General features: G+C 71.7%; 65 protein-coding genes, 1 tRNA gene and 2 pseudogenes (2 of these 68 running past the window's edge). 38 read left to right on the forward strand and 30 right to left on the reverse strand.

Annotated features, from left to right (window positions below):
- Both OG470_RS10605 and OG470_RS10610 read left to right on the forward strand, forming a co-directional pair.
- Nucleotides 1–419: the end of a PhzF family phenazine biosynthesis protein gene (locus OG470_RS10605; protein WP_328423191.1), read on the forward strand. Its footprint begins 451 nt before the window's first position; the window shows 419 of its 870 coding nt (coding positions 452–870); the start codon falls outside the window, past its left edge; its stop codon occupies nt 417–419.
- A gap of 17 nt (nt 420–436) precedes the next feature.
- Complete coding sequence (locus tag OG470_RS10610; protein ID WP_328423193.1) at nt 437–967, forward strand: hypothetical protein; 531 nt, start codon at nt 437–439, stop codon at nt 965–967.
- A gap of 9 nt (nt 968–976) precedes the next feature.
- On the opposite strand, the gene OG470_RS10615 is transcribed toward OG470_RS10610, so the two are convergent.
- Nucleotides 977–1,684: an HAD family hydrolase gene (locus OG470_RS10615; protein WP_328423195.1), complete on the reverse strand. Its 708-nt coding sequence runs from the start codon at nt 1,682–1,684 to the stop codon at nt 977–979.
- Between the two features lie 106 nt (nt 1,685–1,790).
- Here OG470_RS10615 and OG470_RS10620 point away from each other — a divergent pair, with 106 nt between their 5' ends.
- The 3 genes from OG470_RS10620 (at nt 1,791) to OG470_RS10630 (ending at nt 4,792) form a co-directional block, all read left to right on the forward strand.
- Nucleotides 1,791–2,753 carry a DMT family transporter gene (locus OG470_RS10620; protein ID WP_328423197.1) on the forward strand — a complete coding sequence of 321 codons (963 nt, stop codon included), beginning with the start codon at nt 1,791–1,793 and terminating at the stop codon, nt 2,751–2,753.
- A gap of 102 nt (nt 2,754–2,855) precedes the next feature.
- Nucleotides 2,856–3,380, forward strand: a complete 525-nt coding sequence (locus OG470_RS10625; RefSeq protein ID WP_328423199.1) for a SigE family RNA polymerase sigma factor — start codon at nt 2,856–2,858, stop codon at nt 3,378–3,380.
- On the forward strand, nt 3,377–4,792 hold the full coding sequence (locus OG470_RS10630; protein ID WP_328423201.1) for a hypothetical protein: 1,416 nt from the start codon (nt 3,377–3,379) through the stop codon (nt 4,790–4,792). The genes OG470_RS10625 and OG470_RS10630 overlap by 4 nt, the downstream gene beginning before the upstream one ends.
- On the opposite strand, the gene OG470_RS10635 is transcribed toward OG470_RS10630, so the two are convergent.
- Together OG470_RS10635 and OG470_RS10640 are read right to left on the reverse strand one after the other, a co-directional pair.
- Nucleotides 4,789–5,064: a hypothetical protein gene (locus OG470_RS10635; RefSeq protein WP_328423203.1), complete on the reverse strand. Its 276-nt coding sequence runs from the start codon at nt 5,062–5,064 to the stop codon at nt 4,789–4,791. The two genes, OG470_RS10630 and OG470_RS10635, sit on opposite strands and share 4 nt — an antisense overlap.
- Nucleotides 5,065–5,073: 9 nt before the next feature.
- Nucleotides 5,074–5,898, reverse strand: a complete 825-nt coding sequence (locus tag OG470_RS10640; RefSeq protein ID WP_328426267.1) for an SDR family NAD(P)-dependent oxidoreductase — start codon at nt 5,896–5,898, stop codon at nt 5,074–5,076.
- Nucleotides 5,899–6,027: 129 nt separating this feature from the next.
- Here OG470_RS10640 and OG470_RS10645 point away from each other — a divergent pair, with 129 nt between their 5' ends.
- The gene (locus tag OG470_RS10645; protein WP_328423205.1) at nt 6,028–6,984 is read left to right on the forward strand and encodes an HpcH/HpaI aldolase/citrate lyase family protein; all 957 of its coding nucleotides are present in this window, start codon (nt 6,028–6,030) and stop codon (nt 6,982–6,984) included.
- Between the two features lie 67 nt (nt 6,985–7,051).
- Here OG470_RS10645 and OG470_RS10650 read toward each other — a convergent pair whose 3' ends face one another.
- Nucleotides 7,052–7,606, reverse strand: coding sequence for a DUF4190 domain-containing protein (locus tag OG470_RS10650; protein ID WP_328423207.1), 555 nt, complete (start codon nt 7,604–7,606; stop codon nt 7,052–7,054).
- 186 nt (nt 7,607–7,792) lie between these two features.
- Between OG470_RS10650 and OG470_RS10655 the strand changes: the two genes are divergently transcribed.
- Nucleotides 7,793–8,629 (forward strand): SDR family NAD(P)-dependent oxidoreductase, encoded by an 837-nt coding sequence (locus OG470_RS10655; protein ID WP_328426269.1) that lies wholly within the window; start codon nt 7,793–7,795, stop codon nt 8,627–8,629.
- 36 nt (nt 8,630–8,665) lie between these two features.
- On the opposite strand, the gene OG470_RS10660 is transcribed toward OG470_RS10655, so the two are convergent.
- Complete coding sequence (locus OG470_RS10660) at nt 8,666–9,190, reverse strand: DUF4190 domain-containing protein (RefSeq protein ID WP_328423209.1); 525 nt, start codon at nt 9,188–9,190, stop codon at nt 8,666–8,668.
- A 177-nt stretch (nt 9,191–9,367) separates the two neighbouring features.
- Between OG470_RS10660 and OG470_RS10665 the strand changes: the two genes are divergently transcribed.
- A complete protein-coding gene (locus tag OG470_RS10665; protein ID WP_328423211.1) occupies nt 9,368–10,564 on the forward strand; it encodes an acyl-CoA dehydrogenase family protein in 1,197 nt (398 codons plus the stop codon).
- Between the two features lie 145 nt (nt 10,565–10,709).
- Here OG470_RS10665 and OG470_RS10670 read toward each other — a convergent pair.
- The 5 genes and pseudogenes from OG470_RS10670 to OG470_RS10690 form a co-directional block, all read right to left on the reverse strand.
- Nucleotides 10,710–10,837 (reverse strand): annotated as a pseudogene (locus OG470_RS10670) (IS481 family transposase); the annotation flags it as partial.
- The gene (locus OG470_RS10675) at nt 10,834–12,015 is read right to left on the reverse strand and encodes a Cmx/CmrA family chloramphenicol efflux MFS transporter (protein WP_328423213.1); all 1,182 of its coding nucleotides are present in this window, start codon (nt 12,013–12,015) and stop codon (nt 10,834–10,836) included. The gene OG470_RS10675 and the pseudogene OG470_RS10670, both read right to left, overlap by 4 nt.
- 242 nt (nt 12,016–12,257) lie before the next feature.
- Entirely contained in the window at nt 12,258–12,992 is a 735-nt protein-coding gene (locus OG470_RS10680) for a hypothetical protein (protein WP_328423215.1), read from the reverse strand.
- A 32-nt stretch (nt 12,993–13,024) separates the two neighbouring features.
- Entirely contained in the window at nt 13,025–13,432 is a 408-nt protein-coding gene (locus tag OG470_RS10685) for a CoA-binding protein (protein ID WP_328423217.1), read from the reverse strand.
- A 26-nt stretch (nt 13,433–13,458) separates the two neighbouring features.
- Entirely contained in the window at nt 13,459–14,508 is a 1,050-nt protein-coding gene (locus OG470_RS10690; RefSeq protein ID WP_328423219.1) for an Rv2578c family radical SAM protein, read from the reverse strand.
- 93 nt (nt 14,509–14,601) lie between these two features.
- Here OG470_RS10690 and OG470_RS10695 point away from each other — a divergent pair, with 93 nt between their 5' ends.
- A complete protein-coding gene (locus OG470_RS10695; RefSeq protein ID WP_328426271.1) occupies nt 14,602–15,021 on the forward strand; it encodes a thiol-disulfide oxidoreductase DCC family protein in 420 nt (139 codons plus the stop codon).
- On the opposite strand, the gene OG470_RS10700 is transcribed toward OG470_RS10695, so the two are convergent.
- The 3 genes from OG470_RS10700 to trxA form a co-directional block, all read right to left on the reverse strand.
- Nucleotides 14,985–15,938, reverse strand: a complete 954-nt coding sequence (locus OG470_RS10700) for an HTTM domain-containing protein (RefSeq protein WP_328423221.1) — start codon at nt 15,936–15,938, stop codon at nt 14,985–14,987. The two genes, OG470_RS10695 and OG470_RS10700, sit on opposite strands and share 37 nt — an antisense overlap.
- Nucleotides 15,935–16,375 carry a hypothetical protein gene (locus OG470_RS10705; RefSeq protein ID WP_328423223.1) on the reverse strand — a complete coding sequence of 147 codons (441 nt, stop codon included), beginning with the start codon at nt 16,373–16,375 and terminating at the stop codon, nt 15,935–15,937. The genes OG470_RS10700 and OG470_RS10705 overlap by 4 nt, the downstream gene beginning before the upstream one ends.
- A gap of 154 nt (nt 16,376–16,529) precedes the next feature.
- Complete coding sequence (gene trxA / locus OG470_RS10710) at nt 16,530–16,892, reverse strand: thioredoxin (protein ID WP_124771302.1); 363 nt, start codon at nt 16,890–16,892, stop codon at nt 16,530–16,532.
- Between the two features lie 548 nt (nt 16,893–17,440).
- Here trxA and OG470_RS10715 point away from each other — a divergent pair.
- The 11 genes from OG470_RS10715 (at nt 17,441) to OG470_RS10765 (ending at nt 25,866) form a co-directional block, all read left to right on the forward strand.
- The gene (locus tag OG470_RS10715; protein ID WP_145786186.1) at nt 17,441–17,956 is read left to right on the forward strand and encodes a MaoC family dehydratase; all 516 of its coding nucleotides are present in this window, start codon (nt 17,441–17,443) and stop codon (nt 17,954–17,956) included.
- Nucleotides 17,957–18,067: 111 nt separating this feature from the next.
- Complete coding sequence (locus tag OG470_RS10720) at nt 18,068–18,583, forward strand: hypothetical protein (protein WP_328423230.1); 516 nt, start codon at nt 18,068–18,070, stop codon at nt 18,581–18,583.
- A 52-nt stretch (nt 18,584–18,635) separates the two neighbouring features.
- Nucleotides 18,636–19,259, forward strand: a complete 624-nt coding sequence (locus OG470_RS10725) for a TrmH family RNA methyltransferase (protein ID WP_328426273.1) — start codon at nt 18,636–18,638, stop codon at nt 19,257–19,259.
- A gap of 79 nt (nt 19,260–19,338) precedes the next feature.
- Nucleotides 19,339–20,031, forward strand: a complete 693-nt coding sequence (locus OG470_RS10730; RefSeq protein WP_328423233.1) for a DUF6758 family protein — start codon at nt 19,339–19,341, stop codon at nt 20,029–20,031.
- A gap of 99 nt (nt 20,032–20,130) precedes the next feature.
- Nucleotides 20,131–20,289, forward strand: a complete 159-nt coding sequence (locus OG470_RS10735; protein ID WP_165942702.1) for a hypothetical protein — start codon at nt 20,131–20,133, stop codon at nt 20,287–20,289.
- Nucleotides 20,290–20,295: 6 nt separating this feature from the next.
- Entirely contained in the window at nt 20,296–21,171 is an 876-nt protein-coding gene (locus OG470_RS10740; protein ID WP_328423235.1) for a PH domain-containing protein, read from the forward strand.
- 101 nt (nt 21,172–21,272) lie between these two features.
- On the forward strand, nt 21,273–22,046 hold the full coding sequence (locus tag OG470_RS10745; protein WP_442931090.1) for a SigE family RNA polymerase sigma factor: 774 nt from the start codon (nt 21,273–21,275) through the stop codon (nt 22,044–22,046).
- A 56-nt stretch (nt 22,047–22,102) separates the two neighbouring features.
- Complete coding sequence (locus OG470_RS10750; RefSeq protein WP_328423238.1) at nt 22,103–23,305, forward strand: hypothetical protein; 1,203 nt, start codon at nt 22,103–22,105, stop codon at nt 23,303–23,305.
- Between the two features lie 67 nt (nt 23,306–23,372).
- On the forward strand, nt 23,373–24,245 hold the full coding sequence (locus OG470_RS10755) for a PHP domain-containing protein (protein ID WP_328423240.1): 873 nt from the start codon (nt 23,373–23,375) through the stop codon (nt 24,243–24,245).
- A 40-nt stretch (nt 24,246–24,285) separates the two neighbouring features.
- Entirely contained in the window at nt 24,286–24,900 is a 615-nt protein-coding gene (locus OG470_RS10760) for a MarC family protein (RefSeq protein WP_328423242.1), read from the forward strand.
- 15 nt (nt 24,901–24,915) lie between these two features.
- Nucleotides 24,916–25,866 carry a RecB family exonuclease gene (locus tag OG470_RS10765; RefSeq protein ID WP_442931091.1) on the forward strand — a complete coding sequence of 317 codons (951 nt, stop codon included), beginning with the start codon at nt 24,916–24,918 and terminating at the stop codon, nt 25,864–25,866.
- 26 nt (nt 25,867–25,892) lie between these two features.
- Here OG470_RS10765 and OG470_RS10770 read toward each other — a convergent pair whose 3' ends face one another.
- Together OG470_RS10770 and OG470_RS10775 are read right to left on the reverse strand one after the other, a co-directional pair.
- Nucleotides 25,893–26,756: an oxygenase MpaB family protein gene (locus OG470_RS10770; protein ID WP_328423246.1), complete on the reverse strand. Its 864-nt coding sequence runs from the start codon at nt 26,754–26,756 to the stop codon at nt 25,893–25,895.
- A 61-nt stretch (nt 26,757–26,817) separates the two neighbouring features.
- Nucleotides 26,818–27,246, reverse strand: coding sequence for a Fur family transcriptional regulator (locus OG470_RS10775; RefSeq protein ID WP_328423248.1), 429 nt, complete (start codon nt 27,244–27,246; stop codon nt 26,818–26,820).
- 203 nt (nt 27,247–27,449) lie between these two features.
- On the opposite strand from OG470_RS10775, the gene OG470_RS10780 reads away from it, so the two are divergent.
- On the forward strand, nt 27,450–27,932 hold the full coding sequence (locus tag OG470_RS10780) for a DUF2231 domain-containing protein (protein WP_328423250.1): 483 nt from the start codon (nt 27,450–27,452) through the stop codon (nt 27,930–27,932).
- Between the two features lie 19 nt (nt 27,933–27,951).
- On the opposite strand, the gene OG470_RS10785 is transcribed toward OG470_RS10780, so the two are convergent.
- Nucleotides 27,952–28,284 (reverse strand): hypothetical protein, encoded by a 333-nt coding sequence (locus OG470_RS10785; RefSeq protein ID WP_328423252.1) that lies wholly within the window; start codon nt 28,282–28,284, stop codon nt 27,952–27,954.
- A 104-nt stretch (nt 28,285–28,388) separates the two neighbouring features.
- Here OG470_RS10785 and OG470_RS10790 point away from each other — a divergent pair, with 104 nt between their 5' ends.
- Nucleotides 28,389–28,571, forward strand: a complete 183-nt coding sequence (locus OG470_RS10790; RefSeq protein WP_328423254.1) for a hypothetical protein — start codon at nt 28,389–28,391, stop codon at nt 28,569–28,571.
- 19 nt (nt 28,572–28,590) lie between these two features.
- Here the strand turns inward: OG470_RS10790 and OG470_RS10795 are convergent, their stop codons facing one another.
- Nucleotides 28,591–28,929: a flagellar biosynthesis protein FlgA gene (locus tag OG470_RS10795; protein ID WP_328423256.1), complete on the reverse strand. Its 339-nt coding sequence runs from the start codon at nt 28,927–28,929 to the stop codon at nt 28,591–28,593.
- Nucleotides 28,913–29,185, reverse strand: coding sequence for a hypothetical protein (locus OG470_RS10800; RefSeq protein ID WP_328423258.1), 273 nt, complete (start codon nt 29,183–29,185; stop codon nt 28,913–28,915). Before OG470_RS10800 ends, OG470_RS10795 begins: the two co-directional genes overlap by 17 nt.
- Before the next feature lie 174 nt (nt 29,186–29,359).
- On the opposite strand from OG470_RS10800, the gene OG470_RS10805 reads away from it, so the two are divergent.
- Nucleotides 29,360–29,629, forward strand: coding sequence for a hypothetical protein (locus OG470_RS10805; RefSeq protein ID WP_328426883.1), 270 nt, complete (start codon nt 29,360–29,362; stop codon nt 29,627–29,629).
- A gap of 14 nt (nt 29,630–29,643) precedes the next feature.
- On the opposite strand, the pseudogene OG470_RS10810 reads toward OG470_RS10805, so the two are convergent.
- A pseudogene (locus tag OG470_RS10810) lies at nt 29,644–29,850 on the reverse strand (FmdB family zinc ribbon protein); the annotation flags it as partial.
- Nucleotides 29,847–30,524, reverse strand: a complete 678-nt coding sequence (locus tag OG470_RS10815) for a 5-formyltetrahydrofolate cyclo-ligase (protein WP_328423260.1) — start codon at nt 30,522–30,524, stop codon at nt 29,847–29,849. The gene OG470_RS10815 and the pseudogene OG470_RS10810, both read right to left, overlap by 4 nt.
- Nucleotides 30,525–30,609: 85 nt before the next feature.
- On the opposite strand from OG470_RS10815, the gene OG470_RS10820 reads away from it, so the two are divergent.
- From OG470_RS10820 to OG470_RS10845, 6 genes are all read left to right on the forward strand, one after another.
- Nucleotides 30,610–33,000, forward strand: a complete 2,391-nt coding sequence (locus OG470_RS10820; protein ID WP_328423262.1) for a diguanylate cyclase — start codon at nt 30,610–30,612, stop codon at nt 32,998–33,000.
- Between the two features lie 9 nt (nt 33,001–33,009).
- Nucleotides 33,010–33,972: a UTP--glucose-1-phosphate uridylyltransferase gene (locus tag OG470_RS10825; RefSeq protein WP_328423264.1), complete on the forward strand. Its 963-nt coding sequence runs from the start codon at nt 33,010–33,012 to the stop codon at nt 33,970–33,972.
- Nucleotides 33,969–35,282 carry a molybdopterin molybdotransferase MoeA gene (locus OG470_RS10830; protein WP_328423266.1) on the forward strand — a complete coding sequence of 438 codons (1,314 nt, stop codon included), beginning with the start codon at nt 33,969–33,971 and terminating at the stop codon, nt 35,280–35,282. Before OG470_RS10825 ends, OG470_RS10830 begins: the two co-directional genes overlap by 4 nt.
- Nucleotides 35,283–35,525: 243 nt before the next feature.
- Nucleotides 35,526–36,176, forward strand: a complete 651-nt coding sequence (locus OG470_RS10835) for a GNAT family N-acetyltransferase (protein ID WP_328423268.1) — start codon at nt 35,526–35,528, stop codon at nt 36,174–36,176.
- A gap of 177 nt (nt 36,177–36,353) precedes the next feature.
- Complete coding sequence (sepX, locus tag OG470_RS10840; RefSeq protein ID WP_328423270.1) at nt 36,354–37,136, forward strand: divisome protein SepX/GlpR; 783 nt, start codon at nt 36,354–36,356, stop codon at nt 37,134–37,136.
- Between the two features lie 685 nt (nt 37,137–37,821).
- Nucleotides 37,822–37,898, forward strand: a tRNA-Ala gene (locus OG470_RS10845).
- Nucleotides 37,899–38,273: 375 nt separating this feature from the next.
- Here the strand turns inward: OG470_RS10845 and OG470_RS10850 are convergent.
- Both OG470_RS10850 and OG470_RS10855 read right to left on the reverse strand, forming a co-directional pair.
- A complete protein-coding gene (locus tag OG470_RS10850; protein WP_328423272.1) occupies nt 38,274–39,455 on the reverse strand; it encodes a low temperature requirement protein A in 1,182 nt (393 codons plus the stop codon).
- A gap of 298 nt (nt 39,456–39,753) precedes the next feature.
- Nucleotides 39,754–40,482, reverse strand: coding sequence for a sulfotransferase family protein (locus OG470_RS10855; protein ID WP_328423274.1), 729 nt, complete (start codon nt 40,480–40,482; stop codon nt 39,754–39,756).
- 27 nt (nt 40,483–40,509) lie between these two features.
- Between OG470_RS10855 and OG470_RS10860 the strand changes: the two genes are divergently transcribed.
- Nucleotides 40,510–40,659: a hypothetical protein gene (locus OG470_RS10860; RefSeq protein ID WP_328423276.1), complete on the forward strand. Its 150-nt coding sequence runs from the start codon at nt 40,510–40,512 to the stop codon at nt 40,657–40,659.
- Between the two features lie 685 nt (nt 40,660–41,344).
- On the opposite strand, the gene OG470_RS10865 is transcribed toward OG470_RS10860, so the two are convergent.
- Complete coding sequence (locus OG470_RS10865; protein WP_328423278.1) at nt 41,345–41,992, reverse strand: MerR family transcriptional regulator; 648 nt, start codon at nt 41,990–41,992, stop codon at nt 41,345–41,347.
- 59 nt (nt 41,993–42,051) lie between these two features.
- On the opposite strand from OG470_RS10865, the gene OG470_RS10870 reads away from it, so the two are divergent.
- From OG470_RS10870 to OG470_RS10880, 3 genes are all read left to right on the forward strand, one after another.
- Nucleotides 42,052–42,585 (forward strand): DoxX family protein, encoded by a 534-nt coding sequence (locus OG470_RS10870; protein WP_328423280.1) that lies wholly within the window; start codon nt 42,052–42,054, stop codon nt 42,583–42,585.
- A gap of 41 nt (nt 42,586–42,626) precedes the next feature.
- Nucleotides 42,627–43,034, forward strand: coding sequence for a hypothetical protein (locus tag OG470_RS10875; RefSeq protein WP_328426275.1), 408 nt, complete (start codon nt 42,627–42,629; stop codon nt 43,032–43,034).
- Nucleotides 43,035–43,120: 86 nt separating this feature from the next.
- Nucleotides 43,121–43,540, forward strand: coding sequence for a GNAT family N-acetyltransferase (locus OG470_RS10880; RefSeq protein ID WP_328423282.1), 420 nt, complete (start codon nt 43,121–43,123; stop codon nt 43,538–43,540).
- Nucleotides 43,541–43,812: 272 nt separating this feature from the next.
- Here OG470_RS10880 and OG470_RS10885 read toward each other — a convergent pair whose 3' ends face one another.
- Nucleotides 43,813–44,241, reverse strand: coding sequence for a nucleoside deaminase (locus OG470_RS10885; RefSeq protein WP_328423284.1), 429 nt, complete (start codon nt 44,239–44,241; stop codon nt 43,813–43,815).
- Nucleotides 44,238–45,089: a TIGR03619 family F420-dependent LLM class oxidoreductase gene (locus OG470_RS10890; protein ID WP_328423286.1), complete on the reverse strand. Its 852-nt coding sequence runs from the start codon at nt 45,087–45,089 to the stop codon at nt 44,238–44,240. The genes OG470_RS10885 and OG470_RS10890 overlap by 4 nt, the downstream gene beginning before the upstream one ends.
- Before the next feature lie 94 nt (nt 45,090–45,183).
- Here OG470_RS10890 and OG470_RS10895 point away from each other — a divergent pair, with 94 nt between their 5' ends.
- Both OG470_RS10895 and OG470_RS10900 read left to right on the forward strand, forming a co-directional pair.
- Nucleotides 45,184–45,630: an Lrp/AsnC family transcriptional regulator gene (locus OG470_RS10895; RefSeq protein WP_328423288.1), complete on the forward strand. Its 447-nt coding sequence runs from the start codon at nt 45,184–45,186 to the stop codon at nt 45,628–45,630.
- A gap of 47 nt (nt 45,631–45,677) precedes the next feature.
- On the forward strand, nt 45,678–46,151 hold the full coding sequence (locus OG470_RS10900) for a DUF4279 domain-containing protein (protein ID WP_328426277.1): 474 nt from the start codon (nt 45,678–45,680) through the stop codon (nt 46,149–46,151).
- Between the two features lie 37 nt (nt 46,152–46,188).
- Here the strand turns inward: OG470_RS10900 and OG470_RS37195 are convergent, their stop codons facing one another.
- Nucleotides 46,189–46,512 carry a pentapeptide repeat-containing protein gene (locus OG470_RS37195; RefSeq protein WP_442931092.1) on the reverse strand — a complete coding sequence of 108 codons (324 nt, stop codon included), beginning with the start codon at nt 46,510–46,512 and terminating at the stop codon, nt 46,189–46,191.
- A gap of 89 nt (nt 46,513–46,601) precedes the next feature.
- Nucleotides 46,602–47,360, reverse strand: coding sequence for a hypothetical protein (locus OG470_RS10905; protein WP_328423290.1), 759 nt, complete (start codon nt 47,358–47,360; stop codon nt 46,602–46,604).
- Between the two features lie 91 nt (nt 47,361–47,451).
- Here OG470_RS10905 and OG470_RS10910 point away from each other — a divergent pair, with 91 nt between their 5' ends.
- Together OG470_RS10910 and OG470_RS10915 are read left to right on the forward strand one after the other, a co-directional pair.
- Nucleotides 47,452–48,537: a Gfo/Idh/MocA family protein gene (locus OG470_RS10910; protein ID WP_328423292.1), complete on the forward strand. Its 1,086-nt coding sequence runs from the start codon at nt 47,452–47,454 to the stop codon at nt 48,535–48,537.
- A 141-nt stretch (nt 48,538–48,678) separates the two neighbouring features.
- A complete protein-coding gene (locus tag OG470_RS10915) occupies nt 48,679–49,470 on the forward strand; it encodes a ferritin-like domain-containing protein (RefSeq protein WP_328423294.1) in 792 nt (263 codons plus the stop codon).
- A gap of 34 nt (nt 49,471–49,504) precedes the next feature.
- On the opposite strand, the gene OG470_RS10920 is transcribed toward OG470_RS10915, so the two are convergent.
- From OG470_RS10920 to OG470_RS10930, 3 genes are read right to left on the reverse strand one after another with little or no spacing between them, the layout of a single operon-like run.
- Nucleotides 49,505–50,020, reverse strand: coding sequence for a hypothetical protein (locus OG470_RS10920; RefSeq protein WP_328423296.1), 516 nt, complete (start codon nt 50,018–50,020; stop codon nt 49,505–49,507).
- Entirely contained in the window at nt 50,007–50,528 is a 522-nt protein-coding gene (locus OG470_RS10925; RefSeq protein ID WP_328423298.1) for a hypothetical protein, read from the reverse strand. The genes OG470_RS10920 and OG470_RS10925 overlap by 14 nt, the downstream gene beginning before the upstream one ends.
- A complete protein-coding gene (locus tag OG470_RS10930) occupies nt 50,525–51,235 on the reverse strand; it encodes a hypothetical protein (protein ID WP_328423300.1) in 711 nt (236 codons plus the stop codon). Before OG470_RS10930 ends, OG470_RS10925 begins: the two co-directional genes overlap by 4 nt.
- 184 nt (nt 51,236–51,419) lie before the next feature.
- Between OG470_RS10930 and OG470_RS10935 the strand changes: the two genes are divergently transcribed.
- Nucleotides 51,420–53,536, forward strand: the 5' portion of a protein-coding gene (locus OG470_RS10935) for an AfsR/SARP family transcriptional regulator (RefSeq protein WP_328423302.1). The gene runs 1,006 nt beyond the window's last position; only the first 2,117 of its 3,123 coding nucleotides appear in the window; its start codon is at nt 51,420–51,422; its stop codon lies beyond the right edge, outside the window.

Below are 53,536 nucleotides of genomic sequence, written 5' to 3' on the forward strand. Positions count from 1 at the left end.
TCGCCGGCTGCGGGCTGGAGTTCCCGTACCTGCCGGTGCGGCCGGAGTCGGTGGCCCGGGCGCGGGTGAACCCGGCGGCGGCGGAGCGGTACGGGGTGGCGCATGTCAGCGTCTTCTCCTGGGACCCCACCGCGCAAACCGCGCACGCCCGGGTCTTCGTGCCGGGGCTCGGCGTACCGGAGGACCCGGCGACCGGCTCGGCGGCGCTCGGTCTCGGTGTCTGGCTGGTGGCCAGCGGCCTGCTGCCCGGCGACGGGCTGTCCCGCTACGCGGTGCGCCAGGGTGTGGAGATGAACCGTCCGTCCGCGTTGTCCTGCACGGTCACGGCGGCGAACGGCGTGGCGGTCGGCGCGACCGTCGCCGGCCAGGTGATGCCGGTGGCGCGCGGCGAGATCGCCGTGCCACCCTTCGTGGGCTGACCGGTGCGGAGGTGTCCATGCGGGAGAATGCGGGTGTGACGAACGAGGATGCCCCCGGTGGCACGCCGCTGGTCGACGAGGCGATGAAGAAGGCCGCCGTGGCCTGGGTCAGCGTGCCCGGCGGTCCGGCGCTCGCGCTCTGGTGCGCGCCGCTGGAGGGCGCGTTGTTCGTGGTCAGCGGGCCGGGCGAGCAGGCCGCGCCCGGGCTGGCCGACGCGACCGAGGCACAGGTCACGCTGCGCGGCGACCACGGCGGCCGGATCGTCACCTGGCCCGCCCAGGTGACCCGGGTGCAGCCGGGCACCGAGGCGTGGGACACCACCGCGCCGCTGGTGGCGGGGAAGCGGCTCAACGCGTCCGGTCCTACCGCCGACCTGGTGGCCCGGTGGGCCGCAGACGGCTGCGCGGTGAACCGGCTCGCCCCGGCCGGCGAGCCGCTGGCCGGCGCCGACCTGCCGGCCGACGCGCAGGCCGAGCCGCCCCGGGACAGCCCGGCGGTACGGGCCACCCGCAAGCCGTTCCGCCTGCACCGGGTCCGCCGCCGCTGACCCAGCGTCTCAGCCGGCCCCGGCACCGACGACCTGGGCGTCGATGAGGTCGAGCACCTCGCGCAGCGTGCCGAGCGTCGGTCCACGCCACTCCCGGTCGGCGTTGAACACCATGTGCTCGCCGAGGTCGGGCGCGGCGAGCCGGACCGCGGTCATCCCGGCCCGCTCGGCGCCGGTCAGTTCCTGGCTGCCGCCGTCGCCGACGTACAGGCAGTCCTGCGGCGCCAGCCCGAGCCGCTGGCACGCCGTCAGGTACAGCGCCGGGTCCGGCTTGCACTGTCCGACCTGCACCGAGAAGACCCGCACGTCGAGCAGCGGGGCGACCGCGAGCTGCGGCAGGAAGGCCGGCAGTTCGTGCGTACAGTCGCTGATCACGCCGGTGCGCAGGCCGCGCTGGCGCAGCGCCGCCAACACGGGCACCGCGTCGGCCCGCAGCCGGGTGTCCGCGCGCACCGCCCGGTGCCGGGACGCCACCGCCGCGCGCACCGCATGGTCGCTTGGGTGTACGCCGGCCTGGGCGCACACCCAACGCAGCGTCGCCTCCGCGTTGCCGAGCCGGCCGGTGGCCCGCTCGTAGTACGTGCGGTTGAGCACCTCGGTCAGCGTGTCGGTGGGGCAGCCGAGCAGCTCGGCGGTGCCGAGATGTGCGACGCCGCGCTGCACCGAACGGGTCAGTGTGCCGAAGAAATCGAACAGCACAGCCTGGTAGCTGGGCATGGGGGAGCGCCTCCGGGCGGTCGGGGGGTCGCCGGCGCGGACCTGCGTGATCGTAACGGAGTGCTGACGTTCCGTGGTGTCCGCGGTCGTGTGAGGATTCCTACTCGTGCCATCTCCTTCGCCTCGCCCGCCCCTGGATCCGCTGACCACCGGCGCCGTCGGCCTGGCCGTGGTCGCCGTGTCGTCGTCCGCGCCGTTGATCGCCTACGCCGCCGCTCCAGCGCTGGCCATCGCGTTCTGGCGCAACCTGCTCGCGGTGGCCGTGCTGAGCCCCTTCTCGCTGGCCCGGCGCCGCGCCGAGTTCCGCAGGCTGACCGTGGGTGTGGGCCGGCGGGAGGGGCTGTTCTGCGTACTCTCCGGGGTCGCGCTGGCCGCGCACTTCGCCACCTGGATGCCGAGCGCGCAGCTCACCTCGGTCGCCACGGCCACCGCCCTGGTCGCCACCCAGCCGGTCTGGCAGGGGCTGATCGCCCGCGCCCAGGGCCGCCGGCTGCCCCGGGTGGTCTGGATCGGCATCGCGGTGGCGGTGGGCGGCGCGGTGATCGCCACCGGCGCGGACGTCGGCATCTCCGGGCGGGCCGTCCTCGGTGACCTGCTGGCCGTGACCGGCGGCATCTTCGCGGCCGTCTACACGGCGTTCGGCGAACGGGCCCGGGCCAGCATCAGCACCACCACGTACACCACCATCTGCTATGGGATCTGCGCGCTGATCCTGCTGGTGGTCTGCCTGCTCGGCGGCGTGCGGATGACCGGCTTCGACGGGCGCACCTGGCTGGCCATCCTGGCGCTGGTGGCCGGCGCCCAACTGCTCGGCCACTCGATGTTCAACTACGCCCTGCACCGGATCCCGGCGACCACGGTCAGCGTGCTGATCCTGCTGGAGGTGCCCGGCGCCGCCCTGCTCGCCTGGGTCTGGCTGGATCAGCTGCCCCGCCCGTACGCGCTGCTGGGGATGGCGCTGCTGCTGGTCGGGGTCGCGGTGGTGGTGCTCGGCGGCGCCCGGGCCGGTCGCCGCGCCACGCCGCCGCCAACCCCGCTCCCCGCCGACGCCGCCCCGCTGGGCGACTGACCGCCCGGCGCCTGGCGGATCCAGGACGATCGAGAAATGTGGGCACCGGCTCCCTCCGCGGCGGGCCCGCCCAGCGTCTGTCCGGGTGAGGAGGGCGATCCGTTGACGACTGAGGACCGCACCCGGGACGGCTTCGCCGACTTCGTCCGGGCGGAGACCGCCGGGCTGACCCGGTTCGCGTACCTGCTGACCGGTGATCGGCACCACGCCGAGGATCTGGTTCAGGTGGCGCTGGCGCGGGTGGCGGTGCGGTGGGAACGGATCGACGATCCGGCCGCATACCTGCGTCGGGTGCTGTGCACACAGGCGGCCAGCTGGTGGCGGTGGCGGCGGGCCCGGCCGCCGGAGCGGCTGGGCGCCGCGCTACCGGAGCGGACCGGTCCGGGCGACGACACCGACCTGCGGCTGGTGCTGCGGGCGGCGCTGGACCGGCTGACCGTACGCCAGCGCGCGGTCCTGGTCCTGCGCTACTACGAGGATCGCACCGAGACGGAGACCGCCGTGCTGCTCGGCTGTCGGGTCGGCACCGTGAAGAGCCAGACCCGCCACGCCCTCGGGCGGCTGCGTGTCCTCGCCCCCGAGTTGGCCGAGCTGGTCGGCCGTAGCCCGCAGGAGGTGGCCGGATGACCGCCCGGCTCTCCGAGGCGCTGCGCCGCCTCGCCGACGACGTGCCGCCGGCCGCCGTACCGGAAGGGCTCTTCGACGCGGCCCGCACCCGGCACCGCCGCCGGCGGGCGGCCGTGGCCGGCGCGTTCGCCGTCCTGGTCCTGCTTCTTGGCACCGGGTACGCGTTGCACCCGGTGTCCCTGCCGGCGCCTGCTGGCCCGTATTCAGACGCACCCGGCCTGCCGACCCGACTCGTCGACCCGCCGCTGCGTACCGCCACGGTGCGGGACTCGGCACCCGGGGCGGCGGCCATGCTCTTCGGCGGTCCGGCCGTGCGCACCGACTGGTTCGAGACCCGAATGGGTGTGGTGGCCGCCGACGCCGACCGGTATCGGGTGCTGGACGCCGGTCCGCTCGTCCCGGGCTTCGACGCGCTGCTCTCCCCGGACGGCCGGTACGCCTGGATCGGCGCGTCACTGCTGGACCTGACGTCCGGACGGTTCACCCCGGACCGTACGGACGGGTACCCGCTCGCCTTCGCGCCGGATGGTGAGCGGCTCGTGTACGCCGACGATGAGGCCACGTTCACCCCGCCGAACACGTACACCACCCCGTACGTCGGGGTCTACGACCGGGAGCTTCGGACGGACGTGCTGCGGGTGCCGGTGGGTACCGCCTGGATTCCGCCGGGACGCACGGCGGCGCTCTCCCCGGACGGCGGCGAGCTGGCCCTCCAGGTTCGCGACGAGGTCTGGCTCACCCGGGTCGCCGACGCCGGCGCCGACCGTGCCGCCGAGCCGTACCGGAAGCTGCCGCTGGCGGGCGGCCGGCTCGCCGGGGCCGGGTCCTGGCTGCCGGACGGGCGGTCGGTGGCCGTCCTGAGCCGGTCCACCTGCACCGACTGTCCGGTGCCGTCCTACCGGCGTACCTGGACGCTGGCCCTGCGGTCCATCGTCGACGACACACCGCAGGCCGGCCAGGCCTTTCCGCCGCTGCGCTCCCGTACGTTCGTGCAACTGCTCGGCTGGCGTTCGGCGGACGAAGCGGTCGCGCTGGTCGGCGTGCCCGGCCCGGAGGCGGTCGACCGGCCGGAGGACCACGACATCTCCTGGGGTCCCTATCACGAGCCCGGCACGAGCTCGGTGGAACTCGTGGTGCTGCGCCGGGGCGCACCCGCGCCGGAGGTGCTCTTCCACACTCCGGAAGGCATCACCGACCTGACGGTCGCCGCCGACCTCGCGGTCGACGGCGCGATACGCGAGGCTGGCCGCCCCGACTACGGACCGTTGCCGTTCTGGCTGCTCGCCGTGGGGTTCGTCGTGGCGCTCGTGGTCGCCCTGCCCGTGCTGTCGCTGTTGCGGCGCTGGCATGGTCGACGGCTCCACCGGCGCGTCGAGGCCGTACCCCCGCAGCCGCATCCCGACAACGGCTAGCCCTCGTGCACCTCGATCACCCGGGTGGTCGGCGCGGCTTCGCCGAGGCCGGCGCGCAGCGCCGCCCGCTCCGGGTCGGCGAGGAACGCCTCGTACCCGGCTCGGGCGTCGAACCCGATCAGGTGGACCTCGGTCCGCCCGTCGGTGCCGCGCAGCCGCCGTTCCAGCCGGCCGCCGTGCCGCCCGAGCAGGGCCAGCACCATGTCCTCGTAACGCTGCCCGGCAGCCTCGGCTCCGGCGGAGAACTCGACCAGCGCGACCAGATTCAGCATGACGGCACCCTATTCGGCGATGCCGACGGCCTTGGCGCTGGCCGCCCAGAGTCGGGCCGCGAGCTGCGGATCGGCGGCTTTGCGGTACGGCTGGCGCAACCGACGGTCGGCGTAGTAGCCACCGTCGACCAGTCGAGCCGGGGCCTGGTTGGCGAGCCAGACGAGGGTCTCGGCGCCCTTCTCGGGGCTGCGGAACGGCAGGATCCGCATGCCGAGGGCGACCACCCGACTGTCGTTGGCGAACCGGGTCCGCACCACTCCCGGGTGGAAGCTGTGTGCCGGGATGTCCGGCCAACGGCGGGCAGCCTCGGCGGTGAACAGGATGTTCGCCTGCTTGCTCGTGCCGTACGCGACCAGCGGCCGGTAGCGACGCAGCGGCTTGTTCAGGTCGTCCGGGTCCAACGCGCCGCTGCGGTGCGCTCCGGAGGCGGTGACCACGATCCGGCCGATCCGGTCGGCGAGCAGGTTGGTCAGCAGGAACGGGGCCAGGTGGTTGGCCTGGATCGACAGCTCGAAGCCGTCGACGGTGGTGAGCGGTTGGAGCGCGATCGCACCCGCGTTGTTGGCCAGCACGTCGATCCGGTCGTACGCCTCCCGCAGCCGCTCGGCGAGGCGGCGCACGTCATCCAGCACGGCGAAGTCGGCCCGGAACAGCTCCGGACGCTCGCCCGAGTTCTCCCGTACCCGTTCCGCCGCGGCCTGCAAGCGGGCCGGGTCCCGCCCGACCAGCACCAACCGGTCACCACGGCACGCCAGGTTGACGGCGGCGGCCAGCCCAATGCCGGAGCTGGCCCCGGTCACCACCACCAGTCGACGCTCAGTGAGATCTTCCACAGGTCCATTCACCCCGGTCATGGCGCGAGGTTACCGTGGCGTCACCACGCCCTTTGGGATCGTTAAGTTTCTCGGATCTGTCATCAGGTGGCGTCGGCGTGCCCGCCGGACGCTGGAAGGAGTCCATCCATGGCCGCAGTCGGTCGTCCCCGTCGGTCCTGCCTCGCCGTACCGGGTTCCAGCGTCAAGATGCTCGGCAAGGCGCAGGGACTCCCGGCCGACCAGGTCTTCCTCGACCTGGAGGACGCCGTCGCCCCGCTGGCCAAGCCGGATGCGCGCAAGAACATCGTGGCCGCGCTCAACGAGGGTGACTGGGCCGGCAAGACCCGGGTCGTCCGGGTCAACGACCTGACCACCCCGTGGACCTACCGCGACGTCATCGAGGTGGTCGAGGGCGCCGGCGCGAACCTGGACTGCATCATGCTGCCGAAGGTGCAGACCGCCGCTCAGGTGCAGTGGTTGGACCTGACGCTCACCCAGATCGAGAAGACGCTCGGCCTGGAGGTCGGCCGGATCGGTATCGAGGCGCAGATCGAGAACGCCGCCGGTCTGGTCAATGTGGACGCCATCGCCGCCGCCTCGCCCCGGGTGGAGACCATCATCTTCGGGCCGGCCGACTTCATGGCCTCGATCAACATGAAGTCGCTGGTGGTCGGCGCGCTGATCCCGGACTACCCGGGCGACCCGTACCACTACATCCTGATGCGGATCCTGATGGCCGCTCGGATGCACGACAAGCAGGCCATCGACGGCCCGTTCCTGCAGATCCGGGACGTGGACGCCTTCCGCGAGGTGGCCAAGCGCTCGGCGGCGCTGGGCTTCGACGGCAAGTGGGTGCTGCACCCGGGCCAGATCGACGCCGCCAACGAGGTCTACCAGCCGGCGCAGTCCGACTACGACCACGCCGAGCTCATCCTGGACGCCTACGAGCACTACACCTCGGAGGCCGGTGGCCGGCTCGGCGCGGTGATGCTCGGCGACGAGATGATCGACGAGGCGTCCCGCAAGATGGCGCTGGTGGTCTCCGCCAAGGGCCGGGCCGCCGGCATGAGCCGTACCTCGTCGTTCAACCCGCCGGCGGAGTGAGTGCGCTGGGCCGGGACGACCGCCAGCGGCGGTCGTCCCGGCCCCGGTACGCCGGCCCGCTCACCGATCAGTAGCTGCTGTCGCTGCCGGCACTCGTCGTGACCGCAAAGACGATCGCGGCGATGTAGAAGGCGATCACCACCACCAACAGCCCGGTGAGGATCCAGCCGATGATGATGGCTGCCTTCGCCATCCCTTCACCGCCCTCGCCACTGGCCTGGATCTGCTTGCGCGCCACGTGACCGAGGATCGCGCCGACCGGTGCGGTGATGCAGGACGTGAAGCCGAGCAGGGCCAGCACGAACGCCGCGAGGGCCATCCCGTTGGTCTTCGGCGGAGGCGGGTAGCCGTAGCCGGGGTACTGCGGCGGATAGCCGGGCGGGGCGTATCCGGGCTGGGTGTATCCGGGCTGGGCGTATCCGGGCTGGGCGTAGCCGGGCATGGGCTGCCCCGGCGGCAGCTGCCCACCGGCGTACGGGTCGACCGGCGCGTACGGGTCCGCCGGGCCGGCTTGGGTGGGCACCGGCTGCCCGGCCACGAGGGTCGGGTCGACCGGTGGGCTCGACTGCGGACCCGACCACGTGGGATCGGTCCAGCCGCCGGGCGGTGGGGGATTGGTCATGCGAACTCTCCGTCAGGTCGGGTGCGCCCGTCAGGGTAGCCAGCGGCGGCGAAACCCGATGCCCCTGCTACCGGGTGCCGCGTTGCCCGGGCCGGTCGCAACGGGCAGGATCCTGGCATGGCAATCGACGCGCGAGCCGCGGATCGTTCCGGCAGTCGACCGAGGCGGGACGTCAGCCGCCCGGGTGTGGCCCGGCGTGGCCGCGCGGCCACACCGGCCGGCTCCCCCGGCCCCGACGAGCCGGTACCGCTCACCGACCCGGTGACCATGCGGCTCGACGGGCGGGTTGCCCTGGTGACCGGGGCGGGCAGCCCGGACGGCATCGGGTACGCCACGGCCCGCCGACTCGCGGACCTGGGCGCCCGGGTGGCCATCGTCTCCACCACCCGCCGCATTCACGAGCGGGCCACCGAGCTGGGGGTGACCGGTTTCGTCGCGGACCTGACCGACGAGTCCGAGGTCGGCGCGCTGGCCGACGCGGTCGCCGAGCAGTTGGGCGACGTCGAGGTGCTGGTCAACAACGCCGGGCTCGCCAGCCGGGCCAGCCCGGAGGTGCTGCGACCGGTCGCGCAGCTCAGCTACGACGAGTGGCGCGGCGAGATCGACCGCAACCTGACCACCGCCTTCCTGTGCAGCCGCGCCTTCATCGGCGGGATGGCCGAGCGGGGCTGGGGGCGGATCGTCAACCTGTCGGCCACCGCCGGCCCGGTCAACGCCCTGCCCACCGAGGCCGCGTACGCGGCGGCGAAGGCCGGGGTGGTCGGGCTGACCCGGGCGCTGGCCATGGAGATGATCGCCGACGGGGTGACCGTGAACGCGGTGGCGCCCGGCACCATCTACACCGCGGCGTCCACGATGGCCGAGATCAAGCAGGGGCTGGGCACCCCGGTCGGTCGACCGGGCACTCCGGACGAGGTCGCCGCCGCCATCAGCTTCCTCTGCTCGCCGGCCGCCTCGTACATCACCGGCCAGATGCTGGTGGTGGACGGCGGAAACAGCGTCCGCGAGGCCCGGTTCCGCTGATCGGTCCGGTTCACGTCGGAGGGCGTTCGTCGCCGTTCAGTAGCCGCCGCTGTCGCCGGTGTTGCCGATGAGGACCAGGGCCAGCCAGCCACAGCAGGCCAGCAGGGTGAGCCCGGTGAAGACGTAGCCGAGGATCAGCCCCCAGGTGGCGAGCTGGTCGCCCTCCTCGCCGCTGGTCCGGATCTGCCGCTTGGCCACATGGCCGAGGACGGCGCCGGCCGGCGGGAACACGAAGGCGAACACCAGCGACAGGATCGCCAGCACGTTGGTGCTCCGACCTGGTCCGGACGACGGGGGGCCGTACTGACCGTAGGGGCCCTGCGGGGGGTACGGCGGCTGCGCCGGCTGGTGCGGCCCCTGCTGCCCGTACGGCGACGGGTCGTCCGCGGGTGGGCCGTACGGTGAGCGCTCCGGCGGCCCGAACGACGACTGGTCCGGCGGCGGAGGGTACGGCGACTGGCCTGCCGGCGGCGGCGCGTAGGGCGACTGGTCCCGGGGTGGCTCGTAGGGTGACGGCGGCTGCTCGTCCCCGGGCGGTCCCGACGGCGGCGGGTAGCTCACGGCTGTCCTCCTCCTGCCGGTGCCGGAAAAGTCCCTCTTGCCGGACGCTACCCGCAGCGGTGAACCTTTTCACAGCGGTTGTGTGGACTGGTCACCTTGGCCTCGCCGGCCCCGGAGGCCGATACTGACCCAGCGTTCAGTTACCCATGAGTAGTGCGCTGATCCCCGGAGGCTGAGATGGCCCGACTCGCCCAGACGCCCGGCCTCACCGATGTGCAACGGTCGATCCTGGAGACCGTCCGGGAGTTCGCCGACAAGGAGATCATCCCGCACGCCCAGCGGCTGGAGCACGCCGACGAGTACCCCACCGACATCCTCGACGGGATGCGCGAGATGGGGTTGTTCGGCCTCACCATCGACGAGGAGTACGGCGGGCTGGGCGAGTCGCTGCTCACCTACGCGCTGGTGGTGGAGCAGCTGTCCCGGGGCTGGATGTCGATCTCCGGCATCGTCAACACGCACTTCATCGTGGCGTACCTGATCTCCCAGCACGGCTCGGCCGAGCAGAAGGCCCGGCTGCTGCCGAAGATGGCCACCGGCGAGGTGCGCGGCGCCTTCTCGATGTCCGAGCCGGAGACCGGTTCCGACGTCTCGGCGATCAAGTCCCGCGCGGTCCGCGACGGCGACCGCTACGTGCTCAACGGCCAGAAGATGTGGCTGACCAACGGCGCGTACTCCTCCGTGGTGGCCACCCTGGTCAAGACCGACACCGGTGCCGAGTCGGTGTACGGCAACATGAGCACCTTCCTGCTGGAGAAGGAGCCGGGCTTCGGCGAGACGGCACCCGGGCTGACCATCCCCGGCAAGATCGAAAAGATGGGCTACAAGGGTGTCGAGACCACCGAGATGGTGCTCGACGGCGTGACCGTGCCCGACTCGGCGATCCTCGGCGGCGCCGACAAGGTGGGCCGAGGCTTCTACCAGATGATGGACGGCATCGAGGTGGGCCGCGTCAACGTCGCCGCCCGCGCCTGCGGCATCTCCATCCGCGCCTTCGAGCTGGCAGTCGGCTACGCCCAGCAGCGCAAGACCTTCGGCCAGCCGCTCGCCAAGCACCAGGCCATCGCCTTCAAGCTCGCCGAAATGGGCACGAAGATCGAGGCCGCGCACGCCCTCATGGTCAACGCCGCCCGGCTCAAGGACGCCGGCCAGCGCAACGACGTCGAGGCCGGAATGGCCAAGCTGCTCGCCTCCGAGTACTGCGCCGAGGTGGTCCAGGAGGCGTTCCGCATTCACGGCGGCTACGGCTACTCCAAGGAGTACGAGATCGAGCGGCTGATGCGGGAGGCCCCGTTCCTGCTCATCGGCGAGGGCACCTCGGAGATCCAGAAGACCATCATCTCCCGCGGCCTGCTCAAGGAGTACAAGCTCTGATCCGCGCCCGCCCTGTCGTTCTCAAGCGTGATGACTCCGAGGTATCAATATGACTCTGAGGTATCACGCTCGGCGCACCGTCACCCGCGACCGCTGCGGATGCGACGCCTTGGCGCCCGCAGACTTCGCTCGGGGGGGCGGCCTTGACCCACTTGCTGGCACGGGCCCGCGAGATCCCAGCTCGGCGGCAACATGAGCGATTGGGCGAGTTCGGCAGCGCTCGATGAGTCGACGCCGTCCCTCGACACTCAACGGGGCGTCCGCGTGGGTCATCGAATCACCTGGCCGACGCGGGGTGCGATGAATCGCCGGAGGGGCAGGGCGATGAGCAGTGCGACCGTAACCAGGAGGCCGCTGACCCACACCGGGCCGAGGTCGCCGGCATTGGTCCCGAGGGTCGCTGCTGCAACGGCGGGGCCGCTAGCAGCACCGATGTTAAGCGCCGCGGTCGCAAACGACCCTCCCATGGTGGGAGCGCCCGCTGCCTCGTAGAGCACTCTGGCGATCAGGGTGCTGCCCAACGCGAACGAAAGCGTGCCCTGCACGAACACGAGGAGCAGAAGCGCCACCGGTTGGGCAGCCAGCGTCGCCAACGCGACCGAGCCGAGCAACAGCAAGGGGCCACCAACTGCGATCACGATGCCGGGACGCTGATCGGAGAGCCGTCCCGCGAGGGTGACGCCGACGAATGACCCAGCACCAAAGAGCACCAGCACCACCGAGACCCACAGCTCGCCCAGGCCGGCGGTGTCGGTCACGATCGGTGCCAGGAAGGTGAACGTGGCGAAGGTGGCAGCGTTGGCTAGGGCACCGAGCAGCATGACCAGGACCAGCCGGGGCATCGCGAGCTGGGCGATCTCGTCCTGAAGAGACGAGTCGGCCGGAGTGTCCCGAGGGGTCTTTCCGACACGCGCCGGGATGCCCTTCACGACGCCGAAGGCAGCGGGAAGGCAGAGCAATGCGATCGCCCAGAAGGTTGCCCGCCAGCCAAGCACCGTGCCGAGCACCGCACCGCCGGGAACTCCAGCGATGGTGGCCACCGTCGTACCCGAGAGCAGCACCGCCAGCGCGCGCCCTTTCTGATCAGCTGCGACGAGCGTGGCCGCCGTGCTCAGTGCCACGGCCAGGAAGCCCGCGTTGGCCCCGGCGGCGACGACCCGGGTGACAAGCAGAACCGCGAAGCTCGTCGTGAGGGCGCCCACGACGTGGGCCATGGCGAAGACCAGCACGAAGCCCAGCAGGCTTGCCCGGGCGGGCCACCGGCGCGCGAGCGCCGCCATCAGGGGTGCGCCGACGATCATCCCGACGGCGAACGCCGAGGTCAGAAGCCCGGCGGCCCCGACCGACACGTCGAGGCTTGTGGCGATGTCCGGCACCAGGCCGGCGAGCATGAACTCCGAGGTGCCCATGGCGAAGACCGCCACGGCAAGCAGGTAGAGCGGTAGAGGCATCAAGAGCTCCGAGGTGAGAGAGAACGAGGAGACGTCTCGTCACCGCGGCCAGCGCCCAAGGGTGTGCGAAAGAGCCCATGCAGCGAAGGCTGCTGGGAAGCGAGCTATGAACTCAGTGGTTCAGGGGGCTGACGGCGTGACCGAAAGCCCCCACCTTGGATGCCTCAGGGCTCGACATGGCGCGAACATTACTCAGACCCACCGGTCATTACGCAACCGAGTTCCGCCCGAGGCGCGTGTCGTCAACCTGGTGCCCCGCAACACCTAGCGCCAGTCGGCTCCCTGGCCAACTCCTGCGGCCGGAACCGGTACTCCTCGATCGCGGCGATCAACCGGTCCTCCGGCACCGCCGTGTCCCGGCCACCAACGACCGGGGCGGGCTGCAGTGATCGCCGGACCGTCGGTCGCAGCCGTACGCCGTTCAGCCGGCCGTCGCGCCGGTGCGGGGTGACCCGGTCGATGTTCGCCCAGTCCAGGACCTGGCGGCCGTGCCGGATCGCGCTGGCGGTCAGCGCCAGCCGACCGGTGAACCGCACCTGCTCGTAGGCCGTCCGACCGAGCCACCCCGCGACCCCGACGGCGAGCACCGGTCGGGCGACCTCGACCCACCAGCCGTGCTGGGGCAGTGTGGCGAGCAGGCCCGCCCCGATCACGTTCAGCAGGACCGTCTCCGACGCCAGGTCGACCCAGCCGGCGAGCGACCGGTGTGCCACCAGGCCGGGTTCGACCGTGTCCAGGCCTGTGACCCGCTTCCGCCAGTGCAACTGGCCGTCCCGCCGCGGCCACCACCGCTGCCCGAGCAGCCGGGCGCCGAAGGTCAGCCAGACGACCCAGCTCATGCCGGAGAGCGGGGGCACCCGGAACAGGCCGGCGGCGACCACCGCCGCCACCAACACCGCGACCGTCAGGGCCAGCAGCCGGCGTGGCCAGACTCCGTCCCGCAGCGATGGCAGGCGACCCGACCGCGGCGGAGACATGGCCGCAGAGTACGTCCGCCGTCCGGTAGCCGTCAGGGGAGGCGGGTCAGACCGGCGGCGGCGCGTTCGACGATGAGGCAGCGGTCCTCGACGTAGTCCATTCCGGCCTCCTCGGCGATCCGCCGCGCCTCGGCCGAGACGATGCCCAGCTGCAACCAGACCGCCGGAGCGCCGATCGCCGCCGCGTCCCGAACCACCTGCACGGCGTCGGCCGCCGGCCGGAACACGTCCACCAGGTCGACCGGGTGCGGGATGTCGGCGAGGGTCGGGTACGCCCGCTCCCCGAAGAGTTCGTCGACCGTCGGGTTGACCGGGATGATCCGCCACCCGTACTGCTGCATCTGCAACGGCACGCCGTGCGCGGCCTTCAACGGGTCGCGGGACGCGCCCACGACGGCGATCACGGCGGAGTCGGCGAGGATCTGCTGAGCGGTACGCACCCGCCGACTGTAGCGCCGCCCTCGGGCTAGAGCAGGGTCAGCTGCTCGGCGGCGGCCGGCGGTGGGGGTGGCTCGGGCAGGTGGCGGTTGTCGCCCTGCTCAGCACGGTGCAGCCCGTGCCGGCGGGCCGCGATCCGCACCCGAGCGGTCAGCTCCCGCTGGTACGCCTGCGGGGCGTAGGAGCCGGCCCGGTAGAGCTCGCGGTAGCGGGGCACGAGGTGTGGGTACTCCCGGGCCAGCCAGTGCGCGTACCACTCCCGTGCGCCAGGACGCAGGTGCAGGGCGAGCGGAGTCACGCTGGTCGCCCCGGCGGCGGCGATCGCCGACACGGTGGCGTCGATCGACTCGTCGCTGTCGCTCAGCCCCGGCAGGATCGGGGCCATCAGCACCCCGACGGAGAAGCCGGCATCGGCGAGCGCCCGGACCGCGTCCAGCCGGCGACGCGGGTGCGGCGTGCCCGGCTCGACGGAGCGCCAGAGTTGCTCGTCGACGAAGCCCACCGAGTAGGAGATGCCGACCGTGGTCACCTCGGCGGCCTCGCGCAGCAGGGGCAGGTCCCGCAGGATCAGCGTGCCCTTGGTCAGGATCGAGAACGGGTTGGCGAAGTCCCGCAGAGCCGCGATGATCTGCGGCATCAGCCGGTAGCGCCCCTCGGCCCGCTGGTAGCAGTCCACGTTGGTGCCCATCGCCACGTGCGCGCCCCGCCATTTCGGCGCGGCCAGCTCCCGCCGGACCAGCTCACCGGCGTTGACCTTGACGATCACCTTCCGGTCGAAGTCCGCTCCGGCGTCCAGGTCGAGGTAGGTGTGCGTATTTCTCGCATAGCAGTACACACAGGCATGGGAGCAGCCCCGGTACGGGTTGATGGTCCACTCGAACGGGACGCGGGACTGCCCGGGCACCCGGTTGATGATGGATTTGGCCCGCACCTCGTAGAAGGTCATCCCGGCGAACTCCGGGGTGTCGAAGGTGCGGGCGACGGCGCCGGGCAGCGCCAGCGGCAGGGGTGGCGTCGCTGGCGCTGCCCGCTCGGGGTCTCCCTCAACCGGGGGAGCGGTGAGGTTGTCCCAGCGCATGGCCACTATTCGAACACGTGTACGAGTGAAGCGCAAGTGACCCGCCAGACACCGATGCCCGGTCGGGCGGTCGAGGAGGGGAGGATGGACACCATGAAGACGTCGACCTTCGTCTACGACGGGGACTGCGCGTTCTGCACCCGGTGCGCGGAGTTCATCGAACGCCGGATCCCCACCGACGCGCGGGTGGTGCCGTGGCAGTTCGCCGACCTGGACGCGCTCGGTCTCACCGCCGCCGAGTGCGAGGAGGCCGTGCAGTGGGTCGGCGCGGACGGCTCACGCGCCGCCGGCCCGGACGCCATCGGAAAGCTGCTCGCCGCGAGTGGTCCGGTGTGGCGGGTCGCCGGGGCCGGCCTGCGGTTCCCGCCGGCGCGTGCTGTGGCCTGGCCGGTGTACCGCTGGGTGGCGCGCAACCGGCACCGGCTGCCCGGCGGCACGGCGGCCTGCGCCCTGCCGCAGGAGGCCCGGGAGCGGCTCTACGGCCCTGCTGGTCGCCCGACCGCCGGGGGCTGAGCGCCGAGCGGCACCGACTCCGTGCCGGCACTCACCGGGTCCGGTTCCGCGCCGGGCTCCGGTGGGTCGTCGAACGCGCCGCTCGCTGGCGCGGGGCGGCCGGCGAGCCGGCGAGCCCAGACCAGCGGGCGGACCCGCTCCAGGGGCAGGAAGCTGGTCATCGCGGCCAGGTGCGGGGCGAACGAGATGGTGATGGTCGCGATGGTGACCGCATGGAACGAGTAGAAGAAGCCGACCATGGCCACTCGCCAGCGGGCCGACAGCAGGAAGATCACCGGGCTGAACAGCTCGAAGGCCACGATGCCGAACTGGGCGACGATCAGCAGGTACGGCACCTGGGCGATCAGGTCCGCCAGGTCGGTGCCGCGCCGAATGATGGCCCGGGCCAGCACTGAGCCGGTCAGCCAGTCCAGCCCGCCGAAGCGCAGCTTGGCCCAGGCGGCCAGGAAGTACGTGCAGATCACCGCGATCTGGGTGACCCGCAGCGCCCAGCCGCCGGCCTCGGTGCGGGTGGTGTCGCCGTGCCGGGCCCGGCCGGCGGTGGGCAGCACGGCCAGCGCGACGAGCAGCCCGAACCGGTCGTGGTCGACCTTTCCGTAGCTCATCGCGATGATCATCCACTCCAGATACAACGCGCAGACCGACCAGCCGAGCAGCCGGGGCGCCCGTCCGGTCGCGGCGAGCAGGGCGAGCAGCAGCAGCGCCCAGAAGATCACCGCCACCAGTGCCGGGGTCGGCGTGGGCAGCGGGAGCATCCGGCCGACCAGCAGTGGCTGGTACAGCTCGCCGGGCACGCTGACCCGGGTGCGCACCCAGGGAGTGAAGATCACCAGGTCGGCGGCGACGAAGAGGTAGATCAGGGTGCGGAAGGCGGCCACCCGACCTCGCGGCACCGCCTCGGTCAGCCAGCGGGTCATCGGGGCGCCTGCCAACGAACGATGGTCTCGTCGGTGTGCTTGCCGGTTGGGCGGCCGGCGCGGATGCCGTGCCAGCGGATGACGATGCGGACCTCGACCAGGGTGGTGGCGTCCGGGTGGCGTTCGGCGTACGCGTCGGCGACCTCGGCGAGCAGCGCCGGCTCGGCGGCGTACCGGTTCTGCTGACCCTCGATCTCGGCTCGGCGGATGCCGGTCGCCTCCTGGCCGAGGTCGATCACTGCGCCGGTGCTGCTCACCCCCTCCACCCGGGTGTCCGGGGCGGGCGCGTTCGGCGGGTTGGAGGTGGAGTACATCCGGAACGGGCCGAACGGGAAGTCGTCATCGCTGCCCCACAGGGTGCCGACGAGCAGCAGGACGGCACCGAGTGCGGTCGCGCCCAGCCGGGTCACGCGCCCGCGGGTGGTCAAGTTCTCCATCAGGTCGTGACGATACGGGATCTACCGGCCGCGTTGATTCCCTCCGTCGGTCAGTTCCCGCTGCCCGGGTCGGCGACCAGGCGGGCGCGCGTCCGGGTACGACGAAGGCCGGGCCCGTACCGGGCCCGGCCTCGCGTGCCGTCGCGGGGACGGCTCAGTGCTTGTGCTCGGCCAGCTGCTTGCGGACGTCGTCCATGTCCAGCGCCTCCACCTGCTCGATCAGGTTCTCCAGCGCGGACTCGGGGAGAGCTCCCGGCTGGGCGAAGACGATGACGCCGTCGCGGATCGCCATGATCGTCGGGATCGAGCGGATGTCGAACTTGGCGCCCAGCTCCTGCTGCGCCTCGGTGTCGACCTTGCCGAAGACGATGTTCTGGTGCTTCTCCGAGGAGCGCTCGTAGACCGGGGCGAACCGCTTGCACGGACCACACCAGTCGGCCCAGAAGTCGACCAGGACGATGCCGTCGTTGCCGGTCACCTCGTCGAAGTTCGTCGAGGTCAGCTCAACGGTTGCCATTGCACTCTCCGATCACCGCGGTTTATCTACGTCCCGTAGAACCAGGGCTGACCGTATCGAATTCCCGGGCGGTCGGGCACGAAACGTGCTCCGGGCTGCCTGGGGGCACCGAGGGTTATCGACTGACGTCTGTCCGTCCCGACGTGCGGAACGCAAGTGCACGACGCACTTGCGTGACCTGCCGTGATGGGAGCGTTTCCAAAGAGATCCACTAGATCGAGCGCTACGAATCGGTAACTTGCCCCTTGACAAGGAGGTATCCGGCCTGCAGAGATCGCTGATCAACCCATCCTCGACCACGGAGAGTAGTGTTACAAAAAGGTAAATGTGACTCCCGTCTCTGTCGAACCTACGGTGCCGTAGGGCAGAATTCTCCGCATCAGAGCGTGGGCGGCGGGTGCCGGGGAGGGCCCCGCCGCTCATTGCGTCTCCCCCCGTTCGAGTGACCGGTGTGACATTTCCGCCGGGGTCGCGCCCCACGGGTCGCCTTAACCACCGGTAAGGCATGCTGTGCCGAACTCCATCGCCGCCCGTCGAAGGGGACCAGGATGCAGTTCGGCCGTTACTACGAGGAGTTCGAGGTCGGAGCGGTCTACCGGCACTGGCCGGGCAAGACCGTCACCGAGTACGACGACCACCTCTTCTGCCTGCTCACCATGAACCACCACCCGCTGCACATGGACGCGCACTACGCCGAGACGGCCAGCCAGTTCAAGCGCAACGTCGTGGTCGGCAACTACATCTACTCGCTGCTGCTCGGCATGTCGGTGCCGGATGTCAGCGGCAAGGCGATCGCCAACCTGGAGGTCGAGTCGCTGCGACACGTGGCGCCCACCTTCCACGGCGACACCATCTACGGCGAGACCACCGTGCTGGACAAGCGCGAGTCCGGCTCCAAGCCCGACCGGGGCGTGGTGTCGGTGGAGACCCGCGGCTACAACCAGGACGGCACCATGGTCTGCGTCTTCCGCCGCAAGGTCATGGTCCCCAAGCGGGAGTACGCGGCCAGCGCCGTCCCCGACGGAGTGGACCCGGAGCGACCCAGCTTCCCCGAGCCGCGCTGAGCACCGCGGCGGATCGACTTCCGCCGACCCGGGCTCCTTCCCCGCATCAGGTTCTGCTGGGGAAGGGGCCCTTTTCCCGTTTCGGGGCATATGCTGACGCCGGAGGTTCCGATGAGCCACTCCGTCGCCGGAGAGCCGCCCTCTGCCGGCCGCCGAGCCGCACCCTTGACGACCGCTGTCTACTCCGCCGCCGAGTGGGAACTGCTCACCAGCCTGCCCGGTCAGGTCCTCGTGGCCGCCGCCGCGCCCGGTCCCGGCCGTCCGGAACGGGGGGTCATGGCGGGCCTGGCCGGCCTGGATGCCGTGGCCGCCGGCCGGGCGTTCGACAGCGACCTGGTCCGCGCGGTGGTCGCCGCCATCTACGCCCGCCACGACGGCACCCCGGCGCCTGTCGAGCGGCTCACCGACCTCGTGGACCTGCTGGCGGCCTGCCGGGCGGCGGTCCGGGTCCTGCACCGGCGCGCCGACCCCGCCGACTCCGCCGCGTACCGCCAGTGGGTGCAGTCGGTCGCGGCCCGGGTCTGCCGGGTGGTGCCCGGCCCCCGCGAGCATCCGGCGGGCCAGCCGGCCAGCCCGGCCGACCGGCGCTTCCTGGACCGGCTCGGTGGCGCGCTGGGGCTGGGCTGAACCGGCAGCCCGGCGTGGCGCGCGCCGACCGTGTCCGTACCCTCTGATGACCGTGACCGACGACCAGTTCGAGGTGGGCGTGGGCCCCTGGCCAGGGGACCCGCCGGACGACCCGCGCTACGACCCGCAGTTGCTGGCCGAGGGGGACCGGCGCAACGTGGTCGACCGCTACCGCTACTGGCGGCACGAGGCGATCGTCGCGGACCTCGACCTGCACCGGCACGGCTTTCACGTCGCCATCGAGAACTGGCAGCACGATTTCAACATCGGCACGGTGGTCCGCAACGCGAACGCGTTCCTCGCCGCCGAGGTGCACATCGTCGGACGGCGTCGGTGGAACCGGCGCGGCGCCATGGTGACCGATCGCTACCAGCACGTCCGGCACCACGAGACCATCGAGGAGTTCGTCGGCTGGGCGGCCGAGCGAGGGCTGCCGGTGTTCGGTATCGACAACCTGCCCGGCTCGCGCCCGCTGGAGACCGGCACCCTGCCGCGGGACTGCGTGCTGCTGTTCGGCCAGGAGGGGCCCGGTCTCTCCGAACCGGCGCGCGCCGCCTGCGCCCAGCTCTACTCCATCGCCCAGTACGGCTCCACCCGGTCGATCAACGCGGGCGTGGCCAGCGGCATCGCCATGCACGCCTGGATCCGTACCCACGCCGGCCCGCCGCCGGACTGACCCCCGCTCGGTGCCGAATCGGACTGTCCGGCTTGACGTGCCGGTGGTCCGGGGTGACGGTGGGGATGTGAGTGTCGCGGTGAGTTGTCCGAGATGCGGGGGCCCAGTGCGGGCGCCGGATCTGATGCACACCGAATCGAGGTGCCTGCGCTGCGGCCCGGTGCCGCCGCTGCACGTGCCCGAGCACATCGGAGCGGAGATCGTGGCGAGCGTGGTGGACCGGATCACCGCGACCGCGGGTCCACCCGGTACCCCGCTGTGGTGCCCGTGGCCACTACCGCTCGGCTGGACCCTGACCGGTGTGGCGTACGCCGGGGACGACCGGACGGGAGTGCGGGCGACCGCGGTGGCCTGCGCCGGCCCGGCGCCGCTCGGTGGTGGCCCGGCGGACCTGGTTTTCGTGGCCGAGGAGCCGGGCGTGGGCCTGGGCACCAGGCTGGCCGGCCTGGCCGGTCCGGACCCCGGGCCGGAGTTGGTCGACGCGTTGACCGACCCCGGGCCAGGTCACCCCGAGCACGTCGGGCAGGCCCGGATCCGGGTCGGCGGGCACCCAACTCCACTGTGGCTGGTGAATTCGCCGACGGATCGAAGCGCGTACGCCGGCGAGGCTCGGGGAATGTGGCTGCATGCGATAGCCTGGCCGGCGAGTGCGGGTCACCTACTCGCGGAAGATGTCGTGCTACACGACCTGACCGAGTGGACTCCGCCCGAACTCGTGTACGGCGCACCGTCCCCGTACCTGCCCGGGAGGCCTGACAACCTTCCGGATTGACGGAGAACGGTCGCAGATATTCACTGTACGACACCACACTGATACTCTGGGTGCCGCTGCGGTAATGGGACCCGGCGCCGCGCGAGAGGATGGCCCGCCATGGTCAAGAAGGTCCTCACCTGGGCCGGAATCGCATTCTTGATCTTCTTCGTCGCCTACCGGCCAAACTCGGCGGCGGATGTGTTCAAGTCGCTCGGCGGCGGGATCGTCGACATCGCCCAGGGATTCGGCGACTTCTTCACCAGCCTCGTCGCCTAACCGTCGATGGGCAGCCCCTCCGGTCCACCCTTCGACCCGGACGACCCCGATCGGGCCCGCCGGGAGCGCGACACCGAGCCGATTCCGCGGATCGGGCCAGACGACGGCCCGGGCTACGGTGCCGGGCCCGGCCTGTCCGACGGTCCGTCCCTATCGGACGACGTCGGCTACGGCGATGGGCCCGGCTATGCCGGCGAGGGTCGTTCCGGTCGCGCCTGGATCCGTGATCCAGAGGCCGGCTACCAGCCGCCGCAGATCTCCGAGGACGAGCTGGCCGGGTTGCGCGCCGACGCGACCGGCTCGACTCCCCGGCGAGTGCTGCCACTGGAGGACGAGCCCAGCTCCCTGGTCGCCCGCTACCTCTTCCCCACCGAGCGCTACCGGGGTGAGTGGAAGCGGCACTGGATCCACCTCACCACCCCGCTGTTGATCGGCATCGCGGCGACCTTCGTGCTCGGTTACCTCTCCGGCTTCCTCGCCGGGCAGAACGTGGGCGCGCTGACCACCATCGCCGTGCTGCTCTGGTTCGCGGTGATGGGTTGGGTGGCCTGGAAGGTCGCCGACTGGTGGTATGACCGGTTCATTCTGACCAACAAGCGGGTCATGGTGGTCAACGGCATCATCACCCGCCGGGTCGCCATGATGCCGCTGGTCCGGGTCACCGACATGAAGTACGAGCAGACGCCGAGCGGCCGGGCACTCAACTACGGCACCTTCGTGCTGGAGTCCGCCGGCCAGGAGCAGGCGCTGCGCGAGATCAAGAACCTGCCCAACCCGAACGAGCTCTACCTGCGAGTGGTCGAGGAGATGTACGAGCCGCAGGCGGTCGAGGCCCGGCTGGGCAAGGAGGCCGACGAGGCCAAGGCCGACGACGGGGCGTGAAGGTTTTCGTCCGAACATCGGAGCAAGTGCGCACCTTTCGTCATGGACCGGAGCGCCTCTGACGTGGCACTCTGCCAGGACGGCTGGGGCGCGGAGGTGCGATGGTGGCGAGCAGGGACCCGTTGGAGGAGGAGTTTCGCGACTTCGTCGCGGCTCGCTCCGCCGCCCTGCTGCGCACCGCGTATCTGCTCACCGGCGACTGGGCCACGGCCGAAGACCTGCTCCAGACGGCACTGACCAAGACCTACCTGGCGTGGAAGCGGCTCGGCGGGATCGAGGCCGTCGAGCCGTACGCCCGCCGCGTGATGGTCAATACATCGACGAGTTGGTGGCGGCGGCGCTGGCACGGTGAGCGCCCCACCGAGGTGCTGCCCGAGCGGGCCGGCGTCGACGAGATCGAACAGCAACTGGATCGTGACCTTCTCTGGCGGCACCTCAGAGAGCTGCCCAACCGGCAGCGGGCGGTGCTGGTGCTGCGCTACTACGAGGACATGTCGGAGGCGCAGACCGCCGCGATGCTCGACATCTCCCCGGGCACGGTGAAGAGCCAGGCCTCCCGGGCGCTGTCCACGCTGCGCCGGCGAATGGGAGCCGACGCGCCGGACCTGGTCGGCGGGTCCGCCACCGAGCGCCGGACGGCCGCCGGCACCGACCGGGCCGGCGGCGCGGGCGCCCCGACCGCGCCAGCCCCCGCCACCGGAGCCGCCGCGGCCAGGCAGCCCCGGACGGCGTCCGGCCGAGCCGCGCCTCGTCCGGCCACGCCCCGCGCTGCCGTGCCCCGTCCGGCCGTGCCCCGCCAAGCCGAAGTGCCGGTCGAGATGCCCGCAGCCCCGGCGGCCGTGCCCGTCGGCACGGGCTCCGGTGAGCAGCGGTGAACGCAATCCCGGGCCGGTCCGACAACCTGACGGGCCACCCGCCGCGTCCTTACCACGTGCGACGTGACGAGCTGGAAGGGGCGGTGCGGGAGACCCTCTCGCACCAGGTCGCCGTCGCCCGCCCACTGAGCGCCGACCCGGCCGGTCAGGCCATCCGCCGAGCGAAGCGGATCCGGCGCCGGCGTACCGGTGCCGGCCTCGCCCTCGCGGCAGTCGCCACCGTGCTGGTCAGCACCGGAATGGCGCAACTCGTCGACGACCCTGGCCGACAAGGCACACCCATCGTCGTGATCGGTGACCCGAACCCGTCGGGCCGGCCGATTCCCTCGGCCACGGCTTCCGTCGCCGCGCCCACACCCGGGACGTCCGTCGACGTGCTCGCCGGCGCGACGCTGATCAGCGTGAGCGGTGGGCGCCTGGAACTGCCCGGCGTCGGCCCGGCGGAGCGCGCCCACCTGCTGCCCAGCGGCGGTGGTTGGTTGGTGGTCGGCGCGCCGACCACCGCCGGCCGCTCCCTCTGGGTGGCGCAGCGCGACGGGTTGGTGCAGGTGCTGCTGGCCGGCGCGGGCTCGATCGTCGTGGCACCCGACGGTCGCCAGGTCGCCTGGCGCGACGGCACCGGCCTGCTGGTGGCGGGGGTGGTGGGCACCCAGCTCATCGGGCCGGTGCGCACGCCCATGCCGACCAACGCGGAGCCGGTCCGATTCATCGGCGACAGCGTGCTGGTGCGGCTCAACCCGGACGATGCGGGTCACATCCTGTGGCGGCCGGGCGTCGGACAGCTCACCGCCGGCACCGACCGGAGCACCCTGAACGTCTACGGCGCGCTGCCCGACGGACGGCTGGTCGGTCAGGTGTCCACGGGCGACCCGGCCAGGACCTGCCTGGCGATGCTCGACCCGAAGCGTGGCCTGAAGCCGGTGCTCACCGGCTGTGGCCCGGAGCTGAGCCCGGACGGAGCTGGTGGAATCTCGGCCGACGGGCGATGGCTGCTGGTGAACGGGTCGGTCGGCAAGGCCAGCGGGTCCCTGCTGGTCGACCTGCAACGGCTCGGGCCGGACGTGACCGCCGTACCAGCAGGCCCGCCGGTTACCGGCGAGATCGCCTGGACGACCGCCTCGGACGCCACCTACGTCGACGGCGCCGGCAACGTGGTCCGGGTCAACGTCGACCGGGTGCGGTCCGGCAAGCTGGCCGACCCGACCCCGGTGCCCGGCGTGCAGCCGGGGGATCGGCCGGTCCTGGTGACCGGCTCCTGACCTCCATCGGTCGCGCTCGGGTGGACCTCGGCGCGCCCGGCTCGGCGGTCCTCGATAGCGTCGAGCGGTGACCTCGCGTACCGGCCCGTCCCCGCGGATCGACCTGCACGCCCACTCGACGGCCAGCGATGGCACGCTGAGCCCGGCCGAACTGGTCCGTGCGGCCGCGCACGCCGGGCTGGACGTGCTGGCGATCACCGACCACGACACCACCGCCGGCTGGGCTCCGGCCGTGCGGGCGCTGCCACCCGGGCTGCGCCTGATCCGGGGTGCGGAGCTGTCCTGTCGCTGGTCCGGCGTGCAGCCGGCGGTGCCGTTGCACCTGCTGGCGTACCTGTTCGACCCGGACCACCCGGAGTTGGTCGCCGAGCTGGCCCGGGTGCGGGTCGCCCGCGAGGAGCGGGGCGAACGGATCGTCACGCTGCTGCGCGCCGACGGCATCGACGTGAGCTGGCCGGACATCCTGGCCGGCGCGGGCGGCGGCACGGTGGGTCGGCCGCACATCGCGCAGGCGCTGATCCGGGCCGGCCTGGTCGGCAACACCCGCGAGGCGTTCGGCCCGGACTGGCTGGGCGAGCGGTACCGGCTGCCCAAGGAGGACATCGACGTGTTCCGGGCGATCCGGCTGGTCCGGGAGGCCGGCGGCGTGCCGGTCTTCGCCCATCCGCGAGCCACCCGACGCGGCCGGGTGGTGCCCGACGAGCTGATCGCCGAGCTGGCCGCCGCCGGGCTGGCCGGCCTGGAGGCCGACCACGAGGACCACAGCCCGGCCGAGCAGGCGCACGTACGGGGGCTCGCCGCCGAGCTGGGCCTGCTGGTCACCGGCTCCTCGGACTTCCACGGCACCCACAAGACCGTCCAGCTCGGCGCGTTCACCACCAGCGTCGAGGCGTACGAGCGGATCGTCGCCGCCGGGGTGACCGAGGTCGCTTCGGGCTGATCCCGGTTTGGGCCGACAGTGGCGCGGCTAGGTTGATCACGTGGATCTGAAGCTGTTCGGCGAGGTTTTCGTGACCCTGCTGGTGATCACCGACCCGCCGGGCATGATGCCGATCTTCCTTGCGCTGACCGGCCCGCTGACGGCCCGGGACCGCAACCGGGCAGCCTGGCAGGCGGTCGCGCTGGCGCTCGGCGTGATCGTGGTCTTCGCGGTGGCCGGGCAGACCCTGCTCGACTACCTGCACGTTGACCTGCCGGCCCTGCAGGCGGCAGGTGGGCTGCTGCTCATTCTGGTCGCCCTGGAACTGCTGACCGGCAAGACCGACGACCCCAGTCAGCAGGCCACCTCGAACATCGCGCTGGTGCCGCTGGGCACCCCGCTGCTGGCCGGCCCCGGCGCCATCGTCGCGACCATGCTCTTCGTCCAGCAGGCCGACGGGCTGGGCGACTTCACCGCCATCGCCGCGGCGATCCTCGCCGTGATGGTCGCGGTGTGGATCGTGCTGCGCTTCTCCGGTGGCATCGTGAAGATCCTGCGCCCCGGCGGGATCGAAGTGCTGACCCGGATCGCCGGCCTGTTGCTGGCCGCGATCGCCGTGCAGCTCATCGCCGACGCGGTGGCCGCCTTCGTCACGCAGTACATGAACATGACCTGACCCGGGACACTCGCGATGTCGGGGGTGGATGGCAGGATCGCAGGCGTGCGAAGAGCCTCTTCAGCCGGACGACCCGCCGCTGGCGGCCGGGCCCCACAGCAGCGCGCCGGCGGCGCCGAGCAGCTCGGCTTCGAGGGCATGCCGGAGCGGCTCTTCGTCTGCACCCCGAGCAAACTCGGCACGTACGCGGACTGCCCGCGCCGCTACCGCTACTCCTACGTCGACCGGCCGGCCCCGCCCAAGGGCCCGCCGTGGGCGCACAACTCGCTCGGCGCCAGCGTGCACACCGCCCTGAAAAACTGGTATGCCCTGCCCGCCGACCGGCGCCGCCCTGAGGCGCTGGCCGCCCTGCTCAAGGGCACCTGGGTCCGCGAGGGCTACCGCGACGACGAGCAGGAGCGGGCCGCCTACCGGCGGGCGTTGGGCTGGCTGGAGGCGTACGTGGAGACGCTGGAGCCGGAGGCCGACCCGCTCGGCGTGGAGCGGGTGGTGGCGGTCAAGACCGCGGTGCTGGCCTTCAACGGTCGAGCCGACCGCATCGACTCCCGCCCCGGGCCGGACGGCCAGGAGCTGGTCATCGTCGACTACAAGACCGGCCGGACCGGGCTCGACACGGACGACGCCCGGGGCTCGCAGGCGCTGGCGCTCTACGCGTACGCGGCCGAGCGGGTGTTCCGCCGGCCGTGCCGTCGGGTGGAGTTGCACCACCTGCCGACCGGCACCGTCGCCGCCCATGACCACACCGTCGAGTCGCTGGCCCGGCAGTTGACGCGGGCCGAGGAGACCGCGCGCGACATCATGGTGGCCGAGCGGACGGTCGCCGACGGCGGCGACCCGGATGAGGCGTTCCCGGTGGCGCCCGGCTCCCGTTGTGGCTGGTGCGACTTCCGGCGCCACTGCCCGACGGGGGCGCAGACGCCGGGCAAGGAGCCGTGGGCGGCCATGGACCGGCCCGCCGACGGCTGACCCCCGGCCGGCGGAGGTCGGTTGGGTCAGCCGGCCAGCGGGGTGGCGGTGAGCCGTTCCGCCCGCTGCTTCGCGGCCTGTAACAACGGTCCCTCGATGTAGCGGCGGGGCACCGCGCCGAGCGCCAGCCGCAGGGCGCGCACGGTCAGGTCCGCCGTCAGCGCGGTGGTGGGCAGCCCGAGCCCGCCGTACATCCGGTGGGCCCAGGCCGGCAGCAGCGCGAGCGCGGTCCCGGCGATCCCCAGGTACGCCCAGCGCGGTGGCCCGAGGGTGAGCCCCAGCCGGGCCGGCAGGCTGAGCTTCCACGGCAGCGGCGGGGCGGTGAGGAAGAGCGCGGTCTCCGCGGCCTCCCGGGTCATCCGCAGCTCCGGCCGCACGGCGCGGTAGTACGCCGCCACCTCGGCGGCGGTGCCCGGGACGCTGGTCGGGTCCAGGCCGACCAGCGCGGCGGAGCGGCGTTGCTCGGTGTAGTAGCCGTCCACCTCATCGTCGGTGAGCGGCAGTCCGGCCCGGCGGGCCGTGCTGAGGAACGACTCGACCTCGGTGACGTGCACCCAGCGCAGCAGGTCCGGATCGTCGATCCGGAACTCCTCGCCGGTGAGCGGGTCGGTGGCCCGCATCCGGCCGTGCAGCCGGCGCAGCCGCGCTCCGGCTGCCTCCGCCTCGGCGGTGGTCCCGTAGACGGTGGTCGCCACGTAGGTGGCGGTGCGGACCAGGCGGCCCCAAGCGTCGGTGCGGTAGTTGCTGTTCTGCGCGACCCCGGCCATCGCCAGCGGGTGCAACGCCTGGAGGTAGAGCGAGCGCAGGCCGGCGACGATCAGGATCGGCTCCTCGTGCACCTTCCACGTGACCGAACCCGGACCGAAGAGACCGAGGTCATCGGAGTCCACCGCCCAAGAGTGCCACGGGCGGGCCGACCTCGCCGGTCACCTCCCGGCGGCTCGGGCCGGGTCAGCTGTCGGCGGAGCGGCGGGCCTGGCAGCCCGGGCAGAGACCCCAGAACGTCACTTCCGCCTCGTCCACCTCGAAGCCGTGCGCGACGTTCGCCTCCAGGCAGGGAGCGCTGCCCACCGTGCAGTCGATGTCGGCGATCTCGCCGCAGCCCCGGCAGACCACGTGGTGGTGGTTGTCGCCGGTACGCGCCTCGTAGCGGGCGGGACTGCCGGCCGGCTCGATCCGGCGGGACAGCCCGGCCCGGGACAGCGCCCCCAGCACGTCGTAGACCGCCTGGGTGGAGACCGAGTCGAGGCGTTCGCGGACCTGCCGGGTGATCTCGTCGACCTCCAGGTGACCGCCGCCGGCCAGCACGTCCAGCACCGCGAGGCGCGGTCGGGTGACGCGCAGGCCTCTCGATCGCAGCAGCTCCTCGGCAGCGGACATACGCCAATGACAGCACGTGTGACCAGCGCCGACAACCGACGTCCGGGCGGGGTGGTCACGGACACAGCCGGAAGGCGGAGGCTGGATCGCCTCGCGATGAACCCGATCGGGACGCCGCGCGTGTGTCCGGTCGAGAGCTTGAGGACAACCTACGGACCCGTAGGCTGGCGAACCCGTGACCGTGATCCACCTGGAGGGTGTCGATGTTCGAGGAGATCCTGGGTCTACCGGTACACGTCCTGGTGGTCCACGCGGTGGTCGTGTTCGTGCCGCTGCTGGCCGTGCTGGCCATCGCGTACGTGGGGCTGCCGCGCTGGCGGCACCGGCTGGACTGGGCACTGGGCTTCCTCGCCGTGGCCGCGCCGCTGACCACCTTCGTGGCCGTCCAGTCGGGTGAGGCGTTCACCGACGCGCTGGTCGCCAAGGGTTTTCAGGGCCCGATCCTCGACCAGATCTTCGAGCACTCCCGCTACGGCGACATCCTGTTCCGGATCGTGCTGCCGCTCGGGATCGTGGCGATCCTGCTGCTGGTGGCGACCAGCGGGCATCCCCGGGTGCCGAGGCTGCCGGCGCTGGTGACCCCGGTGCTGGCGGTGGCGGTCGTCGCGCTGTCCATCGCCGCCCTGGTCTACGTCTACCTGACCGGCCACTCCGGCGCCCAGGCCGTCTGGAGCACCACCCTCTGACCTTCGGCCGCGACGCGAGTCAGAAGATGATCCGCGAGCAGAGCAGACAGACCAGCACCACCAGCACCACGCCGGCCGCCGCGCCGAAGCCGTAGGTGAGCCGCTGCGAGCGCTGCTCGGCTGCGTCCAGGCCGGCCATGTCCTGCGGCGGCAGCCGCCGGGGCGGCGCCGCTTCCAGGTGTACGGGTGGACGCCAGCCCGCTGGTGGCGGCACGCTCGGCGGCGGTCCGGCGTACGCGCTCGCCGGTGCGGTTCCGGGTGCGGCGGAGGGTTGGTCCGCCGCCGCGTCACCACCGCTCCCGGGCCGTCGCCAGTAGTCGTCCGGGGTGTTGCCACCGCTGGGGGTCGTCACGCCGTCCGACGCTACCAACGCGGCCGGCGGCCCGGTCGCTTCTGGCCGGCGCGCCACCGTCCGCGATCGGTCCGCTGCCGTCGGCTGCGTTAGTCTTGCCGCTCGTGAGCACCGAGGACCCCGGCACGCAGGGCGCGCGTGGCGACGATGAGCGCACCGTCGACCTGAGCGATGACTTCGTGGTGCTGCCCGAGCAGACCACCGACGACACCGATCGCGGCTGGGGCGAGCGGACCGGCGGCAACGACGACTGGCTGCTCGCCGAACGCCCCCCGCACTGGGATTGACCCCGGCGGCGGGTCGCGGTCAACCGCGGACGACGATGGCGAACCGGCTTCCCTCGGGCAGCCCGACCGCGCGTTGCGCCTGGTCGGGGCGGAGCGCCAGATAGAGCGCCGCGGACCCGTCTGTCGCCCCGGCACCCAGCACGTCCAGCACCAGCGCTCGGGGAGCGAGCAGCGCCGCCTCGGTGCCCGTCCCGCCCGGTGGCGCCGCCAGCAGATCGACCCGTGCCCCGGGGCGGACGACCGCCAGTGCGGCCGGCTCGGCCAGCCGGACCGGCACCCCGACCGCGCCGCTGGGCAGCGGTAACGGCCCGGACGTCGCCTGCGTCCCGTCGGCTGCCGCGCTACTCCCGGTCGGCACCGGCCCGTCGACCGGGCCGTTCGGGTCGGCCGGCCCACTCCCGTCGGCCTTTCCCGCGCCGTCGACCGTGCCATCCGCGCCCGTTGCTCCAGGCGACCGTGGTCGGCGGGCAGCCGGTCGGGGTGTGCAGGACGGCGGCAGCCAGGCCCAGCAGCGCGGCGACCAGACCGGCCCGGAGCAGGGTGCGCCCGCCGGGCAGGGCGAGCCGGCGCAGCGGGCGCAACGCCCGCGCGGAGTCTGGATCGCCGGTCGCCATCTGCCGCCTCCCGTCCCGGGTGCCGCAGCGACACCCGTGGGCGGCAGGTTAGGACGGTCGGGGCTCGCTCAGACGGCCGTCCCCCGGCGCCTGTGGACAACCGGCGGCCGTGGACAACCACCTACCGACCGATCCGACCTGCTATGGCGCGGGAGGACCGCCCGATCGACCCGAGTGGATCAGACCCGACCCGGCTCAATGGGTGGCGGTCAGGACGTGGTGCTGGCCGCCGGGGCTTTGCCGCTGCTCGACCCGCCGGACGACGACGAGGAGGAGTTGGACGACGAGGACGACCCGGACGACGAGGAGGAGCCGGACGAGGAGCTGGAGGACGACCCGGAGTCCCCACCCGAGGACGACGAGGACGACTCGGACTTGGCCGGCTTGCCCGCCGTGCCGGCGGCCGTCGTCTCGGAGCCGGACGCCCGCGAGTCGGTGCGGTAGAAGCCGGAGCCCTTGAAGACGATGCCGACCGAGTTGAAGACCTTGCGCAGCCGCCCCTGACACGCCGGGCACTCGGTCAGCGGCTCGTCAGAGAAGGACTGCACCGCCTCGAGCTGGTTACCGCACGCGGTGCAGGCGTACTGGTACGTGGGCACGTTCTCCTCCGGATCTGGACTCGGCCAGTTGGCACTCGACCTATTCGAGTGCCAATGGTGCGTCATTCGGCCCGGGTTCGTCCAGCGGACGTGTGGGGCGCGACACCATGCGCCGTACCCGGGCCGGCGTCAAGCGTACGCATGCCCTCGGCCGGGGTGACGACCGCGCGGACCGGGCGGTCGTGCGGCTCGACGGGCAACGCCTCGACCAGCTCGCCATCGTGCAACGGGACCACGGTCAGCGTCGCCGTGGGCACCCGGGCCAGCGCCCGGTCGTACGAGCCGCCGCCACGCCCCAGCCGCCGGCCCTGCCGGTCGACCGCCAGAGCCGGTACGACCACCAACTCCGCGGCGGTCACCGCGGCCACCCCCAGCCGGGCACCGGTCGGCTCCCGGATACCCCGGCCGGCAGCGATCAAAGCGTCCGGTCCGGTATACGCCGCCCAGTCCAGATCCAGGTCGTCACGGAGCACCGGCAGCAGCAGCTCGGCGTCGGCCGGCAGCGCCGCCCGCAGCACCTCCGGTAGATCAGCCCCGCCCGGTTCGGAACCGACCGGCACGTACGCCGTCATCCGGCTGGGGCGCAGCCGGCGTACCAGCGCGACCAGCTCGGCCTGGACGCGCCCGGCGGCTGCGGCCCGGGCCGGCCCGGACAGCGACCGGCGGCGGGCGAGCAGCTCGGCGCGGGTGTCCCGCTTGGTCACTCGGGTCACTTCCGCTTCATCAGAAAATTCCGGCACGCAACACTCCTGACGCAACGCCTCTCCCGCGGTTGCTCTGTGTCAGCATCGCAAGCAACGGAGGCGGAACTTCCGGGGGGACCGAGTGACGCTACGCGGGCGGTTGACGGCAGCCTTCCTCGTAGTGGTGCTCGGCCCGGTCCTGCTCGGCGCGTTCTTTGTCGCCTCCATCGTCACCGCCGTCGATCGCAGCCGCTCCACCGAGCGCCTGGGGGTGGCTGCGTCCACCGTCCGTACCTCGATCGACGCGCTCTGCCAGCAGCTACGTGCCACCGCCGACGCGGTCGCCCTCACCGCCGACCCGTCCGGTGCCGCCGATCAACTGGTCGGCCGGGGGCTGGCCGCCGCAGTGCTGATCACCGACGTGACCGGTCGGGTCACCTACGCCTCGCCCGGCGCGCCGTCGACCCCCTGGCGGGACTGCACCGGCCCGACCGCGGTGTCGTCCGGCCCGGTCCGTGCCCTGGCAGCCCGGGTCGACCTGCGCGACCGGGCCGGCACTCTGCTCGGCACGGTGGCGGCCGCGCAACTGGTCGACCCGGCCTTCGTGGCCCGGCTCGCGGCGGTGACCGGGGTGGCGGTCACCCTGCTCGACGGCGGTGCGAGCGCCGCGCGGTTCACCCACACCACCGAGTCGCGCGAGGTACGCGACGCGGTGCTGGCCGCCGCCAGCACGGTCGACAACGAGCGGGTCACCGAGACCAGCGAGGGCCGGTACGTGCGGCGGATCGGCCCGTCGACCGGGCAGCCGCTGCCGCTGGTGCTCTCGGTACCCAGCGAGCGGCCACCGGGACTGCACGCCACGCTGGCCGGCGTGGTCGGGCTGGCCGGGCTGCTCGCCGTCCTGACCGCCTGGCGACTGGCCCGGGTGACCACCCGGCCGCTGATGGAACTCGCCGGTGCGGTGGACCGGGTGGCACACGGCGACCTGACCGCCCGGGTGCCGGTGCGCAGCCGCGACGAGTTGGGCCGGCTGGCCGCGGCGTTCAACCGGATGACCCGGGAGACCGGGTCCTACGTCGCGGCGCTCACCAGCAGCCGGGACCAGCTACGCGGGCACCTCGCAGTGCTCGGCGACACCCTGGCCAGCACGCACGACCTGCAGCGCATCCTGCGGGTGATCCTGCACAGCGCCATCGCGGCAACCGGGGCGCGGGCCGGAGCGGTGCTGCTGGTGGAGGCCGGTGGGGTGCTCGTGGCGCAGTGCACCGAAGGGCTGGACGGGCGCTGGCCGGAGGGGGCCGCGGACGGGCCGCAGACGTTGCGGGTGCCGGTGGGCGTCGGCGTGGTCGGCGCGGTGGCCGCCACCGGGGAGCCGCAGCGGGGGCGGATGGAGCCCACCGAGGTCCCGGTGGGTGAGCCGCGCTGCCGTACGTACGTCGCGGTCCCGTTCGCCACCCCGGGCGGCGGCGCGACGTCCACCCCGGCCGGGCCGATCGGGGGCGTCGGGCCGGTCGGGTCGTTCGGACCGATCGGGGGCGCCGCTGGTGGCTCCGCGCCCGCCGAGGAGGCTGGCGCACCAGCGGCGGCACTCGGCGTGCTGGCCCTCTACGACCGGCTGGGCGCCGACGAGTTCGACGACGACGACCTGGTCACCCTGCGCACCTTCGCCGGGCACGCGGCGGTGGCGGTGGACAACGTCCGGGTGCACGAGGAGGCGCAGCGGCTCTCGCTCACCGACCCGCTCACCGGGCTGTGGAACTACCGCTACCTGCGCGAGTCGATCCGACGGGAGGTGGAACGGGCCAGCCGGTTCGGCCGGATGCTCAGCGTCCTCGCCCTGGACCTGGACCGGTTCAAGGACGTCAACGACACGTACGGACATGCGGCGGGGGACACCGTGCTGGCCGAGTTCGCCCGACGGATGCGCGGCGAGATCCGCGAGGTGGACCTGGCCTTCCGGCAGGGCGGCGAGGAGTTCGTGCTGCTGCTGCCGGAGACCGACTCCCGGGGCGCGGCGATCGTGGCGGAGCGGCTGGGCGCGGCGGTCCGGGAGACGCCGATCGCCGTCGAGGCGTACGTGGGGCCGATCGTGGTGACCGTGTCGGTGGGCATCGCCGTCTACCCGGACCACGGCAGCACCGGGCGGGACGTGCTGGAGGCCGCCGACGACGCGCTCTACGCAGCCAAGGCTGCCGGCCGGGACACCTACCGGGTCGCCGAGTTGTGCCCGGACGTGCCGACGCGGGAGATCCCGGTCCCGGCGGGGGCGGTGAGCCCACCGGACGGGCTGCCGCGCGCCGGCCAGCCCGTGCAGGTCATCCGGGAGCCGGGCGGGCACGCCCGGTCGGAGCCGGCTGTGGGCGTACCGGAATCGCCGCCGGTGGGGCCGGCGCACGCTCGGCCGGAACCGGCCAACGACCCGGCGGCCAGCGCCGCGGACGAGGCCCTGGCCGGCCCGGACGCTGCCCGGCCTGGGTCGGGCGGCGGCGCGTCTTCCGGGCCACACCCGCCGCGGCAGAGCCGTGGCCGATAGTCTCGCGGCATGTCGGAGCACTCAGCGAGCCCCTCACCAACGGTCGCCGCAACCGGCCGTCCCCTGGCGGTCAAGGCCGTCATCCCGGCGGCCGGACTGGCCACCCGGTTCCTGCCCGCCACCAAGGCGGTGCCCAAGGAGCTGCTGCCGGTGGTGGACCGGCCGGTGTTGCAGTACATCGTCGAGGAGGCCACCCAGGCCGGCATCGGTGACGTGTTACTGATTACCGGCCGGGGTAAGACATCGATGGTGGATCACTTCGACCGTCGCCCCGACCTGGAGACCAGGCTGGAGGAGAAGGGCGACACCGAGCGGCTGGCCGCCGTGCGCCGGCCCAGCGAACTCGCCGAGATCTACACCGTCCGGCAGCCGGAGCAGCTCGGCCTCGGCCACGCCGTCGGGTACGCCGAGTCGCACGTCGGTGACCAGCCCTTCGCGGTGCTGCTCGGCGACGAGTTCGTCAAGCCGTCCGAGCCGCTGCTGCCGGCGATGCTGGAGCTGCAGGCCCGCACCGGCGGTGTGGTGCTCGCCTTCTTCGAGGTCGACCCGGCCGACACCAAGCGGTACGGCATCGCCTCCGTGGAGCCCGCCGAGGCGGAGCTGACCGACATCGGCGAGGTCGTCAAGGTGACCGGCATGGTGGAGAAGCCGCAGCCGGAGGACGCGCCGAGCAACCTCGCCGTGCTCGGCCGCTACGTGCTGCCGGGCCGGATCTTCGACGCGATCCGGCGGACCAAGCCGGGCAGCGGTGGCGAGATCCAGCTGACCGACGCGATGGAGCTGCTGCGCACCGAGGGCACGCCGGTGCACGCGATCGTCTACCGGGGCACCCGCTACGACACCGGCATGCCGCTGGGCTACCTCCAGACGGTGGTGCAGATCGCCGCCGAACGCGAGGACCTCGGCACCGAGTTCCGCGCCTGGCTGGCCGACTTCGTCAACGCCGACGCGGCAGGCGGATCTGGTACATGACCGCGACGGCCGACGCCGAGGCGGCCGCGAACGAGTTGACGCCGCTCGCCGACTACCTGGGCAGCGTGCTGCGCAGGTTACGCGCGCTGCCGCCACTCGACCTCGACCTCACCCAGGCGCACGGCAACGTCCTCGCGGAGGACGTCGTCGCGCCGCACGCCTTCCCGGCCTTCGACCAAGCGGCCGTGGACGGGTACGCGGCCCGCTGGGAGGACATCTCGGGAGGGGGCCGGGGGCCGAGCTACGTCCCGGCTCCTTCCGGCACGCCCGGGGGTCGGACCATCCGGCTCAACGTGGTCGGCGACCTCGGCGCGGCGAGCTGGCGGCCCGTCCGGCTCACCCCGGGCTCGTGCTTCTCGGTGGCCGCCGGGGCGCCGCTGCCGGTCGCCGCCGACGTCGTGGTCCCGGTGGAGTGGACCGACCAGGGCATGGCCGCGGTGGAGATCTTCCGCACCCCCAAGCGGGGGTACGGGGTCCGCCGCGCCGGTGAGGAGTTGCCCGCCGGCACCCTGCTCGCCCGGGCCGGCACGTACGTCTCCCCGGCGTTGGTCGCGGTCTTCGCCGCCACCGGCATCGGGCACGTGGTGGTCCGGCCCAGCCCGCGGGTGGTCATCGTGGCGACCGGTGACGAACTGGTCGACGTGGGCCGGGGCAGCCAGCCCGGGCAGGTGGTGGACGCGAACTCGCACGCGTTGACCGCCGCCGCCGCCGAGGTGGGCGCACTGGCGTACCGGGTGGGCATCTGCGACGACGACCCGGAGGGGCTGCGCGGTCTGCTGGAGGACCAGACCCTGCGCGCCGACCTGATCATCACCACCGGGGGGACCGGCACCGGCCCCGGCGACATGGTGCGCCGGATCCTGTCCCGCCGGGAGGGCAGCCGGGCCGGGCCGGTCACCTTCACCGACGTGGCGCTCTATCCCGGTACCGCGCTCGGGTTCGGCACGGTCGGCGCCGAGGAGGTGCCGGTGGTCTGCCTGCCCGGCGACCCGGGCGCCGCGCTGATCGGCTTCGAGGTGCTGGCCCGCCCCGCCATCCAACTGCTCGCCGGCGCCGAGCCGGTCTTCCGGCCCAGCGTGCGGGCTCACCTGCTGGAGACCGTGTCGTCCCCGGGTGGGCTGCGCGAGTTCCGGCCCGCACACGTCGCTGAGCGGCGCGGCGGCGGTTACACGGTGCAGCCGCTCAGCGGTGGGCCGTTCACCCTCTCCGGGCTGGCCGAGGCGAACGGGCTGCTGGTGCTCGGCGAACGGGTCACCACCGCCGCGGCCGGCTCCACGGTGGACGTCCTGCTGTTGGACCGTCGCCGGTGACGGTGCCCCGGTCGGCCCGCCCGCGGTTGCGGTGGTCCGTTCGGGCGGTTCGCGGGCCGCGTGCGCCCGCGTGGTTGCGGTGGTCCGTTCGGGCGGTTCGCGGGCCGCACGCGCTCGCGCGGTTGTGCCGGTCCGTTCCGGCGGTTCGCGCGCCGCATGCGCCCGCGCGGTTGTGCGGTCCTTTGTCGTGAGCGCGGTGGGTCCACTTGCGCACGACACGGTCCCGCGCGGGAGACTGTCCGGGTGAGTCTCTTCGGCCCCGCGCGGGCGCCCGGCTGGCCGGCGGTGCTGGTCGACGGTCCGGTGCTGCTGCGGCCCTACCGGCGCTCCGACGCCGCCGCGTGGTCGGAGGTGCGCCGGGCCAACCGGGCCTGGCTGGCACCCTGGGAGTCGTCGCTGCCCGGTAGCTGGGACGAGCTGAACTCGCCGGCCGCGTTCCGCTGGGTGCACCGCGACCAGCGGCGCTCGGCCCGCGAGGGTGAGGGCATGCCGTTCGCCGTCTGCCTGCGTGAGGCCGACCGGGATCGGCTGGTCGGGCACCTCAACGTGGGCAGCATCGTGCGGCGGGCGTTCTGCTCCGGGTACGTCGGCTACTGGGTGGATGCCCGAGTCGCTGGTCAGGGGGTGATCCCGACGGCGCTCGCGCTGGCCGTGGATCACGCGTTCGGCCCGGGCGGGCTGCACCGGGTGGAGGTCAACATCCGGCCGGAGAACCGGCCGTCCCGGCGGGTGGTGGAGAAGCTGGGCTTCCGCGAGGAGTCGTACCACGTGCGCTACATGCACATCGACGGCGCCTGGCGGGACCACATCGGATACGCGATGACCAGTGAGGAGATCGCTGCCGAAGGCGGTCTGCTGGCCCGCTGGCACCGGGTGCGCGCCGCTGCGCGGTAGGTCGTCCCACGGGCGGGATCGGCGCGGCGCGGCGGCATCCCGGTCGGTGCGCCGTAACCTCAAGTAACTGCAAGCTGCGGCAAGCGCTGCCCGTCCGGACGATCCACGCAACCGAGCGCAATCGGTGGAAGATCCTGCGGTCGAAAGGCGGTTGCTCCGAATTCGGTGACGGGAGGGGTGAGGGTGCCGACCTCGGTGCTCCTCGCCGTCCTCGCCGCCGCTGGCCTGCTCGCCCTGGCCCCGGCGTTGGTCCGCCGGTACGACGCCACCGAGCGGCTGGTGGCGGAGCGGGCGCAGTCGACGGCGCGGGTGCTCCAGCGCCGCCGGCGACGCCGCACTGTGCCGGGACGGCGACCCGTTCACCCTCCGCGTTCGCTGGTCGTCACCCTCAGTGAGGATGCGACTACCGGAGTGCTGACCGCGCCGGTCTCCGCGCCTCCGGCGGGCCGCCGCTCCGGCCGGCTGCGAGCCGTGCCCCCCGCCCCGAAGCGGTCCCGCCGCCGCCCGCCGCCCCGCCGGCAGCACACCCCCGCCGTGTACCGCCGTCGCCGGGTGCTCGCCGCCCTGTTGCTGCTCAACTTCGTCGAGTTGATCGGCGTGCTGTTCGTCAGCCCCGGCTTCTGGATCAGCTTCTCGGTCACGTTCCTGCTGCTGGCCGTGTACGTCGTCCACCTGCGGGGTCAGGCACTGGCCGGCCGCCGTCGGCGCCGCGCCCGGGCCCGGGAGGCGGCCTGGCTGGCCGCCCGGCAGGCCGAGGTGCGCCGCGAGCAGGCCCGCCGGGCAACGGCCCGGCGGGAGGTCCAGCGCCGCCTGGCCGCCCAGCGCGAGGGGGTACGCCGGGCCGCGATGGGCCTGGACCGGCCGGGCGACCTGCCGGCTGCGGTCAACGGCGGATCGGTCTCGTACCGGCGGTCGGGCGGACTGCGCGGACGCCCCTACGAGGCCGGCCGCGGCGCCTGATCGACCCGGCGCGGCCGCTGCGGCGCCTGATCGACCCGGCGCGGCCGCTGCGGTGCTTGATCGTCCCCGCGCGGCCCGGTCGCGCTTGATCGTCCCCGCGCGGCCCGGTCGCGCTTGATCCGCCCCGCGCGGCCAGCTGCGGCGATCCTCTCCCTGGCGGGGCGCGAGCGCTTGATCGACTCCAGGGCGCCGATGTGGGGGTGTCCGTCCGCGGCGATACCCCCATTTCGGCGAGCTGCCGGCGCCGACGCTTGATCGACTCCGGGGCGGCGATGTGGGGGTGTCCGTCCGCGGCGATACCCCACGTCGGCTCGCCGCCGGCGCTGGCGCTTGATCGACTCCAGGGTGCCGATATGGGGGTATCCGTCCGCGGTGACCCCCATGTCGGCGAGCTGTCGGCGCCGACCGCTTGATCGACTCGAGGGCGCCGATGTGGGGGTGTCCGTCCGCGGCGATACCCCCATTTCGGCGAGCTGTCGGCGCTGGCGCTTGATCGACTCGTTTCCTGGGGGTCGGGGTGTCGCGGCGTCCGTGATACCCCGGTTTCGGGGACGTCGAGTGGATCTTTGGGGTGGGCGAGCGCCGCGCCGGGGGCGGATTCGCGGTGAGAGCCGGCGACCTGTTAGCCTTGCTGCCGGCCCGCCCGGTGTAAGCCGGGTGGGACCGAAGCCGGTTCGCCGGCGGAGGGGCTGTGGCGCAGACTGGTAGCGCACCTCGTTCGCATCGAGGGGGTCAGGGGTTCAAATCCCCTCAGCTCCACCAGCAACACCGTTGACCAGGGGAAATCCCGCCAGCAAGATCGGCGGGCAGAGATCCGGCGCAAATCAGCGAGGATCCGGGGCCTTCGGGCCCCGTTTTCGTTTGGCGCTCGCGTCGCGGAGCGCGCCGCTGATGATGTTGCGGCGGCGGTCCTTCTTCGGCCACCAGCGCACGTAGGTTTCCAGCGTGATCCGCAGGCTGGAGTGCCCCAGCGAGTGAGAGGTGCGGGGGCCTCGGCCCAGCGCTGGCGAAGCGTCACGTATCAGCTGAAGCCACCGTGTAACAGATCAAGCGGAGTACGACACTCGGATGATCCGCGTGTCGGGTCTCAGGACCTGCGTGGCAGAACAGTCTCAAGACATGGGTGACACTTTCCGGCTAGCCGGGTGGTGACGGCGGCTCGGGCGGGCGTCTGCGGGCGCGGGCTGCGTCGGATATGGCGATCCCGGTCAGGACGAGGGCAGCAGCGGCGGCGACCACGACTGGCGGCAGGGGGAGCATCGCCGGTGTCAGGGCGGCCAGCGCAAGGACGCCGATCGGTCGTGACCGGGACACGCGGCCGAATACCGCGTGCTCGAAGCGGGCGCGCCCGGCCAGGTACAGCGCGGGTCCACCGAGGATGACGGCGATCCAGGCCGGTGGGGTGTGCCCGAGTGGATGGGCGATGACAAGTTCGACGCCGACGGCTGCAGCGACCACGCCGGCCACCATGGCCAGGTGGGCGTATGACGCCGATCCGGCGAGGCGGACCGGGTCGGCAGACACGGCAATCGCTTCCGCCAGGACTTGCCCAGCGCGGTAGATGTAGATCCGCCACAGCAGCACGGTGGTCGCGATCGACACTGCGAACGCGGCGACCCGGTCCGGCGCGAAGCCGCTGCTGCTCAGCGCCAGTCCGGTAACCAGGATCAGCTCGCCGAGCGCGATGATGAAGAACTGCCGGTAGCGCTCGGCCAGGTGCTCGCCCGAGATCACAAGGTCTTGGCTGGGCGTACGGCCTGCCCCCGGGGTGGGGAAGCCGATTCTGCCTGCTGTGTGGTCAAGGACCACCGCGAGTGCCCACAACGCGCCACGCGCCGTACCGTCCGCGACCGCCCCCGCGATCCACGGCAGCGCCGACAGGCCGTACCAGAACAGCCCGCGCACGGCGTGGCGCTGCAGCTCGTGGCCACGCAGAACGGCCACGAGGACGAGCCCGCGGCCGAGCTGGACGGCGACGTAGGCGCCCGCGAAGATCAGACCCGTGTCGCCGAATGCCTCGGGCACCGCGGCCGCCATCACCAGGCTGCCGACCATGGTCGCGATGACCAGCGCCTGGATTACCGGTCGTTGCGGGTCCGTCCGGTCGGTTAGCCACGCGGTGCTGGACCAGACCCACCACATGGCCCCCAGCAGCACCAGCGTCCGGAAGGCGCCGCTCCACCCGAGATCCTCGGCCAGGCCGCGCGAGAGCTGAGCGAGCGCGAGGACAAACACCAGGTCGAAGAAGAGTTCCAGGAACGTAGCCCGCTGTGGATCCCCGGCTTTCCGCACCAGCCCGGCCGCCCTGCTCGTCGTCATCGGCTCGCCCGTTCTGCCGGCTCTGCTCCAGGTTTGGGGGCATTCTGACATGCGGCAGCGGCGCTGACCGCGGACGGGCTGCCGTGGACTGGATCGAGCGACCCGCGTTACACGGACGGGCGACGGTCCAGGGACGCGCGGACAGCGGCAGAAGCGTGCACCCGCCCACAAGCGCGGGCTCAAAAGACGGCCGGAAAGGTTAGGAACGAGTGGTCTTCGATGCGGTTCGGCTGAAGCAGCGCTTACCAGGCGTTCGAGGGGCGCGAAGCGGCGTCGTCAAGGTGGAGAGCCAGAGCCGTCACTCATATCCCATGGCCGGGATGACCTTGCCGAGTGCTTCTTCGATGAACTCGCGGGTTTCGTCGTCGAATTGGTCGTTGCGGTTCGTCAGCTTGTGCGACTGAAACGTTGAAGGGGTGGCGAAGTCGTCGACGTCGAGCCGTTCGAACAGGGCGCGGCGCTGCCCGGGCCAGTCGGCTGCGAGATCTTCTGCTTTCACCTCGATGTATCGCCTGCCCGTCAGGTCGACCGTGTTCTTCCAGGTGAGCCATCGGTGGTAGACCGGCTTGAGGTATGCGAGCGCGCCGTCGACGGTGGGCGGTGCCCATGGCTGGGCCAGGTGGGATGCGAGCACTGAGACCGGGTGACGCTTGATGTGCACGATGGTCGCTTCGGGGACCAGTTCCCAGAGGAACTCCATGCACAGCAGGTTGAACGGTGTCTTCTCGCACCAGGTCGGCTTGCCCGCGTCGGCGGCTGCTCCGCCGAACATGGTGTCGATCAGGCCCCGCAAGATTCCGAGCAGTTCGCCCCGGTCGCTGAAATACCTGGGAAGTACCCGCCGGCGGCTCAGCGGCTCGAACGGCCCGGCAGGCCGGTCGGCGTTGCCGAAGCCTTCCGCGGGCGCAGGTTCGTCGTATGTGTACGCGATCAACTGCGGCCAAAGCTGTTGCACCGCGTCCCGGTAGCGCCGCTCGCCGACCAGCTCGGGAACGGTTTTGCCGCGATCGTCGCGCCGGCCGGGCACTCGTACGGTGAGGAAGTCGCTCAGTCGGTGCAGGGCGTCCTCACCGACGGTGGGGTCGTATCGATCGGTGAGCGCATCGGCCAGGTCCCGCAGGCCACCTGGGTCGATGAGAAACCGGGTCTCCATGGGAATCCGATGGATCAGCGGATGTTCGCCGATGATGTCGGCGATCCGTGACGTTCCCGAACGACCCATACCCGCAACGAAGATCGGTGAGGGGCAAGGCATGGCGAGCAGTCAAACTCCCAGCCCGGCGCCTGTGCAAGCCATTTGTCCCCTTCACCCGCTGCTACGGGCCGGACCCGCACCCGCCGCGCCGAGTGCGTGCTGGCGGCCCGCGTCCGGACGCTCGCGCCGCCGAACCTGGGCCGGGCCGATGGCCCGCCGCAGCGCCTCTGGCCTTCGGCCGCCAGCGCGTCGGTTGCAGCCCGCCGACGGCGCGCCATACGACGAAGCCCGGGCCGCCTGAGTAGTCAGGTAGGTCCTCGAAACAGAGTCCCCGCCGTGCGCAACACGATAATTTTGCGATATGGGCATCACCGGGGGCATAGCATGCTTCTTCTTGGTCGTCGTCATCGTGGCGGGCATCGCGTTCTGGGCGGTGCGGCGCGGGTTCGGCCCGAAGAAGCCACCACCACCATCGGACGTTCTAGAGCCGCCGCAGCACCCGCGCGACCGTCGCTGACGCGACCACTGACCAAACCGGGCTTCGAGTCTCAGCAGCAAGAACAATTGACCTCGCCGGACGGGCAGACAACCAGGATGATCCACAGCCCCGACCGATCGTCGGGGAGCGTGGTGGTTGCGGGACACGGCGACGACGGCGAGCGGTACACGAGGACCGGGATATTCCTCCCGCTGACTAGCCAAGGCGCCGGGACGAGATGCTCTCCTGGGCCAACAGTCGCAGCGACGCGACGAGGGTCTCGCCGAGGATGGTTCCGATCACCACGCTCTCGGCGATCTGATCGGGCTCGGTCCGGGAGGCGACCGCAGCGACCTCCAGTTCGGCGAACCGCTCAACCGCCTCTGCGTAGGAGTCCAGGAAGCTGACCAGGTGATCCTGGCCGAGCGACCGCAGAACGGAGATGGTTTCGACCAGGGTGGCGATCGCAGGTGAATCCGGCTCGACAGCCCAGCCTCGCCGTTGGAGGAGTTCTTGCACCTGCATGGCGGCGGCCGTGCGCGCGCTGTCGCCTACGGCCAGCTGCCGACTCGGGGTGACGGCCCGATGCGCCACCCCGATCCGCTCGTGCAGGGACAGGGTGTCGGAATCGAGCGCGTCCAGCACGGCTCTGACTCTGGCTACCGGAACCTGGGCCAGGTCGATCATGGCTCGGATTAGGCGAAGTCGATTCAGGTGATGCTCGTCGTAGCTGGCCTGGTTGGGGCTGGTCAGCTCGCCGGGCGGCAGGAGGCTCTCCCGTAGGTAGTACTTGATCGTCGGTACCGCAACCCCTGACCGCCGACTCAGCTCCGCGATGCGCATCCTTGACTCCGTCTCTCCCATGATGGATAGTACCAGTATCTATAAACAGATAGCTTCACTATCCGTTGAAAGAGAAGATCATGCTCGAAGTGATTCTGGTGATCGCCTTGCTGGGCTCACGCCTACTGGGTGCGCTCGGTGTGCGCCGGTTCGCCACCTGGGCGGCCAGCGCGGCACACGCGATGGCGGTCATGCTCGTCGTCACCGCGGTCGCGCATTTCGTTCCGCCGAGCGTCACCGTGATGCCGAATCACGCCGATCTGGTCCGGATGGTGCCGCCAGTCGTGCCGTTCGCCGATGCGATGGTCTACCTGACCGGCGTGCTGGAGCTGCTGGGCGCCGTGGGCCTGGTGTTGACCGCGACTCGCTGGGCGGCCGGGATCAGCCTTGCCGCGCTCTACGTGCTGCTGCTTCCGGCGAACGTCTACGCCGCCGTCGCCGATGTGCCGTTCAACGGGGATGAGCCGACTCCGCTGTGGCTGCGAATCCCACAGCAGGTCCTCTACGTCGTCATCGCTGTCTGGGTGGCCCGATCGGCCGACAGCACCGTGGCCCGACGCGTCCTGCGCTTGCCGCGCTCCGGCGTCGCAAGATCAGCGACCGTTGCCCGATAGCCCCTCGTCAAGCTGATCTGAAGGAGTTCGCCGTGCAGACCATGGCTCTCAGTACCGAATCCCGCGTGATCGCCGGGGTGGTTCTACTCACCATCGTCACCATCCAGTTCGGCGGCTGGTTCATGACCCGGATCGCCCAGGGCGCTGCGCCGATGACCGACTTTCAGAAGTCCTTCGCGCGCGCCGGGCACGGCCATGCCGGCGTACTGGTGATCCTGAGCCTGGTCGGACTGCTCTATGTGGACGCCACGAGCCTCACCGGCGTCCTGCTGTGGATCGCCCGGTTGGGATTGCCCGTCGCCGCGATCCTGATGCCCGCCGGGTTCTTCGCCTCTTCCGCCGGCAGGAACATCACCGGACCCAACAGGTTCGTCTGGGTGCTGTGGATCGGCGCGCTCTCCCTGGCTGCGGGTGTGATCAGCCTCGGCGTCGGCCTGCTGACCGCGTGATGAGAATCCGGGTGGTCGGCGTAGATGAACTTGAGGTTCTGCGGGACATCGAGCGTGCAGCCGGACAGTGCTTCCGCGATGTCGGCATGCCGGAGATCGCCGACGACGAGCCGCTGCCGGTGGGGGTGCTGTCGGGGTATCAGCGGGCTGGTCGGGGCTGGGTGGCGGTCGACCGGGCCGATCGTCCGGTGGCGTATTTGATCACCGATCACGTCGACGGGAACCTCCACGTCGAGCAGGTGTCGGTACATCCGGATCATGCGCGCCGGGGAGTGGGCCGGGCGCTGCTGGAGCATGCTGCGGATCGTGCGATGGCCGGTGGCGTGTTGGCGCTGACGTTGACCACGTTTGCCGAGGTGCCGTGGAACGGGCCGTACTACCTGCGATGTGGCTTCCGGGTCCTGGATGAGAGCCAGTGGACGCCAGGGCTCCGTGCGATCCGGCGGCGGGAAGCGGCGCATGGACTGGACCGGTGGCCGCGGGTGTGCATGCGTCGGGATTTGTGAGACTTGGCGGCGGCCCGGCGATGCGCGGTGGCGGGGCTCGTGCTTACCGTTGGTGCGGTCACTGTCGTACGCCCTGCTCTTTCGGGGGAAGGGGCGGGTCAGGCTCTCGGCGCGGCCAGCGCGGCGGGGTCTCCGCCGGCACCGGTGCCGGCGGAGACCGTCTGCGTCTGCGGGTCAGGCCGACCCCGACGAGCACGACCACCATCCCGGTGGCGATCCGGAGGCCGAAACCGTCGTCGAGTACGGCGGACAAGTGATCGACGCTGTGACGACTAGTAGTGGTTCTCGATCGGCTGGCGCGCCTCGTCGAACAGCGCCGGCCCTTCGTACCGCACCGGGGGCAGCGGCGGGGTCGCCGGTTTGACAGCCTCGAACTGTTCGGTGGACAGGGCGTACACCACCCGGCCCAGGCCGGACCGATCGATCGCGGTCGCGCACATCGGGCAGGGCTGGCAACTGGTGAACATGGTGGTGCCGGCCGCCACGTCGGGGGCGAGTTCCCGGGCGGCCCAGCGGGCCAGCTTCAGTTCCGGGTGGGCCGTGATGTCCGAGTCGGAGACCACGGTGTTGTGGTCCTCGATCAGGACCGTGCCGTCCGCACCGACGAGCAACGAGCCGAACGGCCGTTCGCCGGACGCCCCGGCCTGGTCGGCGATTTCCACGGCACGGCGGAGAAACTTCTCGTCGTCCGGGGTCATCATCGGTCCTCCTGGGATTTGTGGTGTGCGGCCACGGCCGCGAGTGTCCGCCAGGCGCGTTCGGGCTGGCGGATTTCGGTCAGGTCGCCGTTGAACGGGTCGAGCACCACCGTCTCCGCGCCGAGCAGACGGATCTGATCGATGTCGGCGATGATCTGCTCGATGGTGCCGACACCGGCGAGCCGGTCTGGGGCGGTGACCGGTTCACGGGTTTCCCGGAGTGCGATGCGCGGCATCAACGGGGGCGCCGGCCGACCCAGTTCGTCGGCGATGGCCTTGAGCCGCCCGGCCGCCTCCGCCAACCATCCAGGCGTGATCCGCAGCGGGTGCCACGCGTCTCCGAGTTGTACCGCGCGACGCATGCCGGCGTCGCTGTTGCCGCCGACCCAGATCGGGATCGCTTCCGTGTCATAGTCGTCGGTGTTGCGCCAGGCGTCACGCATGGCGAGCAGGTACTCGTCGGTCAGCGCGCCGCGCCGCCGGAACGGTACGCCGAGCGCCTCGAACTCCTGCCGGGCCCAGCCGACGCCGACCCCGAGGACGAGCCGGCCGCCGCTGAGCCGGTTGAGATTCGCCGCCATCCGGGCGGTGAGCAGCGGGTGCCGGTACGGGACGATGAGCACGGTGGTGCCCAGCCGGACCCGGCGGGTCACCCCAGCCAGCCAGGACAGTGTGGTGAACGGCTCGTAGAACGGCGCAGGATACTGCTCGGCCACGTCCGGGGTCACCGCGATGTGGTCGGAGACCATCAGCAGGTCGAAGCCGAGGCCCTCGACCGTCTGCGCCCACTGTCGCAGCACCTCAGGGTCGGTGCCCGGGGCAAAGTTCGGTACGTTCACGCCAATTTGCACAGCTCTGAGGCTAGCCAGCGTGGCTCTGGCTTGTGAACACCGTGTTCCCTGCCCTTGCTGGATTTTGCCGTGAATCCGTCGGTAGATTGGTCTGATGGCCGAGAATCTTGATGCTGTCGATTGGTCCATCCTGATCGAGTTGCAGGGCGACGGCCGCCTGCCGATCACCGAGCTCAGCCGCCGGGTCAAGCTGAGCGCGTCGGCCACCACCGAACGGGTGAGACGGCTGGAGGCGACTGGTGTGATCAGCGGTTACCGCGCCGAGGTGGATCTGCCCAAGGCGGGCTTCGCCGTACTCGCGGTGGTGCGGCTGAAGTACCCCGGCAGCCGGCACGAACCACTGCGTGAACTGCTGGAGCGACGGCCGGAAATTCTGGAGTGCCTGCGTACCACCGGAGACGATTGTTACGTGCTGAAGGTGGCCGCGACGTCGATGGCGCACCTCGAACAGGTCGTCAACGCACTCGCCTCGTTCGGCAGCACCACCACCAACGTGGTCTACAGCGCCACCCTGCCCTATCGCGGCCCACGCCCGGTGTAATCCGGGGGGACCGAAGCCGGTGCATGTGTGGATAGGGTCCGGCGGTGATGATCTCCCAGTACGCGTACTTCGCGCTGAGTTCGCACCGGGTTTCGGCCGCCGAGATCACCGCCAGGCTCGGTATCGAGCCGGACGAGATCAGCGTGCGCGGCAGTCGTCACGCCAACCCTGCGAGGCCCGCCAGCCACCGGTGGAAGGTCGTGTGTCGCAGGCCGGGGTTGACGGTCGACGACCAGATCAGCCAGATCCTTGATCGGTTGTTCGCGCACGCGGAGCGTCTCGGGGAGCTCGCCGCCGAGTTGGAGAGCCTTGACGGAGGGCCGGGGGGAAGCATGCTGCAGGTCGTCCGGGTGTTCGAGCATCCGGACGGCGAGGAAGAAGACGTGACCACCCCGGTCGAAGGCTTGGAGAAGCTTCCCGGTCAGCACCAGTTGCTGGGCTGGCACCTTGATGCCCGGGTGTTGGAGTTTCTTCGACTGACGCGAGCAGAGCTTGACGTGGACGAGTACGCCTATGGCTGAGGCCGGTCACCCACATCGACGGCAACGCTTCCGCCCCTCAGAGGTCGTCCGGCCACCCGATGACGCGCTCGGTGCGGACGCCTCGAAGGTTGGCCCCGTCCCACCGGGCTCCACTGACATCCGTGCGCCCGTACTCCGGATCGTGAGTCCGAACGTCGCTGAAACTCGAGTAGGACAGATCCGTGTCACGCAGGTCGGCATCCCTAAGATCGCAGCCAGCAAAACTGGCACCTCGGAGGGAGGCACCCCGCAGGTCGGCGCCGCGAAAGTCGCACAACTTGAAAGAGTGCCTGTCAAGGGTGCGGTGCCGAAGATCGCGGCCTGCGAACGACTGTCTCGTCGCACCGGGCAGGATGCTCATCGGCGAACCGTAGCGCGATCGTCCGGTGCCGAACCATCGACTTGATACCGCCTACTCCGGCGGCCCGTCGGCGTTGTCGAGACTCGCGTTCAGGAGAACCGCTCGGTCGTCACGGGTATCAAGCCGTGCTGTCGCAGCACGTTCGTCAAGTCGTACAGGGTCGATCCCAGCGCCTGCGAGGCGTTGGATTTCAACAGGACAGTGAGGTCGAGGGACCAGGCAAGCCCTCGACCGACTCTGCGCACGTCCCAGGTGAACCGGTCTCCGTCCTTGTCCAGGGCACCGGCGACGACTGATCCCGGTGCAGGAGCAGCGCCGTCGACCGCAGGCTGCCAGACCGCCCTGAGGCTCGCCACCTGCTCCTCCCGGAGATCCTTGGCGAAGAGGACGCGGTAGACGCGCCGTTCGTGGAATCCGGTGGGTGGCTGCGCGGGACCGAGTCGCAGCGGCGGAACGTTCGGGAACGGTTGGTGGTCGCGGAAGTAGGTACGCAGCACTGCTTCGACAGGTAGTTGCCCGCCACCCAGCTTGCGGTGGACATCTTCGGCAGTGCTGCGAGAGGTGGGAACAACCCTCGCCAGCAAGGCCGGATCGGTGCGCATGCCGCGGCTGAAAGAAGCGGAACTGCACCAGCCGTCACCCGAAGGCGTCCAGCCCGCGCTGTCCAGCCCCGCCGCCGAGAAATCGTGGTGACGGGTGAACTCCTCGACCACGATTCCCTCCACCTCACCAGTCGGATCGCGGTCGCCCGGCTTCGTCAGGAGCAGGTAGTAGTCGAGCGGAGGTCGCGGCTCGGATACCTCGACCACCGTCGTCCCAGGTTCTGCGCCAAGCTGCCCGACAGCCATCAGTGACCTCCTTCTGCGGGATCCCGAGCAACCGTAGCGAGGGAGGGCGCGGTAGGCCGGTTAGCATCCGGACTCGACGTGAGGAGTCCACATGAATTCCACCGCACAGACTCGGTTCGGCATGGTCGGCAGCGGCTGGCGGGGCGAGTTCTTCCTACGTCTGGCTCGGCTGCTGCCGGAGCGGTTCCGCGCGACCGGGGTGGTCACGCGTACCGAATCGCGCGGTGACGCCGTGACGGCCGAGTGGGGCGTGCGGACCTTCCGCACGACGGCCGAGCTGCTCGCCCACGAGCGGCCGGACTTCGTCATCGTCTCGGTGCCCTGGTCGGTGACGCCCGACGCGACCCGCGAGCTGGTCGCCGCTGGTGTGCCGGTGCTCGCCGAGACGCCGCCCGCGCCCGACCTGGCGGGGCTGCGGTCGCTCTGGTCCGACGTCGGGGACAGCGGCCTGGTGCAGGTCGCCGAGCAGTACCTGCTGATGCCCGGGCACGCTGCCCGCCTGGAGGTGATCCGCGCCGGGCTGCTCGGCGAGCCGACCTCCGTGCAGATCTCCTCGACGCACCTGTACCACGCGGTCTCGCTGATCCGTGGCCTGCTCGGCGTCGGGTACGACGCCGCCGAGGTCAGCGCGCGGGCCTTCGTCGCGCCACTGGCCAACCCGCTGTCGCCCGCCGGCTGGAGCGGCGACGCCACCCCGCAGCAGCTCACCACCACCCTCGCGACCATCGACTTCGGCGGGCGGATGGGGCTGTACGACTTCACCGACAACCAGTGGTGGAACCCGTTGCGCACCCGCCGGTTGGTCGTGCGGGGTTCGCTCGGTGAGTTGGTGGACGATCGGGTCGTCCGGCTGGTCGACCCGACCACGCCGGTCGAGTCGTCCCTGGTGCGGCGGCAGACCGGCATCGACCTGAACCTGGAAGGGCTCGACCTGAAGCACATCAGCTTCGAGGGCGGCGTGGTCTACCGCAATCCGTTCGTCGGCAGCGGAATGTCCGACGACGACATCGCCGTGGCCGACATCATGGCTCGCGCCGGCGCTTGGGCGCGGGAGGAGGGCCCGGCGCCGTATTCCCTGGCCGAGGCGTGCCAGGACCACCTGATCAGCCTCGCCATCGAGGAATCTGTACGCACCGGCCGGCCGGTCACCACCGGGCGGGAGGCGTGGGCGCGGTAGGCCTGCGGTAACAGTCTCGGAGCAGGACGAGATGTGATCGGGACGTGCAGATCCCGTGGAGGTCGATTGCTGACCGTTGTCGCCCCGGAAGCCATCCACCTAGCGTTGTGAGACAGCGCAAGGAAAACGGGGGCGGGCGACATGAGTTTCCAGGAATGGGTACGCACATTTGAGGCCAATGCCGAGCGGCGCCGGCTTGAATCGGACCCACCGTGGGATGCGGGGCGCCCGCTGGACCGAGCCCTGATTCGGAGCCTGCAGAGATTTCAGGCCGGCGAAGATGGCGACGGCGCGAACCTCATCGGCAAGAGCGAACGTGCCGGCGACCCGGACTATCTGGTGGCCGTCCGGATGTTCGTCGCCGAGGAGCAGAACCACGCCCGGCTCCTCAAGCATCTGCTGGTCAGTACGGGCGCGTCGATCATCGACGGACACTGGAGCGACCGCGTGTTCGTGGCGCTGCGGCGCGCACTGGGCCTGCGGCTGGAGCTGATGACACTGATGGTCGCTGAGGTGGTGGCGTTGCGCTACTACCGAGCGGTACGCGACGGCACCGCTGACCCGCTGCTGACGGATGTTGGTGGCCGGATCCTGGCCGACGAGCAGTCGCACGTGCCGTTCCACACCCAACGGCTTCGCGTGGGATTCGCCGCGGTCGGACGACCGGCGCGGGCAGCGGTGGCGATCGGTTGGTGGGTCCTGCTGCTCGGCGCAGCCTGTGTGGTCGGGTACGGCCACGGCTCGGCACTACGTGTGCTCGGCGTTGGCCGGCTTCGGTTCATCGCCGAGACCGTGGCGCTCTTCCGGCCGGTCGTGCGCGACGTACTGATCGATCCCGTTCGGGACGATCTGGAGCTGGCGGCGTACCCGCCGGTCGGCGGCCCGACCGACCCGGACGCGTGGTCCGGGCCGGCCGCCCCCCGTGGCGCGTGAACCGTCTTACGACGCCCCCGGCGATGCCCGTCGGTCAGGTGCGGATGTTGGGCAGATTGACCCCGCAGGTGCGTTCGATGAACTCACCCGCGCGGCGTCCGCTCGCCTGCACCGCCGCCGTGTCCGGCGGGGAGGCGTCCGCGGCGGACGCGTGTTCGTGCTCGTGCGCAGTCGTACCCGCGTCGTGCTCATGGGCAGCCGTGCCCCCGTCGTGCTCGGCTGTCTCCGGGCTCGACCCGGTCGTGCCGTGGTCGTGCGCGGTGGCAGGCTCGTGGTGACCCCCCAGTGCACCGGCGAGCCGTTCCAGGTCCGGGGTCAGCTCCCGTGGTGCGGAGCGGATCAGGCCGGTCATCGCCTCGACCCGCTGATCACCGGTGATTTCGCCCTGGTTGGCCAGGGCGAAGTGCTGCGCCTCGGCGCAGAACTGGCTCCGACCTGACCAGTCCGAGGGCAGCTCTGGCCGGGACAGCCACCAGCCGCCCAGTGCGACGGCGGCCACCGCGGCCACCGCCCCACCGGAGAACAGCAGGCGACCCTTAGACGTTGTCATTGATCGCGTTGATGTCATGGGTGTCGAAGTTCCTGGGCCAGATATCGCTACGCATACAGGAGTTGTTGTCCGTGTCGGCGGCTTTCGAGCGGTGGCCCAGCGAGCCGGTGTGCCCGAGCTCGTGGCAGCCGAGGCTCTGCCAGGAGGCCGTGGACTTGCCGCTCATCGTCCGCGTGTTGAACTTGACGTCGTATTGGTCGCACAGCCCGTTCCACCAGTTGGTGTCGGTGCAGCGCGTCTGGCCGTACCAGGAGTTGGAGTACGACTTGTCGTAGACGTGGATGTCCCCGCCGCCGGCCGAGGTGTTGATCTGCGAACGGTCGAGCTGCGCCCGCCCGTGCGAGACCGCCGCCTTGCCGGCGGTGGTCAACGAGTTCGACTCCACCGCCTGTTCCTTGTTGTCCGGCTTGCCGCTGTTGGCCTTGCCTCCGTGTCCGGCCACGGCCGGTGGCGCGAACGCCACCACGGCGATCAGCGTGGCACCCAGGACCATCGTCGTACGCTTCATTCCCCACTCTCCTCGGGAGGCAGCGGCAGCTCCGCGGTCGGCACCGACTCGGTCAACGTGCCCGCGGCGACCTGCCCGCTCGCCGCGACGACCGTGTTGTTCAGGAACGACGGCCCCATCGTGGTGATTGACGTGGCGAGCTCGGTCTCCACGTTGCTGGGCCGGAGCGCGCCGTCGACCACCAGCGCCCGCCCGTCGGAGCTGGCGAGCTGGTAGGTGTACGGGTCGCTGACGCCGGCGGCGCGGCGCAGGAAGAAGTAGCCGGTGTCGCCCACCTCACTCCACGCCACGTTGTTGGAGACGTAGCCGCGGCCCTCCTCGTCCCAGCCCTCCTCCTCGAGCGTGATGGACGCCGGGATGATCAACCCCTTCGGGTTGTGCAGGATGTCGGACCGGCTGATCGTCACCGTCCGCAGCCGAACGTCACCGCCAACCGCTGCCGGGTCCTCGTCCGTGCTGGCGAGCCGGCCGGGCTCCACCGAGGTGACCGTGCCGTAGACCACCAGGTGTGAGGTGGCCGTCATCTGCTCGACGGTCTGGAAGTCGTACATCTCCTTGCCGAAGGCCAGCGACTCGGGTTGCGCGTCGTAGCGCACGCCGGGGTCGGCCCGACCGATACCTGCGGCCGCCACGAGCGCGGTCACCGCGACCGCGCCCGCCGCCGCCAGGCCCAGCCGGCGTAGGCCGGGCCGCCTGAGTTTCTCCACTCGCCGTTCTCCCTCTTCGAGGTGACGTGCGGCCGGTGTCGACCGCGCGTCCCAACCGGACGGCCACAGGACCGCCGGGTCGGGATGGCAGTCACGATCCACAGCCATGTATGCAGGCAGCTTGCAACCGGCTTGCAGACAGTCCATTGCAGACCGTCATACTCGCCGACGGGGAGGTGGGTCGATGGAGTTCCGTGTGTTGGGCTCGGTTGAGGCGTGGACGCACGGTGTCCGGGTCGACCTCGGTGGGCGCCAGCCCCGACTCGTTCTCGCGGTGCTGCTGCTGGAGCCGGACCGAGTGGTGGCGGTAGACCGACTGATCGACCTGGTGTGGGGTCAGGCGCCGCCACGCAGTGCCCGGGGCACCGTGCAGGCGCTGGTCTCGCGGCTGCGCACCGCGTTGCGGCGGGCGGGGGCGCCTGTGGAGCTGATCGGCCGCGAGCCCGGCTACCTGCTCCGGGTCGACCCACTGGCGGTCGACGCGCACCAGTTCACCGCACTGATCGCGCAGGCCCGGGCGGCCGGCGACGACGTCGCCGTGGATCTGTTCGATCAGGCGCTGGCTCTGTGGCGGGGGGAGCCGCTCGCCGGCGTGGCCGACGAGCAGGTGCGGCACCGGCTGTGCGCCGGCCTGCGCGAGGCCCGCTGGGCGGCAGTGGAGGAGCGGGCCGAGGTGCTGCTGCGGCGGGGGCGTTCCCGGCAGGTCGCCGACGAGTTGACCGACGCGGTGGTCCGGCAACCCGGCCGCCAGCGGCTGGTCGGTCAGCTCATGCTCGCCCTGTACCGGGAGGGTCGCGCCGACCGGGCGCTGACCACCTACCGACAGGTACGCGATCGCCTCGCCGACGAGTTCGGCCTCGACCCGGCCCCGGCACTGCGCCGCCTTGAGGAACGGATCCTGCGCGCCGACCCGACGCTGGGGCCGCCCGTTGACGTCGCCGTACCGCTCGGAGGAGCCGGTTCCGTGCCGGTCCGCCCCGCCGGGCTGCCGCACAGCAGCACGACCCTCACCGGCCGGGACGCCGAGTTGGCCCGGCTCGACGCCGGGTTGGCCGAGCCAGCCGCCGGCACCCGGGTCTGGGTGATCAGCGGCACCGCCGGGGTGGGCAAGACCGCCCTCGCGGTGCACTGGGCGCAACGGGTCCGCGCGGCGTTTCCGGACGGGCAGCTCCACCTGGACCTGCGGGGCTTCGACGCCGACCGAGATCCGGTGCCGCCGGAAACGGCGCTCACCCACCTGCTGACAGCGCTCGGGGTCGACCCGAGGGCGGTGCCGGACGGGTTGGACAGCCGAGCGGCACTGCTCCGCTCGTTGCTGGACGGCCGGGACGTGCTGCTGGTGCTGGACAATGCCCGCCACGCCGACCAGGTGCTGCCGCTGATCCCGTCCTGCGGCACCGTACTGGTCACCAGCCGGCACCGCCTCGGCGAGCTGGTGGTCCGAGCCGACGCCCGACCGCTCCCGCTGGACGTGCTCACCCCGGTGGAGTCGGTACGCCTGCTGGCGACGCTGCTGGGTGAGGCGGCCGTGCAGACCGATGCGACTGCGGCAGCCGAGCTGGCCCGGCTCTGCGGTCACCTGCCGCTGGCACTTCGCATTGCCGCTGCCAATGTTCAAGCGGCGGGAAAACCGGATATCGCCGGTCTGGTCCGCGAGCTGACCGACGGGGACCCGCTGGCTGGGCTCACCGTCGACGGCGCCGAGGAGGGCGCGGTCACGAAGGCGTTCGCCCTGTCGTACCGGGTGTTGCCCGAGCCGCAGCGGGAACTGTTCCGCCGCCTCGCTCTGGTACCCGGGCCGAGCGTCACCGCCGGCCCGGCGGGCGCGGTCGCCGGCGTGCCGGTGGCCACCGCCACCCAGCGGCTGCGTGCGTTGGCCGCCGCGCACCTGCTGGAACGGCAGCCGGGGGAGCGCTACCGCTTCCACGACCTGTTGCGTCGCTACGCCATGGACCGGGTCACCGGGGAGGAGGACGAGGCCGCCCAGGAGGAGGCCCTGCGGCGGCTGCTCGACCACTACCTGGACACGGCGGACGCCGCGGGCCGCCGGATCATCCCGCACTTCGTGCGGCTGCCGCGACCGGTGGCCGTGGATCCCTTCCCGGACAACGACGCGGCCCTGGCCTGGCTGGACGCCGAGTCGGCGAACCTCACCGCCGCGGTGGAGCAGGCTGCCCGGCGCGGTCCCCACCGGTACGCCTGGCACCTCACCGACGCGCTGCGCGCCTACTTCCACCAGCGGGGTCGGCGGGAGGAATGGCTGACCGCGGCCACGGTGGCGCTGGCCGCGGCCCAGGCCGA

Origin of the sequence: Micromonospora sp. NBC_00389 (assembly GCF_036059255.1) — a bacterium.
Lineage (GTDB): Bacteria > Actinomycetota > Actinomycetes > Mycobacteriales > Micromonosporaceae > Micromonospora.

What these genes read in the sequence shown, in the direction of transcription:
- OG470_RS10610 (WP_328423193.1), top strand. Translation starts at nt 437, where the DNA reads ATGCGGGAGAATGCGGGTGTGACGAACGAGGATGCCCCCGGTGGCACG.
- OG470_RS10615 (WP_328423195.1), bottom strand. Translation starts at nt 1,684, where the DNA reads ATGCCCAGCTACCAGGCTGTGCTGTTCGATTTCTTCGGCACACTGACC.
- OG470_RS10630 (WP_328423201.1), top strand. Translation starts at nt 3,377, where the DNA reads ATGACCGCCCGGCTCTCCGAGGCGCTGCGCCGCCTCGCCGACGACGTG.
- OG470_RS10635 (WP_328423203.1), bottom strand. Translation starts at nt 5,064, where the DNA reads ATGCTGAATCTGGTCGCGCTGGTCGAGTTCTCCGCCGGAGCCGAGGCT.
- OG470_RS10645 (WP_328423205.1), top strand. Translation starts at nt 6,028, where the DNA reads ATGGCCGCAGTCGGTCGTCCCCGTCGGTCCTGCCTCGCCGTACCGGGT.
- OG470_RS10650 (WP_328423207.1), bottom strand. Translation starts at nt 7,606, where the DNA reads ATGACCAATCCCCCACCGCCCGGCGGCTGGACCGATCCCACGTGGTCG.
- OG470_RS10665 (WP_328423211.1), top strand. Translation starts at nt 9,368, where the DNA reads ATGGCCCGACTCGCCCAGACGCCCGGCCTCACCGATGTGCAACGGTCG.
- OG470_RS10675 (WP_328423213.1), bottom strand. Translation starts at nt 12,015, where the DNA reads ATGCCTCTACCGCTCTACCTGCTTGCCGTGGCGGTCTTCGCCATGGGC.
- OG470_RS10680 (WP_328423215.1), bottom strand. Translation starts at nt 12,992, where the DNA reads ATGTCTCCGCCGCGGTCGGGTCGCCTGCCATCGCTGCGGGACGGAGTC.
- OG470_RS10690 (WP_328423219.1), bottom strand. Translation starts at nt 14,508, where the DNA reads ATGCGCTGGGACAACCTCACCGCTCCCCCGGTTGAGGGAGACCCCGAG.
- OG470_RS10695 (WP_328426271.1), top strand. Translation starts at nt 14,602, where the DNA reads ATGAAGACGTCGACCTTCGTCTACGACGGGGACTGCGCGTTCTGCACC.
- OG470_RS10700 (WP_328423221.1), bottom strand. Translation starts at nt 15,938, where the DNA reads ATGACCCGCTGGCTGACCGAGGCGGTGCCGCGAGGTCGGGTGGCCGCC.
- OG470_RS10705 (WP_328423223.1), bottom strand. Translation starts at nt 16,375, where the DNA reads ATGGAGAACTTGACCACCCGCGGGCGCGTGACCCGGCTGGGCGCGACC.
- trxA (WP_124771302.1), bottom strand. Translation starts at nt 16,892, where the DNA reads ATGGCAACCGTTGAGCTGACCTCGACGAACTTCGACGAGGTGACCGGC.
- OG470_RS10715 (WP_145786186.1), top strand. Translation starts at nt 17,441, where the DNA reads ATGCAGTTCGGCCGTTACTACGAGGAGTTCGAGGTCGGAGCGGTCTAC.
- OG470_RS10720 (WP_328423230.1), top strand. Translation starts at nt 18,068, where the DNA reads ATGAGCCACTCCGTCGCCGGAGAGCCGCCCTCTGCCGGCCGCCGAGCC.
- OG470_RS10735 (WP_165942702.1), top strand. Translation starts at nt 20,131, where the DNA reads ATGGTCAAGAAGGTCCTCACCTGGGCCGGAATCGCATTCTTGATCTTC.
- OG470_RS10740 (WP_328423235.1), top strand. Translation starts at nt 20,296, where the DNA reads ATGGGCAGCCCCTCCGGTCCACCCTTCGACCCGGACGACCCCGATCGG.
- OG470_RS10745 (WP_442931090.1), top strand. Translation starts at nt 21,273, where the DNA reads ATGGTGGCGAGCAGGGACCCGTTGGAGGAGGAGTTTCGCGACTTCGTC.
- OG470_RS10765 (WP_442931091.1), top strand. Translation starts at nt 24,916, where the DNA reads ATGTCGGGGGTGGATGGCAGGATCGCAGGCGTGCGAAGAGCCTCTTCA.
- OG470_RS10775 (WP_328423248.1), bottom strand. Translation starts at nt 27,246, where the DNA reads ATGTCCGCTGCCGAGGAGCTGCTGCGATCGAGAGGCCTGCGCGTCACC.
- OG470_RS10780 (WP_328423250.1), top strand. Translation starts at nt 27,450, where the DNA reads ATGTTCGAGGAGATCCTGGGTCTACCGGTACACGTCCTGGTGGTCCAC.
- OG470_RS10800 (WP_328423258.1), bottom strand. Translation starts at nt 29,185, where the DNA reads ATGGCGACCGGCGATCCAGACTCCGCGCGGGCGTTGCGCCCGCTGCGC.
- OG470_RS10825 (WP_328423264.1), top strand. Translation starts at nt 33,010, where the DNA reads ATGTCGGAGCACTCAGCGAGCCCCTCACCAACGGTCGCCGCAACCGGC.
- OG470_RS10830 (WP_328423266.1), top strand. Translation starts at nt 33,969, where the DNA reads ATGACCGCGACGGCCGACGCCGAGGCGGCCGCGAACGAGTTGACGCCG.
- OG470_RS10850 (WP_328423272.1), bottom strand. Translation starts at nt 39,455, where the DNA reads ATGACGACGAGCAGGGCGGCCGGGCTGGTGCGGAAAGCCGGGGATCCA.
- OG470_RS10865 (WP_328423278.1), bottom strand. Translation starts at nt 41,992, where the DNA reads ATGGGAGAGACGGAGTCAAGGATGCGCATCGCGGAGCTGAGTCGGCGG.
- OG470_RS10870 (WP_328423280.1), top strand. Translation starts at nt 42,052, where the DNA reads ATGCTCGAAGTGATTCTGGTGATCGCCTTGCTGGGCTCACGCCTACTG.
- OG470_RS10875 (WP_328426275.1), top strand. Translation starts at nt 42,627, where the DNA reads ATGGCTCTCAGTACCGAATCCCGCGTGATCGCCGGGGTGGTTCTACTC.
- OG470_RS10880 (WP_328423282.1), top strand. Translation starts at nt 43,121, where the DNA reads ATGCCGGAGATCGCCGACGACGAGCCGCTGCCGGTGGGGGTGCTGTCG.
- OG470_RS10885 (WP_328423284.1), bottom strand. Translation starts at nt 44,241, where the DNA reads ATGATGACCCCGGACGACGAGAAGTTTCTCCGCCGTGCCGTGGAAATC.
- OG470_RS10895 (WP_328423288.1), top strand. Translation starts at nt 45,184, where the DNA reads ATGGCCGAGAATCTTGATGCTGTCGATTGGTCCATCCTGATCGAGTTG.
- OG470_RS10900 (WP_328426277.1), top strand. Translation starts at nt 45,678, where the DNA reads ATGATCTCCCAGTACGCGTACTTCGCGCTGAGTTCGCACCGGGTTTCG.
- OG470_RS37195 (WP_442931092.1), bottom strand. Translation starts at nt 46,512, where the DNA reads ATGAGCATCCTGCCCGGTGCGACGAGACAGTCGTTCGCAGGCCGCGAT.
- OG470_RS10905 (WP_328423290.1), bottom strand. Translation starts at nt 47,360, where the DNA reads ATGGCTGTCGGGCAGCTTGGCGCAGAACCTGGGACGACGGTGGTCGAG.
- OG470_RS10910 (WP_328423292.1), top strand. Translation starts at nt 47,452, where the DNA reads ATGAATTCCACCGCACAGACTCGGTTCGGCATGGTCGGCAGCGGCTGG.
- OG470_RS10915 (WP_328423294.1), top strand. Translation starts at nt 48,679, where the DNA reads ATGAGTTTCCAGGAATGGGTACGCACATTTGAGGCCAATGCCGAGCGG.
- OG470_RS10920 (WP_328423296.1), bottom strand. Translation starts at nt 50,020, where the DNA reads ATGACAACGTCTAAGGGTCGCCTGCTGTTCTCCGGTGGGGCGGTGGCC.
- OG470_RS10925 (WP_328423298.1), bottom strand. Translation starts at nt 50,528, where the DNA reads ATGAAGCGTACGACGATGGTCCTGGGTGCCACGCTGATCGCCGTGGTG.